Source organism: Streptomyces sp. NPDC005485, assembly GCF_040606085.1.
Classification (GTDB): domain Bacteria; phylum Actinomycetota; class Actinomycetes; order Streptomycetales; family Streptomycetaceae; genus Streptomyces.
The window spans coordinates 1-41,377 of record NZ_JBEXDZ010000080.1; the positions used below are offsets into that span (position 1 = coordinate 1).

Below are 41,377 nucleotides of genomic sequence, written 5' to 3' on the forward strand. Positions count from 1 at the left end.
GGTGCGGGCCACTGCTCGTACGAAGCCCGGCACGAGCCGCCGAAGGACGAAGTCCGGCACGAGGCCTCGCCGTGACAGGCACCCTTGCGCGGCGGATTCACGCGCGCTCTCGCAGCCGTTCGAAATTCATCCGGATCGCCCAGCATGAACCGTCGCCGACCGGGCACCCGAGCCTCAGGCCCCGCCGCGCTCCCCCGTCGCGGCGGGGCTTCCCTCTGCGTCGGCCTGCCCGGCAGGGCCCTGTCGGACCGCCTCGCGTGCCGTGCGGGCGTCGGTCACGTCGAGGAAGACCTGGTCGGCCTCGGGGACGGTGCGGGCGACGGAGCGTTTGATGCGGATGGCGACCTCCTCGACGTGTTCGCTGTCCAGTCCGGGTGCGAGGTCGATCCGGGCGGCCACCAGCGTCGAGTCGAGGCCCAGCTGCATGGTGAGCAGCGCCTCCACGCTGTCGATCTCGGGCTGGGCGTCGAGCACAGCGCGGATCTTGTTTCGCAGGTCCTCGTCGGCGGCCTGTCCGATCAGCTGGTCGCGCGCGTCACCGCCCAGCCAGTACGCCACGTACACGAGCAGCGCGCCGATGGCGATGGAGGCCGACGCCTCCCACACGACCTGGCCGGTCACCATGTGGAGCGCCATGCCGACGAGCGCGAGGGTGACGCCGATCACCGCGGTGCCGTCCTCGGCGACGACCGTGCGCAGCGCGGGATCACGCAGTCCGCCCGCTCCCCCCTGCCCCCGTACCTGATGGAGCGCCCGCAGCAGCGACGCCCCCTCGAAGAGCAGGGCCAGACCCAGCACCACGAGGCCGGTCACATAGCCGCCGAAGGACTCCTCGGCGCCGTTCCTCAGGGCCTCGAAGCCCTGGAAGAAGGAGAAGCAGCCGCCCATCACGAAGATTCCGACAGCCGCGAGGAGCGACCAGAAGAAGCGCTCCTTGCCGTAGCCGAAGGGGTGGCGGCGGTCTGCGGGGCGGCGGCTGCGGCGCAGGGCGGCGAGAAGGAAGACCTCGTTCAGGCTGTCCGCCACGGAGTGCGCCGCCTCCGAGAGCAGGGCGGGCGAGCCCGAGATCAGACCGCCCACGGCCTTGGCCACGGCGATGAGGAGGTTGGCGCCCAGGGCGACCAGCACGGTGATCCGCGTCTTGCGGTCCGATCCCTCCGACCCGCCCGATCGGTTCGACGTTTTCCGCTTCACATCGGCCGGTTGCCCAGGCCGGCCCTTCTCATTCCGTGGCGACGGCGGAATTCGGGGAACCCGGTGCGAGCACACGTGTTCCGGCACGGCGGGCACGTCAGTGAGGAGAGGCGTCATGAGCGAGAGCGAGGGAAACTCTGCGTACGGGAAGCAGCAGTTCAAGCGGTCCAAGAGCCACTTCACGGACCGGGTCACGGCGGATGGACGGGACGGCTGGCCGGTGGCCGAGGGCCGTTACCGGTTGGTCGTCAGCCGTGCCTGTCCGTGGGCGAGCCGCGCTCTGGTCTCGCGGCGGCTGCTCGGCCTGGAGGAGGCCGTGTCACTGGCGGTCGCCGATCCGATCCAGGACGACCGCAGCTGGCGTTTCACCCTCGATCCGAACGGTCGCGACCCCGTGCTCGGGATTCGCTTCCTCAGCGAGGCGTACGAGGCCAGGGAGCGGGCTCACCCCGGCGGAGTGAGCGTGCCCGCGCTGGTGGACGTGCCCAGCGGCAAGCTGGTCACCAACGACTACCAGCAGATCACTCTCGACTTCGCCACCGAGTGGACCGCCCTGCACCGCGACGGGGCGCCCGACCTGTACCCGGCGCCGCTGCGCGACGAGATCGACCAGGTCATGGCGGAGGTCTACGAGGACGTGAACAACGGCGTGTACCGGACGGGCTTCGCGACGGACCAGGGGGAGTACGAGAAGGCCTGCGAGGGAGTCTTCCGGCGACTGGACCTGCTGTCGGAGCGGCTCGCCACCCGGCGCTATCTGGTGGGCGACAGCATCACCGAGGCGGACATCCGGCTGTTCACCACGCTCGTCCGCTTCGACGCCGTCTACCACGGGCACTTCAAGTGCAACCTCCGAAAGCTGACGGAGAACGCGGTGCTGTGGGCGTACGTCCGCGACCTCTACCAGACCCCCGGCTTCGGTGACACCGTCGACTTCGACCACATCAAGCGGCACTACTACCAGGTCCACACCGGGATCAACCCGACCGGCATCGTCCCCCTCGGCCCGGATCTCTCCGGCTGGTCGGTGCCTCATCACCGCGAGGAGCTCGGCGGCAGGCCGTTCGGCGAGGGGACACCGCCAGGGCCGGTGCCCGAGCACGAGGAAGTCCCGGCCCCGGGACGTCCCTGACCGCAAAGGAGACTCAGGTGGCAAAGAACAAGAAGAAGAAGCTCCCCCTCGCCTACAAGCCCGTGGGCTTCGTGCTGGGCTGGGCGAGCGGATCCCTGGCCGGGCTGGCGTTCCAGAAGACGTGGAAGGCCCTGCGGCACGAGGATGACGCGCCCGACGCGCTGGACAGGGATCGCGGCTGGGGCGAGATCCTGATCGCCGCCGCCGTCCAGGGCGCCATCTTCGCGGTCGTGCGCAGTGCGGTGGACCGCACGGGCGCGAAGGCCATCGAGCGGTCGACGGGTGTGTGGCCGACCTCCGACTCGGGCGGCAGGGACTGAGTACGGGAGGCCCGCGGCAGGGACTGAGTCCGGGAGGACCGGCCGTCGAGGGACCGGCCGCGCGGGGTCGCGCGGCCGGGCGCGCGTTCAGCCCTGCTTGGGCGCCGTGGACCGGACGCTGCGCAGCGTGAAGGAGTGTCCGGCCGGGTCGGCGTAGCCCCGCTCCTCGAACGGGGCCCCGGCGTCCTTGGTGTCCAGGGGGCGCCCGCCCAGGGCGATGATCTTGCGTTCCGCCTCGTCCATGTCCGCCACGTCGAAGTCCAGGTGGGCCTGGAGGGAGTTCTCGGGGCGGGGCCAGCTCGGGGGCGTCGCCTTCACGTCCCTGCGAAACGCCATCCGCATCCCGTCGACGCCCTTGATCTCCACCCGGTTCGCGCTCGCGTGCGTCTCCTCGCCCTCCAGCAACTCCTTGTAGAAGACGGCGAGTTTCTCGGGTTCGGCGCAGTCCAGCAGCACGGCACCCCTCACTACCAGTCCCATGGTTCCTCCGTACGGGTCCGGGGCGCGGGTGCAGCCACCCACCGCCTGGCCTGTGCGGGTACCCCGCCTGATGGAATCAGTCGGCCACGCTCCACTCGCCGTCGCGCATGAGGTCGCGGCCCACCAGTTCGTCGGCCTCGCGCCAGGCCTGCACGCGCTCGGGTGTGACGCGGAAGTAGAGGTAGGGGGTGGCGAGTTGGCGCGGGTCGAATTCGGTCTTCGCCGCGAACGTGTCGCCGACTCCCGCCGGCAGCTCGGCCGGTTCCAGCGTCTGCACGGTGCCTTCGATCAGAACCACGTCACGGGTGGGCCCGATGCCCAGCCGCACCCTGCCGGTCGCCCGCAGGTTCCTTCCGGTGGGGCTTGCGGCCGGGGTGGCCAGCAGCACGGTGGTGCCGTCCCAGTGGAAGGAGAGCGGGATCAGATACGGGTTTCCCCCGTCGGCGTCGGCCGTCGACACCCAGGCGTCGACGTCGTTCTCCAGCCGGGCGAGCGTGTCCTGCTTGCGTTGCTTCGGGGTGCGGGCGGTGGAGGTCATCGGTGAGCGGTCTCCTGATGGTTGTCGTACGGAATCGGTCTACGGCAGTGGCGTCGGGGCGTCCTCGTGCGCGTCGCGGCGGGCCTGTCGGTGTGCCGTGATCTCGGCGAGACGGGTCTCGGCCGCGGTCAGCTGCATGTCGAGGGCGGTCGGATAGGCGCTGTGCTGCATGTCCGCCACCAGGTGGCGGGCCGTCGCGGCGATGTGCGGGTGGGTGCCGGCGGGCAGTCGTGCGTAGGTGGCCCGCCAGACGGCTGCCTCGGCCTCGCGGGCGGGCCGTGGCAGGGCGGTGCTCGCCGCGTCGAGGGCCGCGAAGGCGAGGGACTGGTCGACGAAGGCGTGGTAGATCCGTACGGCCTCCGGGTCCGGGAAGCCCGCTTCGCGCAGCACGCCGAGGATCGTCTCGACCGCGGCGATCTCATGGACCCGGCCCGTCACACGGTAGGCGCTGAGCACGGCGGCCTGCGGGTGTGCGAGGGCGTCGGAGTGCATCCGCAGGCCCAGGTCCCGCAGGTCCGCGCGCCAGTCACCGGTGGGGCGCCAGGTGCGCAGCGTACGGCCGATGAGTTCGTCGGCGATGGCGAGCAGCAGGTCGTCGGTGTCGTGGAAGTACCGGTACAGGGCGCTGGGGTCGGCGCCCAGGGCGAGGCCGAGGCGGCGGACCGTGAGAGCCTCCGCGCCGTGCTCCTTGAGCAGCCGCAGCGCGGTCTCGACGATCAGCTCCTCGGAGAGGACGACGCCCGTCTTGGTGGGGCGGCGACGCCGTCGGGCCTCCGGAGGGACCACTCGCTCGTTCATCGGCTTCCTCCTTGTCCGGCAGTCGCCGTGCCGGGCACCTTATGACAACAGCGTTGACGTGTTAAGTACCTGAGCAGTTTCATTTCCGGTCATCGGGCCCGTGTCGGGCCCCCGGGTGCGATCGGAGCAGGCCATGACGCAGAAGCCGTACGGTGAGGATCCCCCGTCGCTACGCAAGTCCCTCGGTGTCGTGGACGGCGTCGCCATCGCCGCCTCCAGCACGGCGGCGACCACGAGCATCGGCATCGGGCTCGGTGTCACCGCCGGGGTGGTCGGGCTGCATCTGCCGGCCATCATGCTGCTGGCCTTCCTGCCGATCCTCGGGATCGCGGGCGCCTACACCCGGCTGAACCGCGTCGAGCCGAACGCGGGCAACGGCTATGTGTGGGTGGGGCGTTCACTCACTCCCTGGCTGGGATTCCTGGTCGGCTGGGTGAACATCGTCGCCACGGTGGCGTTCCTCGCGTACACCACGGCCGTGACCGGGTCGGCGGTGCTCCAACTCGCCGGTGAGGCGCACCTGCACAGGGTTGCGGGTCTCGCGCTGGACCCCGGCTCCACCGCCCAGACCACGGCTGTGGGCATGGTGGTTCTCGTCGGCGTGACGCTCACCGCGGTGACCGGGATCAAGACGGCCGCGCGGCTGCAGAGCGGGCTGCTGGTCTTCGAGTACCTCGTGCTGCTGGGCTTCTGCGGCTACGGCATCGTCGCCGGACCGCACCCCTTCCGGCTGAGCTGGTTCGACCCCTTCGCGATCCCGTCGGCGTCGGCTCTCGCCCAGGGGCTGCTGCTGTCGGTCTTCTGCTACTGGGGCTTCGAGGCCGCGTTCACCGTGAACGAGGAGGTGCGTGATCCACGGGACGCCTCTCGCGCAGGCGTCATCACGCTGGTGACGATGCTGGGCCTGTTCCTGCTCGGTTCGGTCGCCTTCCAACGGGTGCTGTCCGAGCAGGAGTTGGCCGGGCACGGCGCCCAGGGGCTGGCGTTCTTCGGCGACCGGCTCGCCTCGCAGCCGCTGGCCGCGCTGCCGCTGGTGGCCCTGATGTTCTCGGCCGTCGCCTCGCTCCAGGCGGGCGTGATCCCCACGGCACGCGGGATGTTCGCGATGAGCCGGGACCGTACGCTCGGGCCCGTGTGGTCCAAGGTCAGTGCCCGGTACGGGACTCCGGCGGCCGGGACGCTGCTGATCGGCGCTGTGGCGTCGGCGGTGGCGGCGCTCGCCCTGGTGATCCCCCGGCTCGCCGACATGATCATGGCGACGGTCAACGCGGTCGGGATCGTGGTGGCCCTCTGCTACGCGCTCACCGCGCTCGCGGCGGCGGCGCGCTTCCGAGGGCTGCTGCGTGAGGACTGGCGGCAGGGGGTCCGGGCGGTGGTGCTGCCCGCGCTGAGCGCCGCGGCTCTGCTCGGACTCGGCGGCTACCTCTGCTGGTCCTTCTACACCTCCGCCGACCACTTCGAAGTCAGCGCGGACAACGGGTGGTTCCTGCTGCTCACCCCCGCCGTGATGATCGCCTCCGGCTTCCTGGCCGCCGCGTGGGCCAAGTGGGTGCGCAAGTCGCCGTACTTCCGCACCGGCCGCGGCACGGACGCCGACGCCCCGCAGTTGTTGACCACTCTCAGCTAAGGACACCCCACATGCACGCCGACCTTCTCTTCACCGGCGGACCGGTCCTCACCCGCGACGGCCGCACCGCGACGGCCGTCGCGGTCACCGGCGAGCGGATCACCGCCGTCGGCGGCGCCGAGGTCCTGGAACTGAGAGGGCCGCGGACCGAGGTCGTCGACCTCGCCGGGCGGCTCCTGCTGCCCGGGTTCCAGGACGCGCACGTCCATCCGCTCCCGGCCGGTCTCGAACTCACCCAGTGCGACCTGACCGGCACCAGGACCGCCGAGGAGACCCTCGCCGCCGTCCGCACCTACGCCGACACCCACCCCGACCGGGAGTGGATCACAGGGGGCGGCTGGTCCATGGAGGCCTTCGAGGGCGGTACGCCGACCAAGGAGCTGCTGGACGCGGTCGTACCCGACCGGCCGGTGTATCTGCCCAATCGCGACCATCACGGCGCCTGGGTCAACAGCCGGGCCCTCGCGCTCGCCGGCATCACACGCGACACGCCCGACCCGGCCGACGGGCGGATCGACCGGGACGCTTCGGGTGAGCCGAGCGGCTCGCTGCAGGAGGGGGCGATGCAGCTCGTGGGCCGGCTCACGCCGCCGGCCACGCCGTCCGACCGGCTGGCGGCCCTGCTGCATGCCCAGAGCCGGCTCCACGCACTCGGCATCACCGCATGGCAGGACGCGCTCGTCGGGGACTTCCTCGGCATGGAGGACCCGTCGAGGGCGTATCTGACAGCTGCCCGGGACGGCTCACTCACCGCGCGTGTCGTCGGCGCGCTGTGGTGGGACCGTGAGCGCGGTCCCGAGCAGATCCCCGAACTGGTGGAGCGCAGGGCCGCGTCGAGCCATGGCCGGTTCCGCGCGGGCAGCGTGAAGCTGATGCTGGACGGGGTGGCCGAGACCGGGACCGCCGCGCTGCTCGACCCCTACCTGGACAGGTGCGGCTGCGCCACCGCCAACCTGGGCACCAGCTTCCTCGACGCCGATCAACTTCCCAAGTACGTCACCGAGTTGGACGCTCTGGGCTTCCAGTGCCACTTCCACGCCCTGGGCGACCGTGCCGTACGCGACGCGCTGGACGCGATCGAGGCCGCGCGGGCGGCGAACGGGCCGAGCGACACGCGGCCCCACCTGGCGCATCTGCAGGTGGTGCACCCCGCGGACGTGCCGCGTTTCGCCCGGCTCGGCGCCACCGCGAACATCCAGCCGCTGTGGGCGGCGCATGAACCGCAGATGGACGAGCTGACCATCCCTTTCCTCGGGCCGGAACGGGCCGCGTGGCAGTACCCGTTCGGTGCGCTGCTGCGCTCCGGAGCCCGGCTCGCGGCGGGCAGCGACTGGCCGGTGAGCAGTCCCGATCCGCTGCAGGGCATCCACGTCGCGGTCAACCGTGTCGCCCCCGACGCCGGCGACACGCCGGTGTTCCTGCCCGCCGAACGCATCGGACTCGCCGAGGCGTTGGCCGCCTACACGGCGGGCTCGGCGTATGTGAACCACCTCGACGACACGGGCGAGGTACGGGCCGGCGCACTGGCCGATCTCGTGGTGCTCGACCGCGATCCGTTCGACGGGGCGGCTGAGGCGATCGGCGACACGCGGGTCGCGCAGACGTATGTGGGGGGCGCGCGAGTATACGCAGCTCAAGAGGCGTAGGCAGTAACGGACATCACGGTGAGGTCACGCGTAGATCATTTACACTCTGGGCAGCCTCGTAGCGCTTCACGGTTCAATCTTCGGCCGTAGAAGCTGAGTTCGAGTGCACGGGTGGCCATGTCGGCCACCCGTTCGCAGGGCGGGGGGATTCCGTTTCACCGTCTCCCGGAAGGAAGCGCATGCCTCAGGACGTCACGTTCGGCCTCCCCCTCGACATGCCCGTCAGCAGACATCTGGAGCACACCCGGAATCTCCCTGGCCCTCGCCTGACAGGCCGAGCGCTTCCTGATCAACACAGCTGAGCCGGAGAGCATGAATCCGGCACGGACGAGCGGCTCGCCGCGCTCGAGAACCGAGCGGGCCCGGGGCGGTTCGTCCTCGCAGGTCAGCTAGGCGATCCGCACCACTTTCCCGGCTTCAAGACGCGACCGGCCAGCACCCACGGCCGATCGCTCCGTTGTCATGACCACAGCTTGTTGGGAGACCGGCGTGAAATCTCGAGTCGTAGATGCTGTTTCGAAGGCGTCCACCGACGGCTTGATCCCGGCGCAGCCAAGCGCCCAGGTCCAGCCCACGGCGGCGGGGAGCGCCCTGGCCCGCCTCTTCGTGGAACGCGTCCATGGGACTACGCAGGAGCACCGAAGGTTCCAGAACGCCGCTCAGCAGCGGCTGAACGCACTCGGATCCCCCCGCGCCGGCACCACCCTGCATGTGGACGGAGCCGTCCATCTGGCGCAGCCCGCGTTCCTCCCGCCCGACGAGGAGGGATACGCCAGGCTGAGGCACCTCGACGCCGGCCTGCGCGTCATCGAAGCGGCCTTCCCCGAGGTCCGCACCGATGCCGAGATCTGCCGGCTGACCTGCACGATGCTGGAAGGGGCCTGGCGGAGCCGGGCCCTCGCCCCGCCGCACGAGGAGGAGCGGACCACCGGCTGCGCCTGCCCGCTGTGCCGTCGCTTGCCCACGCCCCCCGCACGCACGCTGGATGACTACGGCTGGCGGCAGAGCGCCGGTCGTCCCCTCACCGTCAAGGCCTGGCCGTACCGCGAGGAACTCGACAGTGTCCTGACCGGTGGGTGGACCTACGCGCGGCAGCTGAACGACCTGGAACAGGACCTTGGCCTCCGGGACTCGTTCGAGGACGACATCCTCCTCTTCCACGAATACAAACGCGTGATCGACACCATCGACACCGCCCGCCTCACCCAGCTCATCGAAGGCCGTTTGGCCGAGAATTTCAGCACCAACAGCGCCAGGGCCCTGGTCTGCGGGCTTTTCGCAGCCCACAAGCGATCCGTCGACGAGTACTGGCTCCAGCAGCACCACGCGGGCAGCGTCTCGCTCCCGCAGACCAACCCACTCAGCCAGAGCACCTACTCGCTCCTGCAGATGCTGGACTGTCTGTTCTGGCACGTCTCGCCCGACACCGAACTCTGGCAGGAAGAACACCTCGCCTCCCTGCTGCTGTGCCGCGTCATCGACGACATGACCGACGTACGAGCCGACGCCCTCACCGGCGAGATAAGCAATTTCTGGCTCGCCGACATACCCACCCACACCAAGGCCCTCTACGCCGCCTGCGCCATCGCCAGCGTCAAGTACGGCTGCATGCCCGAGGCGCATCCCCCCATGTGGAACACCTGGCTGATGCCCAGCACCATCGTCTGGTTGGGGCTGACGGGCCGCCACGCCCTGTGGTTCGACGGCATCACCGATGGCCTCCCCCCGGCTGAGGATTGCCCGCTGTGCGACCTGCAGCCCAACCCATGCACCGGCATCCTCACCGACGGCACCACCCTCACCTTCGCCCCGCGGCCCACCGCGCCGGCACTGAGCGCCCCGACCGCCGAGCTGTCCGCACGCTGCCGAGCCGAACACCCCGAGACATGGCCCCTCTTCGACGCCGAGCTCCATGCCTTCGAAGCACTGCACGGCCCCTGGTCCGGCAACGTCGACAGCACATGGGAGATCCTGCGTCGCACCTACATCGCCGCCGTGAAGGCATCCGGCGCCCCACCGTCCCCGGAGCGCGCTCGTCAGGTCCAACAAGACGCCGGCGTAGTCGGAAGTGAACAGTTCTACACCCTTTACTCCCCTGAAACCGGGAGGGAGGACACCGCGCTGCTCGCCTACATGTTCGGCTGCGCCCACCCGCATTTCCTCTGGAACGCCACGGGACACCGTCCCACGGGCGTCGAGGGCGACTGGCTCGACGGCTGACGACTCAGTCCTGTTCCAGAAACCGGGTAGATGGTGGTGGGGCCGTCCCCACCACCGACCTCGGACCGGTGCCGCGGCCCATTCCAACCGGGGTGGAGCGACGCAACATCCCGCGCACGGCCGGCAGCAGGGGATGCACAGTGGTGACCGTGCACTACCAGGGAGCGCGCCTGGGAAGCCCTGGGCTCGCTTGATGCCGGCCGGTGAGACGTAGCCGGGATCGACCACGTGCTCGGCAAGGCGGCCTTCACGATCGACTGGGACAACGAGCAGGCGATCTGCCCGCACGGGGCCCACAGCGGGTCCTGGACCAAGCTGAAGATCAAGGACCACACCTATCTGCAAGCCCGGTTCGCCGAAGCGGGTTGCCGAGCCTGCCCAGACCGCGCCCAGTGCACCGCGTCAGCCAACGGCCCCCGCTCGATCGCCGTACTGCCCCGACCGCCGCTCCAGATCCAGATGCACAACCGGCTCCACCAGCGCACCGAGCACTGGCAGCGCCGTTACACGATCTGCGCTGGTAGCGAGGCCACCCTCTCGCAGAACGTCCGCACCCACGGCCTGCGCCGCTCCCGCTACCGAGGACTCGCGAGAACTCACGTCCAACACGTCCTCACCGCGTTGGCCTGCAACGTCACCCGGATCTCCGACTGGACGACCGGCACCGCCAGAACCCGCCGCACCACACGCCTTCACGCACTGTGCGCAGCCGCCGCGTCACCCCGGAGGGACCCGTCAACATCACCAGCAGCGTCACAGCATTGGCGCTAGAGGCCGACCCCGGCTCGGGGGCGGACGGTCATCCGCAGGGCGCGCGGCCGTACGGTGAGCCGGGCGACCTGACGGATGACCTGGCCCTCGGCGAGTTCCAGCCGTACCGAACGCAGCGTCGTCGCGAGCGCCACGACCATCTCGGTGAGGGAAAAACGGTCGCCCATGCACTTGTGCTTGCCGTCCCCGAAGGGCACGAACGCGCCCGGCGGAGGCTCCTGAGCGGCGTCGGTCCACCGGTCCGGGTCGAAGGTGAGCGGGTCGGGGAAACGCTCGGGGTCGCGGTGCAGGGCGTGCTGGCAGTAGGCCAGTTCGGTGCCCGCGGGCAGCGTCCACTGGCCGAGCCGGGTCTCCTCGGTGGTGCGGCGGGTGACGAGCCAGCCGGGGTGGTGCAGCCGCAGGGTCTCGGTGATCACCCGGTTCAGGTACGGCAGCCGGATCACGTCGTCGAAGGCGACCGGCCGTTCGCCGAGGACCTCGTCCAGCTCGGCCAGGACCTGGGCCTCGATGCCGGGGTTGCGGGCGAGCTCGTACAGGGTCCAGGACAGCAAGGTCGCGGTCGTCTCGGTGCCCGCCACGGCCAGAAGGAAGATCTCGGAGCAGATCTGATCCCCGGTCAGCGGCTCGCCGGTCTCCTCGTCGATGGCGCGCAGCAGCATGGAGAGCATGTCCCCGGTGTCGTGCCCGGAGGCATGCAGTTCGTCGACGGCGGTGTTGATGGTGGCGCGCACCCTGTCCCGGGCCTGGTCGAAGCGGCGGTTGAAGGGCAGCGGCAGCCGCTCGGCCCAGTCGGGCAGCATGATGCGCAGACCGACACCGCTCATCACCACCGACACGTCGCTGCGCAGCTGGCGGAAGACGGCGTCATCGAGGCTGCCGGCGAGCACCGTCTTGGCCAGCATGTCGAGACTGAGGCCGACCATCGCCTCGTGTACGTCGAGGGGCTGCCCGTGCTCCCAGGCGGCGACGGTGGCCGTCGCCTCGGCGCGCATGAGGTCGACGTACCGGCTGATCTCGGTGTGCGCGAACGCGGGTTGAAGCTGGCGGCGTTTGCGTACGTGGTTGCGGCCGGTGGCGGTGACGACGCTGTCGCCCAGCAGCTGGCCCAGCTTGTCGTAGAGCCGGCCCTTGTCGAGGCTGGGTCCCAGGCCCCTGAGCATCTGGTGGATCAGGGCCGGGTCCTGGACCACGATCGTGCGCGTCCCGGGCTGCAGGACGATCTCGACGAGTGGTTCCCGTGTCTCGCGCAGCGAGTCGATGAAGCCGAGGTTGTCGCGCATCTTCAGCGCGTGGCCGATGAGCGGAAATGATCCTGCGGCTCGGGGTATGGGGGGAGGCGCAGTGGACGTCACGGGTCATTCCCTTCACGGCAATCATGGGCGCCCCTATGACTTCCCTGAACCTTCTCCAGTGCAATCCTGTCATGAACGTGTCCTGCGCCACGTGGGACAAGCTGGTTGGCCACCTGCGACACCGGGCATCAGTGCGGTCACCCCAGCGAACTACAACGACCAGCGGACTGGAGGACAGGCAGTCAGGCACTGCGCGCTCGGGACGAACAGGCCATCGGGAAGCCGGTCCAGGGGGTACCAGCGCGGGTTGCGGAAGCCTGCAAGATCAATGTGCGGGCAACTGGTTCCGGAGAGAGGGTCCGTGCACCTCAGCCACCCCGCCGCGCCTTGCCTGAACGCTGTAGCCGAGGAGCCAGGTTCCGAGCCGAGATCCTCGTCGTTGGCGCCGTTGTGGGGGGCGTTCCGTATCCAGGCGTTCTGGGGCGCCGGCGAAGTGGCGGGGTCACCGCAGAGCACGTTCCTTGGCATCGCAGACGGCTTCCCATTCGGCGAGGGTGAGGCATTCTGCGGTACTGCGTGCTCGCCAGGCCTGGTGGGCCTCCGCCAGTGACGCCAGGATCGTGGCACGGATGACGAACGCCGGCGGGTCCGGAACCGGCTCCACGGTCGATGGCAGGTGCTGCAGGCGGGTTCGCAGGGCGTCCTTGGCATCCAGGAAGTCCCGGTTGGGCGGGACTCCGGACGGCGTTGCCTCCCTCCGGTACCTGCGGATGACAACGGGTCCGCGCGGCCGGGCCTGGGTGCGCAGGTGTTGTTCTTCTTCCGTTCTACCTCAGCCGAATGTCGTGGGGGGTTGGTGTTGCAGGAAGGGGCGTCACGACGCTGTACGGGTCGGGCGCGGCGCCGGGCGTCTGTGATGGCCAACTCGCGTCCGTACTCGGTGAATCCGATGCGCCTTGCATAGAAGCCGCGGCCGCTGATCCGGTGTCCGACCGCGTCGTCCCATGCGCGGGGGGCGACTACGGCGTAGATGGTGGCGGTACCGGCCCACTCGCGGCTTCCGGCGGGGCGGGTGTTGGTCCGGGTGCCGTGGACGGCCCGGACGAGGAGACCGAGTTCGCGCAGTACGGCGATGTGCCGCTCCAGGGTGCGGCGGCTGATGCCTGGGCGCCTGTGCGACGCGCCGTCCCCGGAGCGCGCTCGTCAGGTCCAACAGGACGCCGGCGTAGTCGGATCCGAAACGTTCTACGCCCTGTACGACCCGCAAACGGGGAGGGAAGACACCGCGCTGCTCGCCTACATGTTCGGCTGCGCCCACCCGCATTTCCTCTGGAACGCCACGGGACACCGTCCCACGGGCGTCGAGGGCGACTGGCTCGACGGCTGACGTCTCAAAGACGGGTACGGCAGCGCGCTGCCCGGTCGGGATTCCGACCGGGCAGCGGCGTGTTCACACCGGGAACTCGACGGGCAGCCTGTCCAGCCGGGAATCCCAGGTGGAGGCGCTCGTAGTGAGCTCATCCGCAGGCACAGCCAGCCGCAGGCCCGGCAGCCGGTGCAGGAGGACGTCCACCGCAACCTCGATCATGGACTGCCCGATGCTCTGCCCGGGGCACTCGTGCGGGCCCGCGCCGAACGCCAGGTGCGCCTGGTTGCCCTGCACCGAGACGCCCGGGTCGGGCCGGACCTCGGGGTCGAGATTGCCCGGGGCGAGACCGAGAACGAGCAGGTCGCCCTCCGCGATGCGGTGCCCGCCCAGTTCGACATCGCCGGCGGCGAAGCGACCCGGCAGGACGGCCAGCGGCGGAGAGTTCCACATGACCTCCTCCACCACCGCCGAGATGTTCAGCTCACCGCTGATCAGCCCGGAGAGCCGGGAGCCGTCGGTCAGGACCTGCTGCAGCACCCGGGCCAGCAGATTGGTCGTGACGTGCGCGGCGATCAGCACCACGCGCAGGTGATGGACGACTTCGTCGTGGTCGAGGTCTGCGTGATGCTCCAGCAGGCCGGTGGCGAGGTCGGAACCTGGTTCGGACCGCCTGCGCTCGGCGAGTTCACCGAAGATCTCCCTGATCACGCCGTCGTGCATCACGGCGTCCTCGCCGCCCTTGAGCACCTGGGCACAGGACTCGACAAGCCGGCGCCCCTCCGCCTCGGCCAGCCCCAGAATGCGGGACATCACGAGCATCGGCAGCAGGTCGGCGTAGTCCGCCACCAGATCGGCGCGGCCGCTGTCCGCGAACGTGTCGATCTGCTTGTTGGCGAAATTCGTGGCGTGGCGCCGGACCCCGCGGCCGGCGGCAGCCTGCAGTACGTCGCTGACGGCGGCGCGCAGCCTGCGGTGCTCCTCGCCGTCCAGGGACACGCAGTCGGGACGCCAGCCGAGCATCGGAACCAGCGGAGAGGTCTCCGCGATCCGGCCCTCCCGCCAGTCCCGCCAGTTCCGCGAGTCCCGGGCGAACTGGCGGGGGTTGTCGAGCACCCGCCGACTGTCCCGGTACCCCAGCACCAGCCAGGCCGGGACGTCACCCTCCAGCAGTACCGGCGCCACGGAGCCGTGCTCCTTGCGCAGCCGCTCGTAGATGCCGACCGGGTCGGTCGCCGCCTCCGGCCCGTACAGCCGGGTGAGCTCGGCCGAACCGTGGGCGACGGGACAGCCGCGCGGGGCCTCGGGGCCGTTTAAGGGCTGATCGTTCATCGGGGCTCCAGTGCGACGGCCGAGCGTTCCTTGAGGTGACGTATCAGCGCGATGAGCACGTCACGGCTGGAGTTCCGGTCGCGGGCGTCGCAGGCCACGATCGGGGTGTGCGGGGAGACGTCCAGGGCGTCGCGGATCTCTTCGATCGGGTGTTCCTTGGAGTCGGGGAAGACGTTCAGCGCGATGACGAAAGGGACGTCCTGCCGCTCCATCTCCTCGATCGCACGGAAGCTGGAGGCAAGCCGCCGGGTGTCCACCAGGACCACCGCGCCGAGGGCGCCCTTGAACAGTCCGTTCCACAGGAACCAGAACCGCTCCTGGCCCGGCGTCCCGAACAGGTACAGCACCAGCTGGTCGTTGATACCGATCTTGCCGAAGTCGAGGCTGACGGTGGTCTCCTGCTTGTCCGCCACCCCGATCAGGTTGTCGACGTCCGCGCTGGCCTGGGTCAGGGTCTCCTCGGTGGTCAGCGGCTTGATGTCGCTGACGGAGCGCACCATCGTGGTCTTTCCGGTACCGAAACCGCCGGCGATCATCACCTTCACCGAGCGGGTCTCCCCGTCCGTCTGCCGGTCGGGGTGGTCAAAGCCTTTGAAGTCCACTGAGTACCTCCTCAAGGAGCGCGAGGTCGGGCCCGCTGCCGGCGCCGGACGCCGGAATGGGATCGCGGGCTTCGACGCGGCCTGCGTCCAGCAGATCGGTCAGCAGCACCGCGAGAATGTTGAAGGGCAATCCGAGATGGGCGCCGAGTTCGGCCACCGACAGCGGATCGCGGCAGCGCCGGAGGATCTCCTCGTGCTCGTGCTGCAGACCGGGGACGGCTGCGACGCGGGAGACGATGAGGGTCGCCACGTCAAGGGTCGACGCCGAACCGCCCGGCCCGCTGCGGCCACCGGTGAGGACGTAGTAGCGCTCGAGACCGGACGGGTCGACGGGCGGTCGGGGACCACTCATCCAGAGTGCTCCTCCAGGCGCGGGGTGGTGCCGAGGAGCTCACCCATCCTTCGCGCCAGGTCCCTCATCTGGTGTCCGAGCAGGCCCTGGTCGAGCCCTTCCTTGGCGAGGACTCCGAGGTACGTCTCCACACCGGCCCGCACCACGAAGAGATGGCCGCCGTCCACCTCGATCATCGCGAGGCGCAACTGCCCCGCGTACTGCGGGAACTGTGCGGCGACCGGCTGGGCCAGCGCCTGCAGGCCCGCGACCACGGCGGCGAAGCGGTCCACGTCGTCGGGGTCCTCGGCGCCGTAGGAGGTGATGGCCTTGCCGTCGCTGGAGGCCACGAGGGCGAAGCGGATCTCCTGGATGCTCTCCGTCAGATCGCGGAGCGCCCAGCTCACGTCGGTTCCCTGTTGCGTCATGTGGACTAGTCGCTCTCTTCAGTGCGGTGCTCGTTGGACTCGCGTCCGGCGGTCGTCTCGCGCGCGGCCTCCGCGACGGGCTCACGCGGCGGGGCGCTGTCGCGTCCGGCGGTGGCGAAGGCCGCGAGGCCGGCGAACGAGGTGTCCGGCGGCACGGCGGCCACGGGCTCCTCGGTCCGCTCGGCGGACCTCACCGGCGTGGCCGGCGCTTCGGTCCGCCTGCTTCTGCGGCGCGGCAGACCACCGGGCGTGGTGTCCACGTCCTCGGCGGCTGCGGGCACGTCCTCCACCGACTCCCGGGCGGGCGCGGCCGCGACCGCGGCGGCGGGGGCCACCGCTTGGGTGACCGGAGCGGCCAACGGGCTGAAGTACTTGTGGGGAACCACGACGACCACCGAGGTGCCGAGCCAGGGCGAGTCCGCGAAGGTGACCCGGATGCCGTACCGGCGCGCCAGGGCGCCGACCACGCGAAGCCCGAGGTTGGCGTCCTCCGAGAGGCCGCCGAGACCGGGGCCCGCCACGACGCCGTCGAGCGACTGCTCGGCCTCGCGCTTCTTCTCCTCGTTGAGGCCCTTGCCCGCGTCCTGGATCTCGATGCCGACGCCGTTGGGGACCTCCTTGCCGGAGACGACCACGGGTTCGGTGGGCGGCGAGTAGCGCGCCGCGTTGTCCAGGAGGTGGGCGAAGATCAGCGTGAGGTGGTCCACCAGACCGCCGTCGACGCCGAGTTCGGGAAGGTGGCGGACCTGGATGCGGTCGAAGTCCTTGATCCGGCCGATGCCGCCGCGGACCACACTGAGCAGCCGCTGCGGTTCCTGCCACTGGCGGCCGGGCCGGTCGGAGCCGCCGAGCACGCCGATGCTGGCGGCGAGACAGTCGGCGGGGCCGATCTCCTGGTCCAGTTCCATCAGGCCCTGGGCCACGACGGGCAGCCGGCCGTGCTCGCCCTGCATCTCGTGCAGACGGCCGCGCAGCTTGCTGGTCAGTACGTGGATGCGGTTGCCGATGCTGATCACGGCCTGCTCGGCCGAGGTGGAACGGTCGAACTCCTCCTCCACGCCGATCAGCGCGGTCCTGAGGACCTTGCGGATGTCGGCACGCAGCTCGGGGCTCGCGTCGTTCTCCTGGGCGACGGCCATCAGGATGTCGTCGATCGAGTCGCCCTCGCGCAGCTGCTTGAGCGCATGCGGAAGGAACTCGTCGCCGAGACGGGCGATCGCCGCCTGCTGACGGGCGAGCTGCTCCTGCCAGGCCTCGGTCCGCTCGCTGAGCCGCGCCTCGGAGACCTGCGTCTCCTCGGCGAGCCGGGCCTCGTGAACCCGCGTCTCCTCCGCGAGCCGGGCCTCGTAGGCCCGCGCCTCCTCGGACAGCCGGGCCTCGTAGGCCTGGGCCTGCTCGGTCAGCCCGGACTCCAGAGCGGATCGCTCGGCCGCGAACTTCCTTTCCAGGGCCGCCACATGCTGCTGCCACTGCTGGGAGTGCTCGGCCTGAGAGGCGCGGAAGTCACCCGCGTTGCGGCGCAATTGGCCCTGGGACCGGACGAGAAGCCGTACGCAGACGGCGCCGGCCGCGGTGACCGCGGCGCCGGCGAAGGTCGCGGGTATCTGGGCCTGGTCGGGCCCTGCGACCGCGGCGGCGACGGTACCGGCTCCTAAGGCCAGCGGCATCAGCCACCAGCTGTACCAGGCGACGGGTGCCCGTGCCGCTGGGGGCGGAGTGGCAAGTTCCATCTGCATCCTTCGAAAGCAACACAATCGAACGGGGGGGTGTGCAGGCACCACGTGAATCGAGCACGCAGCGCAAGGGGCCGAGCGTGTTCGTGTCAACTCGCAGCGCCGCAGGGGAGCTTATCGGGTTTGAGATCGAAAGGATCAACTCCCCGCCGCGCATTGGTGAGTGTTCGGTCACGCTCCGACATGAATGCTCATATCGACAAAACCGTTCACCGAAGCCTCACCTACGAACATGGCAGTGTGACGCCCGGTGGCCGCTCGACTCCCCCCCGACCGACAGGAGTTCCGGTCACGCCAGCGGCAGTCCCAGCGTGAGCGTGCGGGCCGCGAAGCCATGGCGTTCGTAGAAGCGGATGGCGTCGGGGTTCTCCGCGTAGGCGCTCACCTCGGCCTCTTCGGCGCCCCGCTCCTTCGCCCAGGCCACGAACGCCTCGACCAGCCGGGCACCGGTCCGCGTCCGCCGGTGGGCCGGACGCACGTACAGCGCGACGAGCGTGGCGACCTTCACCGGCCGTTTGGACGAACCGTCCGCCACCGTCCCCGACAGATGGCCCACCACTTCCCCACCGTGCTCGACCACGAGCAGCAGCCGCCCCGGATCCTCGACGTCCTCGGCGAATCGTTCGGCTCCGTGCCGGAGCGGCCAGCTGACATCGACGCCCGGGTCCCTCGTCCCGGCGTCCTCGGCGAACAGTGCGGCGCTGGAGGCGACGAGGCCCGGTACGTCCGCGGCGCGGGCGCGGCGGACGGTCACTTCGCTGTGCGGTTGGTCAGTCATGAGGCGTGAGGCTATCGGCGAGGTCCGACAGCGCGAGTTTCCGCACAGGTACTTTGCTGGACAGTCGTCCAGCTATAGTGGACACCCGTCCATGAAGTAATGCGGCGAACGGCCGCGCGCAAAGGAGTCTGTCGACATGGAGATCGTGGCGAACGTGCTGGTGGGGCTGGTGGCCGCGCTGCACGCGTACATCCTGGTGATGGAGATGTTCCTGTGGGAGAAGAAGCCGGGGCGGGGGCTGCACGGGTTCGATCCGGAGATGGCGCGCGCGACGGCGCCGATGGCCGCGAACCAGGGGCTCTACAACGGGTTTCTGGCGGCGGGCCTGGTCTGGGGGCTGATCGCCGCTGATCCGACCGGGTTCCGGGTCCAGGTGTTCTTCCTGGTGTGCGTCGTGGTCGCCGGGGTGTACGGCGCCGTCACCGCCAACCGCCGCATCCTCTTCGCGCAGGCCCTGCCGGGCGCACTGGCCCTGGCCGCCGTCCTCGTCGCACAGTGACGACCCGCTCAGCGGCGCCCGAGGACCCGCGGGCCGCCCGCACCAGGGCGAAGCTGCGCCAGGCCCTCCTGGAGGAGTGCGCCCGGCGCCCGCTGGCGGAGGTCGGCGTCGCCGAGCTGGTGCGCCGGGCGGGCGTCGGCCGGGCCACCTTCTACGTGCACTACGCCGACCTGGAGGCCCTGGCGGTCGACGCCTGTGCCGATGTCGTACGCGAGGCCGTGGACGCGCTGCACGCCTGGCGCGGGCGGCCCGACCCGGTGTCCGCGCCTGACGCACTGCTCGCGTTCTTCGCCGAACTCGCCCCGCACGCCGCCCTTTACCGCGCCCTGCTGAGCCCGGGCGGCGGCGGCCCGCTCGGCCGGGTACTGCACCGGGACCTGCGGGCCCGGAGTCTGGCGGAGCGCGAACTGGTGGGCGCGGCGGACGCCCCGCTCATCGCCTCCGCCGTCGCCGCCACCTTCGCGGGGGTCCTCGCCGACTGGCTGCACGGTCTCCTGGAGGCCACCCCGGAGGAAATCGCCCACCAGGTCTGGCAGTTGCTCGTCGCCCTGCACCTCAGCCGGTGAACCCGAAACCCGTTCGAGAACCGGTCAAGATCGTGACACCCTCTCCGGCATGACAACGAACCGAAAGGTCCATGCCGCGTAGCCGGTCAGGACGCGTCCGGGCCAGTGGCTCCCGCCACCGGACGCAGGACACAAGGCCGGCCATCAACGGCCTGTCCGCCCGCGCGCTGTCCGAGATCACCCAGCTCGAACGCACCCGCAACTATCTGCAGCCAGGAGACGTCGGTGCGGCCCTGCGCCTGTGGAAGGACTACGTCCACCGTCCCGAGCGCGAATTGTGGCGCGACTACGAGGGGGGCTATCCCTACAGCGACTGCTGCGGCGATCCTCTCGAAGCCCGCGCCCTCCTCGACACGGTGACGCGGGCCATGTCCCCTCGAAGCGCTCGCGAACTCCGGCGGACCATCGACCGGTCCGACGTCGTCTGGAACCGGCCGGCGCCGCCGTACGGCGCGGGCTGAGGTCCACGTGTCGTCGATCGGCGAGCCTCTCAAGCGCAGCCCACCCCGTTCTTGGTCCGCGGCCACGCCTCCACCCCGTCCGGGGTGCGGACGTAGACCTTCTTCTTGTCGGGCGTCACCCACAGCTGCCAGTCGTGGAAGCGGTAGCCGGTGTCGCGGGCGTCGGCGGGCATGGGGACGTCTGCGTCGTATGCGGAGGTGAGCAGCTGAGTGCCGAGGACCTTCGCGGGATCGCGCGCGTACAGCACGGCGTCCTTGCCGTGCCCCAGACCCAGGAAGTGTGCGCTCTGCCAGTCGCAGTGCTCGGCCCCCTCAGCGCTGCTCACCTTGGTGGTGGCGACCCGCCGGCCGTCCCGGTCGGTCCAGATCTCGTAGTCCTTCGAGTCGGTGAAGCTCGCCGGGAGCTCGGCCGGGTCACAGGAGGCACTGGTCTCCGGGCCCCAACCGGGGCGGTGCGGCTGGTCCTTGGCGACGACGACGGCGACCTTCGTCCTGCCGCCGACATCGAAGGAGAACAGGACGCGGCCGCCCTCCTCCCGTTCCACCCGGTAGCCGGACTCCGGTAGCTCGGGCTGCTCGATGTCGAAGTACGCCTCAAGACCCCCCTCGGGCGTGGAGCCGCCGTCGCCCTTGCTCCATCTGTCGGCCCCGCCGCCCTCGTAGATGTCCCCGTCGCACTCCAGGGCACGGCCCGCCGCGCCCGAGCTCGCCCGCAGCGCCCGTACGGTGCCCTCGTCCTCGTCGCCGTCCTCGGGAGCCGGCTTGAGCGGCACGTTCAGCGGTCCGGCATACGGCGTGGGCGGGGGCGTGCCGGTGACGACCAGGTCCTCGCGGGTCGCGTCGCCGCACCCCGCCACCGTCAGCCCGACCAGAACCACCGTCGCCGCGACTCTCCCGCGCATGCCCCGCCCCTGTCCGCCGAACGTCGTGTCCCTCCTCCGACGCACGGGCGGCCGAGATCGTTCAGTGGCTGACGGCCCCCGCTCGGAAGGTGCGCCGGTACGCCTGCGGTGTGACACCGATAGCCGCGTGCAGGTGCTGGCGCAGCGAGGTGCCGGTGGCGAAGCCCACCTCGCCGGCGATCTGGTCCACCGAGAGGTCGCTGGCCTCCAGCAGATGGCGGGCGCGCGCGACCCGCTGCTGGATGAGCCAGCGGCCGGGGCTCATGCCCACCTCGTCCTGGAACCGCCTGCTGAAGGTGCGCGAACTCATCCGGGCATGGCCCGCGAGGTCGGCCAGGGCGAGCGGGTCGCCGAGGCGCCGGAGCGCCCACGCCCGGGTGGCGGCCGTGCTCGATGCCGAGGGCTCGGGGACGGGCTGCTCGATGTACTGGGCCTGGCCGCCGTCCCGCCAGGGCGGCACCACACAGCGCCGGGCCACCTTGTTGGCCAGCTCGCTGCCGTGGTCGCGGCGCACGATGTGCAGACAGACATCGACTCCGGAGGCGGCGCCGGCCGAAGTGAGGACCCTGCCGTCGTCGACGAACAGGACGTCCGGGTCGAGCGGCACGTGCGGGAACATGCTGCGGAAGGCGGCGGCGACCTGCCAGTGCGTGGTCGCCCGGTGTCCGTCCAGAAGGCCCGCGGCGGCCAGGACGAACGCTCCGGTGCAGATGGAGACGAGACGGGCGCCGGGCCGGATGAGAGCGAGGGCCGCGGTGACCTCCGCGGGAATCCCCGTCATGACCCGCTCCGGCGAGATGGGCGCCACCACCACGATGTCGGCGGTGCGCAGGACCTCGGGGCCGTGCTCCACGGTGATGGAGAAGTCGGCGTTGCTGCGCACCGGCTTCCCGTCGACGGTGCAGGTCAGCACCTCGTACCGGCCGTCGGCCGCGCCGAAGATCCGGGCCGGGATGCCGAGCTCGAAGGGATAGACACCGTCGAGGGCCAGGACCACGACTCGTTCCACAGAAGACATGGCACGATCTTATCGAACAATGGCCATCTTGCCATTTTCCTGGACGGTCGGCCCCGGCAGGCTGGAACGCATGAGCACAGCGAACACGATGCGCGCGATCAGTCAGGACATCCTCGGCGGTCCCGAGGTCCTCAAGGAAGTGGAAGTGGAGCGCCCGACGCCCGGGCCCAGCGAGGTACTGGTCCGGGTGCGGGCGGCCGGGGTCAACCCGACCGACTGGAAGCACCGGGAGCTGGGCATCTTCCTGGGCGAGCCGCCCTTCGTCCTCGGCTGGGACGTGTCCGGTGTGGTGGAGGCCGTCGGGATCGGCGTCACCCTGTACGGACCCGGCGACGAGGTCTTCGGCATGCTGCCCTATCCGTTCGGCGTCGGCTCGCACGCCGAGTACGTCACCGCTCCGGCCCGTTCCTTCGCACCCAAGCCGTCCTCGATCGACCACACGCAGGCGGGCGCCCTCCCGCTGGTCGCGCTGACCGCCTGGCAGGCGCTGGTCGACACGGCCGACGTGCAGCCGGGGCAGCGGGTGCTGATCCACGCGGCGGCCGGCGGGGTCGGGCACGCGGCCGTGCAGATCGCCAAGGCGCGCGGCGCGTATGTGATCGGGACGGCCAGCGAGGGCAAGCACGAATTCCTGCGCGGGCTCGGGGTGGACGAGCTGATCGACTACCGGACGACCGACTTCACCGAGGCCGTACGGGACGTCGATGTCGTCCTGGACGCGATGGGCGGCGAGTACGCCCTTCGCTCACTGCGGGTGCTGCGCAAGGGCGGGCTGCTGGTGACGATCCTGCCGCAGGGCTCGAAGGAACTCCCCGCCGAGGCGGGGAAGCTCGGGGTGCGTGCGGTCGAGATGCTGGTCGAGGCCGACCACACCGGCATGAAGGCGATCGCGGAGCTCGTCGAGGCGGGGAAGCTGCGTCCGACGATCGCCGAGACCTTCCCGCTGGCCGATGCCGCCAAGGCGCACGCGCTCGGCGACACCGGCCGGACCACGGGGAAGCTCGTCCTCGTGATGGACTGAACCGACTCGGCCGGTTCAGCAGGGCGGGCGTTCCTGCTCAACCGGCTCAGAACGTGAGTACGGGCTTGATGGTCTTGCCCGCGCTCATGTCCCGTACCGCCTGGTCGATGTCCGCGAACGGATAGGTGCCGATCAGGCGGTGCAGAGGGAGCCTCCCCTCCTTGACCAGCTTGACCAGTGCGGGGATGAGGGTCTGCGTCTCGCTGTCGCCGAGGGTGAGGCCGACGATCCGCTTGCCGGGCAGCAACCCGTTGACGTCCAGGGCGACTTCGGTGCCGAAGGGCGGGGCGCCGACGACGACCAGGGTGCCGCGGGCGCCGAGCGCGTCGGCGCCCTGTCGCAGCACGGCGACGTTGCCGGTGGTCTCGACGACGCCGTCGGCCCCCTGACCGTCCGTCAGGACGGCGAGGGTCTCCGCGAGATCGCCCTGGGCCGCGTTGACGGTGTGGGTGGCGCCCAACTCCTTGGCCAGCGCGAGACGTTCGCCGACCCTGTCGACGGCGATGATCGTCGTCGCGGGGCTCAGCGCGGCGGCCATCACGGCGGACAGGCCGACGGCTCCGGCGCCGAGCACCACGACGGTGTCGCCCACGCGCGGCGCAAGGACGTTCCAGACGGCGCCGACCCCGGTCTGCACCCCGCAGCCCAGCGGCGCGAGGGTCTCCAGAGGTACGTCGCGGTCGACCTTGACCAGGCTGCGCTCGTCCACCAGCGCCCGTTCGGCGAAGGAGGACTGGCCGAAGAAGTGGCCGCCGAGCGGCTGCCCGTCGCGGCTGATGGTGCTGGTGCCGTCGGCGCGCCGGCCGCCGATCAGGTTCAGCGGCAGCCAGGCGGCGCAGTAGGCGGGATGCCCGTCACGGCAGTTGCGGCAGCTGCCGCAGGAAGTGAAGGACAGCACGACGTGGTCGCCCGCCTGCACGCCGGTGACGGCCGAGCCGACGGCCTCGACGACGCCCGCGCCCTCGTGGCCGAGGACGCCCGGCAACGGGAAGGGCAGGCCGCCGCTCGCGACCCCGAGGTCCGTGTGGCACAGGCCGGTCGCCACCATGCGGACGAGGGCCTCGTGCGGACCGGGCGCGTCGAGCTGCACGTCGGTCAGGGTGAAGGGCGCTCCGCCGGACTCGACGACGGCTGCGCGGGTGGTGAGGGACATCGCGACAACTCCTTGACGGGGGTGCTCAGTCGAGCGAGACGACGACGGACTTGACCTTGGTGTAGGCGGCGAGCGCCTCGGGCCCGTACTCACGGCCGAAGCCGGAGTCCTTGACCCCGCCGAAGGGCACCGCGGGGTCGAGCATCGCCCAGTCGTTGATCCAGACGATGCCCGCCTGGAGCCGGTCGGCGACGCGGTGCGCGCGGGCGAGGTTGGTGGTCTGGATGCCCGAAGCCAGGCCGTACGGCGTGGAGTTGGCGAGGGCGACGGCCTCGTCCTCGGAGTCGAAGGGCTGGACGGTGAGGACCGGGCCGAAGATCTCCTCCTGGACCACGCGGGAGTCGTTGGACAGGTCCGCGATCACCGTCGGCTTGTAGTAGTAGCCGCCGTTCAGGTCGAGGCGCTCACCGCCGCAGACCACCCGGCCACCCTCCTTGCGCGCGAGCGCCACATAGTCCTCGACCTTGCGCAGGTGCTTCTCCCCCGCCATCGGCCCGACGACGGTCCCCGGGTCCCGGGGGTCGCCGACCGGCACTCCGGTGACCGCTTCGGCGAGGATGCCCACCACGGTGTCGTACAGCGGACGGGCGACCAGCAGCCGGGGGCCGCCCATGCAGAACTGCCCGGTGTTGAAGACGAAGCCCTTGATGACGGCGCCGATCGCCTTGTCCAGGTCGGCGTCCTCGAAGACGAGGTGGGCCGCATTGCCGCCCAGCTCCATGGTGACGGGCTTGAGCGCGTCCCCCGCGACGCTTGCCGCACGCCGGCCGATGGCGGTCGAGCCGGTGAAGGCGACCTTGTCGATGCCGGGGTGGCGCAGGAGTGCCTCGCCGGCGACCGGGCCCGCACCGGTGACGACGTTCACGACGCCGTCCGGGACGCCGGCCTCCTGAAGGAGCCAGGCCATGTACAGGGCGCTGAGCGGGGTCTCGTCGGCCGGCTTGTGCACGACCGTGTTCCCGGCCGCGAGCGCCGGAGCGAGCTTCGAACTGGACAGGATCAGCGGGAAGTTGAAGGGCGTGATCGCCGCGACCACACCGAGGGGGCCGCGGCGGGTGTAGGCGAAGGCGTTGAGCGGAGTGTCGCGGGTGGCGCCGTCCAGGGTCTGGGCGAGCGCGGCGCAGTACTCGTACTCGTCGGCCGCGGTCAGCACGTCGACGGGGCGGCACAGCGCGATGGGCTTGCCGACGTCGAGGCTCTCCAGGGCGGCGATCTCTTCGACGTTCGCCCGGATCAGCTCGGAGACCCGGTGCAGGACGCGACCGCGCTCCCGGCCGCTCAGCCGCGCCCAGGGCCCGCTGTCGAAGGCGTCGCGTGCGGCACGTACCGCCGCGTCGACGTCGACGGCGCCCGCCTCGGCGACGCTCGTGACCACCTGCCCGGTGGACGGATCGATCACGTCCGTGCGTGCGCCGTCGGACGCCTCACGCCACTGCCCACCGATGAACAGCCGCCCGGGCTCGCTCTCGAAGGTGGTCGTCATTGCCCACTCCCCAGCTTGGTTGCCAAGATTTCAACCAACAGGATTCCTGTCTGTTCGCAGTCTCATTACAGACAGGTTTCCTGTCAATGGTTTAGGGTGAACCCATGGTCGTCACCAAGGCACCCCCGTCACTGCTCTACATGGTCAAGCAGGTGGAGCTCGTCGTACGCTCACGACTCGACGAGCTGGTGAAGCCGGCCGGGATCACCGCTCTGCAGTACACCTCGCTCACCGTGCTGGAGCGGCATGACGGCCTCTCGGCGGCCCAGCTCGCGCGCGACTCGTTCGTGACCGCGCAGTCCATGGCCGACCTGGTGCGCTCCCTGGAGAACCGCGGACTCGTGCGCCGCGAGCGCAATCCGCGCAATCGGCGCGAGCTGCTGATCCTGCTCACCGACGAGGGCCGCGAGCTGCTCGAGCGCTTCACCGAGCCGGTGCGCGAGCTGGAGGAGCGGATGGTCCGCGACCTCACGGCGCACCAGACCGACCAGTTCCGCGAGGCACTGTCCAGGTCCTGGCACGCGCTGTCGTAGGCGTCGGTCGCGGATCGCGCACGCGGCGCGCCCACACCCGCGACAACTCACACGAAACTCATGGGCCAACTCGCCGCGCAAATCAAAGACATATGTCAACCGAACATGCTGGAATTCACTCCAACGAGGGTAACTTGCAGAGCAGGGAACGGTTTTGCAACCACCGGCGCCTCAGTGACGTGTCTAGGATCTCTGGATGTCGTCACCCCGGCCCCCGGTGACTCCTGGGCCTTGCCAGCAGGAGCGGGTCAGCAGCCGGTTGGAGGCGATGTCGTCGTGCAGAGCGATCCTGCGCCACTCACCCGGCATCTGCGCGTCCACAGGCACCGGGGTCACACCGTTCTCGAATTCCACGGCGAGATCGACATCGGCGCGGCCCTGGAGATCATTCCGTACCTCGACTCCGTGACCGCGCACCCGGAACCGCAGATCGTGATCGACCTGCGGCCCGTCGAGTTCTTCGACTGCTCCGGACTGCGCCTGCTCTACCGGGCCAGGCGCCGCGTCCTGGCCAAGGGCGGGCAGCTGCACCTCGTCTGCACCCACCCGCTGACGCTGCGCGTCCTCAAGGTGACCGGCTTCGCCGCGCTGCTGCCGCCGTCGGCCTCGCTCGACGAGGCGCTGAGCCTGCCCGAGGCTACTTCAGGATCTTTGTGACCTGGCCCGCGCCGACCGTCCGACCGCCCTCGCGGATGGCGAACTTCAGCCCCTCCTCCATGGCGATGGGCTGGATCAGCACCACATCCATGGTCGTGTTGTCGCCCGGCATCACCATCTCGGTGCCCTTGGGCAGCGTCACGACCCCGGTCACGTCCGTCGTGCGGAAGTAGAACTGCGGGCGGTAGTTGTCGAAGAAGGGCGTGTGCCGACCGCCCTCGTCCTTCGACAGGATGTACGCCCGTGCCTCGAACTCGGTGTGCGGGGTCACCGAACCGGGCCTGATGACCACCTGGCCACGCTCGACGTCCTCGCGCTTCACGCCCCGCAGCAGCAGCCCGACGTTCTCGCCGGCCCGGCCCTCGTCGAGCAGCTTGCGGAACATCTCGATCCCCGTGACGGTCGTCTTCGTCTTCTGCTCATGGATGCCGATGATCTCGACCTCGTGGTTGACCTTGAGCACCCCGCGCTCGATGCGACCGGTGACGACGGTGCCGCGGCCGGTGATCGTGAACACGTCCTCGATCGGCATCAGGAACGGCTTGTCGACATCACGCTGCGGCTCCGGAATCGCGGTGTCCACGGCCTCCAGGAGTTCGAGGATCGACGCGCTCCACTGCGAGTCGCCCTCCAGGGCCTTGAGCGCGGAGACCCGGACCACGGGCACGTCGTCGCCGGGGAACTCGTACTCGGTCAGCAGCTCACGCACTTCGAGCTCGACGAGTTCGAGGATCTCCTCGTCGTCCACCATGTCCGTCTTGTTGAGCGCGACCACGATGTACGGGACGCCCACCTGCCGGGCCAGCAGCACATGTTCCTTGGTCTGCGGCATCGGGCCGTCGGTCGCCGCGACCACCAGGATCGCGCCGTCCATCTGCGCGGCCCCGGTGATCATGTTCTTGATGTAGTCGGCGTGCCCCGGGCAGTCGACGTGCGCGTAGTGCCGGTTCTCCGTCTGGTACTCGACATGGGCGATCGAGATCGTGATGCCGCGCTGGCGCTCCTCGGGCGCCTTGTCGATCTGGTCGAAGGGCGTGAACGGGTTCAGGTCGGGGAACCGATCGTGCAACACCTTCGTCATGGCCGCCGTGAGCGTCGTCTTCCCGTGGTCGATGTGACCGATGGTGCCGATGTTGACATGCGGCTTGGTCCGCTCGAATTTCGCCTTGGCCACTGCAAACCCTCCTGATCACCTGGGTGACACCGAGCGTTGCTTGCTGCTCTCCGGCTCTCGCTGCTTTCCTGCGCTGCGCTGCCTTGCGGCTCTTCGCTACGTCCTGTCTATTCGCTCCGGGGCGCGTCGAACAGGGCGCTGACGGACTCCCCGTTGTGAATACGGCGCACGGCCTCGGACAGTGCGGGAGCGATGGACAGGACCCGCAGCTTCTCGGTGTGCTCCTCGCGCGGGATCGGCACGGTGTTCGTGCACACGATCTCCAGGATGTCGTCCTGATCGCTCAGCCGCTTGAGCGCACCGGCCGCGAACAGCCCGTGCGTGCAGGCCACCCGGATCGACCGCGGCCCCAACTCCCGCAGCCGCTCCAGGAGTTCCAGCACCGTGCTGCCCTTGGCGATCTCGTCGTCGAGCACGATGACGTCACGGCCGGCCACCTCACCGATGACGGAGTTGATGCTCACCCGGTCGTCGGCGAACCGCTGCTTGGCGCCCGCGGCCACCTGGGCGCCGATCATCCGGGCGAACGCGGCCGCCTCCTTCGCGTTGCCGAGGTCCGGCGAGACGACCGTGGTCCGCGACAGGTCGTAGCCGCGGAAGTGGGCGGCCAGCTCACGCAGGGCGTGCAGATGGTCGACCGGAACCGAGAAGAAGCCGTGCACCTGCGGCGAGTGCAGTGTCATGGCGAGGACGCGGCTCGCCCCGGCCGCCACCATCAGGTCGGCGACCAGCCGCCCGCCGAGCGAGATGCGTGGCTCGTCCTTCTTGTCCGAGCGGGCGTACGAGTAGTGCGGCATCACCACGGTGATCCGCCCGGCCGACGCGCCCCTGGCCGCGTCGCACATCAGCAGCAGCTCGACGAGATGTTCCTGCACGGGCTTGACCAGCGGCTGTACGAGGAACACATCACGCTCGCGGCAGTTGGCCTGGAGCTGTACCTCCAGACAGTCGTTGGCGAATCGGCTGACCCGGGTCGGACTGAGCGGCACGCCCAGATGGGTGCAGACCTCCGCCGCCAGCTCGGGATGGGCACTACCGCTGAACACGGCGATGTCACGCACGACGGCTCCTCGCATGATCGCGACCGGGGATGCGTGCCTCATGCTACTGGGCTCCCCCGGGCGCTCTGCCAGGTGGAAAACCGGTTGCGGACGGCCGTCGGGGGCACGGCATGATGGCGCGGCCGGATCCCGTCCGTGTCACTTAAAGCCACTCGAAGCCACTCGAAGCAGGAGAGCCGAATGCGCCGATTCCTCGGAACTTCTCAGCGCCCCCACCGGACGACTGTTCTCGAGGACTCGATCACGCATGCACACCCTGAACATCGGAATTCTGGCCCACGTCGACGCCGGTAAGACCAGCCTCACCGAGCGGCTGCTGTTCGACGGCGGCGCCATCGACCGGCTCGGCAGCGTCGACGGCGGGGACACCCGCACCGACGACGGGCACATCGAGCGGCAGCGCGGCATCACCATCCGTTCGGCTGTCGCCGCGTTCACCGTCGGTGACGTGCAGATCAACCTGATCGACACCCCCGGGCACGCCGACTTCATCGCCGAGGTGGAGCGCGCTCTGGAGGTCCTGGACGGTGCGGTGCTGCTGCTCTCCGCGGTGGAGGGCGTCCAGGCACAGACGCGGGTCCTGATGAGGACCCTGCGGCGGCTCGGCCTGCCCACCCTCGTCTTCGTCAACAAGATCGACCGGGCGGGCGCGCGCGAACAGGAGCTCCTCGCCGAGATCGGCCGACGCCTGACGCCGTACGTCATCCCGCTCACGGGCGTGCGGAACATCGGAACCCCCCACGCCCGGGTCGTGCCGCGCCCGCTGGACGAGCCGGCGCTCGGAACACTCGCCGAGGTGGACGCCGGCGTCCTCGCCGCGGTCGTGGACGGCCCCGCGCCGACGCAGGACGAGGTGCACACAGCCCTCACCGCACGGACCGCCGACGGCTCCCTCCACCCGGTCTACTTCGGATCGGCGCTGGGCGGACAGGGAGTCGCCGAGCTCGTGCGGGGACTGGTCCGGCTGGTCCCCGGCGCCGCGCAGTCGGCCGTGGAGCGCACGGGCACCACACCCGGCGCCGCGCCGGACGGTCCCCCGGCCTCGCCGCGTGGCACGGTCTTCGCCGTCCGGCCGGGCCCGGGCGGCGAGCGGATCGCGTATCTGCGGCTGTACGACGGTGAGGTGACACTGCGTCAACGGCTGAGCTTCGTCCGCCGCGAGGCCGACGGCCGCACCACCCGGGTGCCGGGGCGGGCGATGGCCCTGGACGTGGTCGGACGGCCCGGCGTCACCACGCTCACCCCGGGCGACATCGCCGCGCTGCGCGGTGTCGCCGGGGTCCGGGTGGGCGACCGCCTGGGCGAAGTCACCGCCCGTGCACCGCAGTTCGCGGCGCCGACCCTGGAGACCCTGGTGCGGGCCCGGCGCCCGGAGCAGGCGGCGCCCCTGCGTTCCGCACTGCTCGCCCTGGCGGACCAGGACCCCCTGATCCATGCCCGGCCCGCCGCGTCCGGCAGCACCGCGCTGCTCCTGTACGGAGAGGTGCAGAAGGAGGTCCTGGCGGCGACGCTCGCGCAGGACTTCGGTATCGAGGCGGACTTCGAGCCGAGCCGCGTCCGGTTGCTGGAACGCCCGAGCGGCACCGGTGAGGCGGTCGAGGAGATCCGGCGGCACGGACACTCGGGGTTCTGGGCGACGGTCGGCCTGCGCGTCGAGCCGGGACCGGTCGGCTCCGGCTCGGTGTTCGCCTACGAGACCGAACTCGGCGCCCTGCCCCGGGCGTTCCACCAGGCCATCGAGGACACGGTCCATACGGCCCTGCTCGACGGTCCCCGCGGCTGGGCGGTGACGGACTGCCGGGTCACGCTCATCCGATCGGGATATGTCGGACCGCTCAGCACGGCCGCCGACTTCCGAGGTCTGACTCCGCTCGTGCTGCGGCGCGCCCTGGAGCGGGCGGGGACCCGCGTGTACGAGCCGTTCCATGCGTTCGAGGTGGAGGTTCCGCTCGACGCCCTGGCGCCGGTCACCGCCCAACTGGCCTCCCTCGGCGCGGAGTTCGGGGAGACGACGGGCGGGCGTACCGCCTGGCTGGTGACCGGGGAGATGCCGGCCCGGCGGGTGCGGGACGTCGAGCTTCGGCTGCCGGGGCTGACCCGCGGGGAGGGAGTGTGGTGGTCGCGCCCGTCGGGCGACCGCGCCCTGCGGGCCCCGTACGCGCACCGAGGCGCCCCCGGCGCGGTCCCTGAATCTTCAACTGATCTGCCTGCCACGTGAATTGGGGGGAACACGGGCAGTAGGAAGGAGGACCGTCGACATGACGACGTCCATCAAGCGCATGCCCGGGTGGGCCAAGGGACTCAGTGCCGTCGCCCTGGTGCTCGTGGTGCTCTTCGCCGGGTTGCGGCTGGCCTTTTCGTTCGGGCTGCACGACGTGTTCGGCGAGGACACGCACGACCGCTCGGGTCCCGCGCTCCTCAAGTCGATCCAGGACATGAGCCGTTACGACGCCGCCTCGGGCAATTTCCAGGTGGTGGTGGATCTGGAGAAGGACGCGAAGTATCTGCCCGACGCCATCCGCGGCAGCCGCACGCTGTACGTGGGGGCCGGCACGGTTGACGCGTATGTCGACCTGGGCACCCTCGACACCAAGGACGTGACGGTCAACGACGACCGCACGTCGGCCACGCTCCGGCTGCCGCACGCGGCGCTGGGCAGGCCCGCGCTCGACCCGGACCACTCCTACGCCGTCTCCAAGCAGCGGGGGCTCCTGAACCGGCTCGGCGATCTCTTCTCGGACAACCCGAACGACGAGCGGGCCGTGCAGAGGCTCGCCGCGCGGCACATCGGCGAGGCGGCGAAGGACAGCCGGCTCACCTCGCGCGCCGAGGTGAACACCACCGGCATGCTCCAGGGGCTGCTGCGCTCGCTCGGCTTCAAGGAGGTGAACGTGACCTATGGTGCGTGAGCGCGCAGTGGCGCACCCGTCTCAGCCGCTGAGGATCCCCGGCAGTGCCAGCGCCCCCAGCACGGTCGCGCCCACCAGCAGCCACGCCACGTAGTCCCCGATGTGCCCGGACTGCAGCCGTCGCAGCGCTCCCGTCCAGGGCCGTTCCCCCAGCAGTTCCGGCCGGGCGACGGCGAGCGCCGCGAGGCCCGCGGCCAACAGCGTCGACAGCAGACCGAGGAGTACGCCCACGAGGGTCCAGTGGGGTGAGGTGATCGCTCCGCCGGACCCGGCCTCGCTCACGGCATGGCCCACCACGGAGGCGAAGCCCGGCGCCGCGCCCACGGTGAGCGAGGCGGCCAGCAGCAGCGCGGGCACCCCGGTCATGGTGTCCGGCACCCGCATCAGCCGGTGCCGGGTCTCGGGCGCCTCCTCGGTGCCGGTCGTCTCGTACGAGGCGTGCTCGGGCGGCGGCGGGCCGAGCCCGAAGAACACCCGTGCGGCGACGCGGAGTACGGCGCCCCCGGTCACCGCGGAGACGGCGACGAACAACGCGGTGAAGAGCCCGCCGAGCGCCTCCTCGGTGACCGCCTTGCCGAGCCCCGTACCGAAAGGCGGCAGTCCTGCGAGACCGAGGCCGCCGACGACGAACAGGGCGGCGACGCCGCGCAGGGGCCGCGCGCGCCCGTACAGCTCGTGCTCGTCGACGCAGCCGTAGCGGTCGAGGAGGATGCCGGTGCAGGCGAACAGGGCGGCCTTCACGCCGGCGTGGCCCAGGATGTACAGCGCGACCCCGTCGTCCGCCTCCGGTGTGAGCGAGCCGATCCCGATCATGAACAGCCCCATGTGGGCGATCGTCGAGTACGCCAGCAGCCGCTTCACATGACGCTGGTACCAGCACATGACGCCGCCGACGACCGCCGTGACGACGCCGAGGACCGTCAGCGCGCGCTCCAGGTCGGCCGCCGGGATCCCGCCGGGCCCGGCGAAGACCGTCCCGTACACCCGCCAGACGCCGTACGCGCCGAGTTCCACCATCACACCGGACATCAGCAGGCACACCGGTGTGGGTGCCACCGCGTGGGCGTCCGGCAGCCAGAAGTGGAAGGGCACGGCGGCGGCCTTCACCAGCAGGCCGGTCATGACCAGCACGAAGGCCGCGAGGGTGAGCGCGTCGGGCCCGCCGTGCGCGTCCAGGCCCCGCCCGATCTGGGTCATGGAGAGCTCACCGGTGCGCGCGTACAGCAGCCCGATGCCCGTCAGCATGGCGTACGCGCCGAGCGAGTTGACGACTCCGAAGGTCAACGCGCCCTGCACCGCCTTGGGTTCCTCGACCCGGTGGCCCGTGAGGGCGTAGGCCACCACGCTCATCAGCTCGAAGAAGACGAACGCGTTGAAGAGGTCCCCGGCGATGGAGAATCCGCACATGCCGGCCTGGAAGAGCAGCATCAGGGCGGGGAATGAGCCCGCGTGGCGGCGCGGCGGTTCGTCGAAGTAGTGCCAGGAGTAGGCGAGAGCCGCCAGTGTCAGCAGCGAGGCGAGCGCGGCCATGCCGAGGCCCGGGCCGTCCCCGACCAGGACGATGCCGACGCTCTCCCCGTTCTCGGGCGTCCATCCGCCCACCCACTCGACGAATGGCGGCGAGGAGTTCAGCAGCAGCACGATCGTGAGAGCCGCCGTGCCCGCGGAGACGGCGCAGCCGAACGTCTCGGCGACGGCGCGCGGCACCCGGCGGCCGCCCGCGGTCAGGAGTCCGGCTCCGAGCAGGGGGACGGCGACGAGCAGCGGCAGCAGGTGGTTCATCAGCCGCGCAGCTCCGAGAGTTCGTCGGGGTCGACCGTGCCGTGGCGCTTGGAGATCTGCATGACGAGCGCGAGCAGCAGCGCGGTGACCGTGGCGCCCACGACCACGTCGGTCAGGGCGAGCGCCTGCACGACCGGGTCCACCACGGGCCGTGAGCCGGGCTTCACGTCGGAGTAGACGGGCGCGGTCGCGCCGTCGCGGTAGCCGACGGCCAGCAGCAGGACGTAGGTGGCGGACTGGCACACCGCCAGGCAGCCGACGGCGTGGATCAGGTTGCGGCTGGTCGCCATCCCGTAGCAGCCGACCAGGAAGACCCATACGGCGACGAGGTAGGGCAGTACCTGCATCACTTCCCGCTCCCTTCCTCGATCTCGACCGCCTGGTCCAGGAAGCGGGCGAGCAGCACGACGACAGCGCAGGCGACCTCCATGCCGATGGCCGCGTTCAGCAGGGGGACGGTGCCGCCCGACGACAGGGTGTTGAACGTGCCGTGCGGCAGCAGCGTGTTGGCGAGGAACGCGGAGCCGCCCAGCACGCCCGCGAGGCCCGTGACGACGTAGGCGGACGCCGCGACCGCGTCGCCGGCTTCGTAGAGGCCGAGCGGGCGGATGCGTTCCAGCGCGCGGTAGTCGACGCCGAGGTAGAGCAGGTGCAGGGCGGTCGCGGCGACCACGCCGCCCTGGAAGCCGCCCCCGGGGCTGAGCTGTCCGTGGGCGATGACGTACAGGCCGGTGAGCAGGGCGACGGGCAGGACGACCAGCGCGTAGCGGCGGACGGCGGGGGCGACGTCCTCGGGTTCCGGTGCGCCCCGCCGTTCGTCGCGGGTCTGACGCAGCAGGACGACCGTGCCGAGGACGGAGGCGAAGAGGATGGTCATCTCGCCGAGCGTGTCGAAGGCGCGCTGGTCGAAGTTGACGGACGCGATGGTGTTGGCGGTGCGTCGGGCGAGGGACGCGTGGACTGCCCTCGCCCCGTAGGGGTGCCGGTCGCCGCCGAAGCCGGGCAGCCGCAGACAGGCGGCGACGAGGAGCGCGGCGAGTCCCGCACCGCTGAGGGCCAGCAGCCACAGCCGTACCCGCCGGGTCATCGTGGCTCCCGCTTGCGCCGCTGTCGCCGTCTGACCTTGCGCACGGACAGCATGAGCAGCAGCGGGGTCAGGGCGGAGCCGACGGCGAGCTGTGAGAGAGCCACGTCGGGGGCCTGGAGCACGGTGAACAGGACCGCCAGGACCGTGCCGAGGACGGCCAGTACGAGCGCCTGCCGTTCGGGGTCGCGCACCGCGACGGCCGCGGTCGCCGAGGCGGCGACCAGCAGCAGGGCGACGACGATCAGCGGGTCATCCATGGCGCCTCCTCGCGAACCCGCCGGACAGGGCCCGTGAGGCGACCAGGTTCCCGCCGATCAGCAGGGCGCCGATCACCAGGAGTTTCACCATCGCCCGGCTCGGGCCGGTGGCCGCGCACAGGACGAGCACGACCACGCCGCCGAGCCCGGCGACCGCGAAGGTGAGGGACCGGGCGCGCGGCGGGTCCTTGGCCAGGTCCTCGGCGAGCAACCGCGCGAAGACGAGGGTGCCGACGGGACCGAGGAGAGCGAGGATCAGCGCGAGATCCACGTACGACGGCCGGTCGTATCCCTGCGAGAGCAGCAGCAGGCCCGGGCAGGCCAGGGCTGTGGAGAGGTTCTGGGCGACGACCCTGCGGCGCAGCGGCCCGGTTGCCACGCCACACACCGTGGCGCCGACGCCTCCGGCGAACACGGCCGTCGCCGCGGCGGTCCAGGCGTTCACCGCCCGCTCACCGCCCGCCGCGCGCCCCTGGCGGCGAGCGCCGCGAGGAGGGCGGAGCCCCCTCCGACGGCCAGTTCCAGGGTGTCGACCGTGCTGATGTACACCAGCCACAGCGCGCCGAGGGCGGCCCACCAGGCGAGCACCTCGACCGCGGCCCGCAGCGTCGCACGTCGGTTCATACGCCACCTCCGGGGACCTCGCCCGCCACGCCGACCGAACCTTTCCCGCCGCTTTGTGTGGAATTTCCGTTCCGTCATCCAAGCACCGCTCCGGCTTCGCGGGGCGGCGGCGCGCGACGGGTCGCTGCCCGGAGTGCCCAGGCAGCGCGAAGGGAAACCGAGGAGGCCGTGGCCGGGGCGCCGGCGAACCGGTGCCGGGGTCGGTGCGCGGCGCCGCATCGTCGCTACGGATGCGGGTAACCGCCTTGTTAGTCACGGCAGTTGAATCCGGGAGGATCGCATGGTCCGTACAGTGCTGCGCACGCGTACCGCGAAATCCGCTCACCGGCCCGAAGCACCGCCGGCGGCACCGGCCCGAAAGCCGCTCCCGCTCCCTGTACGTCTACTGGTCATGCTGCTGGCCTTCACGGCCATGGTGGCGTTCGCGGTCGCGCTGGCCCGGCTCACGCTGCAGCCGTCCCCGGCGTCGGAGTCGCTGATCCACAGCAACTTACGTCCGGGCCGCTCCCTGCACGCCTATCTCGCCCAGCCCGCGCTGCGCGACGCCGTCAAGCAGATCGGCGGGAACCTCCTGCTCGGCGTGCCCTTCGGAGTGCTGCTGCCCGTTCTCGCACCCCGGGCGCGGGGGGTGGTGCGCGTCCTGGCGATCACCGCCACGGTGATGCTGCTGGTCGAGCTGGTGCAAGGGGCACTCATCACCGGCCGCGCCTTCGACATCGACGACGTTCTCCTCAACACCGCCGGGGCACTCGTGGGTTACCTGCTGCTGGGGCGGCGGCTCGGGCACGTCGTGCACCCGCGCAAGCGGCGCCGGGCACGGAAGGAGACGGTGGGCTGACCCAGAGCGCGGGCGTACGGCGTACCGCTGACCTGGAAGAACGAGTCAGGGGTACGCAGACATAACGGGAGAAGGGCATTTCGACCGGCTTCAGCGCATGCTTGACAGGGGGATCACTCGCCGACGAGGAGATCACTCAGTGGGGACAGCAGGCGCGGCGGCCGTGACGATGATGGCCGTCAACCCGACGGACAGTGCCTCGGTGCTCGCGACATTCGGTGCGCTGGGCGTCCTGGTGGTGATCTTCGCCGAGTCGGGTCTGCTGGTGGTCGGCTTCTTCCTTCCCGGTGACACCTTGCTGTTTCCGGCCGGAGTGCTGTGTGCGGGAAGCGGCGACAAGGCGCCCCAGCTGGTGCTGTGGCAGGTGCTGGTGTGCGCGGCCGTCGGGGCGATTGCCGGGGCGCAGGTGGGGTTCGTGATCGGACGGCACGGCGGAAAAGCGCTCTTGACGCGCAGCTCCAATCCGCGCCTGAAGCGGGGCGCGGCCCGAGCGGAAGAGCTGCTGGCCCGCTACGGCCACGGCAAGGCGATCGTGCTGGGGCGTTTCGTGCCGGTGCTGCGGACCGTGCTGCATCCGGCGGCCGGGGCCCTGGGCGTGCCCGTGCGCGCCTTCGTCCTGTGGCAGGTGGTCGGCGGTCTGCTCTGGTCGCAGAGCCTTGTCCTGGCGGGGTACGCCCTGGGCTCGTCGGTGCCGCATCTCGACCGCTGGCTGCTGCCGCTGGTCGCGGCGGTCGTCGTGGTCTCGCTGCTGCCGCTGGTGACGGAGATACGGCGGTCACGGCGCGGTCGGCGCTCGTCGTCGGCGTCGTCCTGAGCGGCCCACGGCGGCGTCGGCTCGGCGGCCGTCGCGCGAGCCTCCTCGGGCGACGGCCGCTTGATTGCGTGGAGCCTGCCCGCCTACTCGGACTTCGTCGGGTCGGGTGCCGGCAGTCGGCCCGGTTCCTGTTCGTCCTGGGGGGCGGGCAGATACGGCGTGATCAGCAGCCGGTACACGGCGGCCCCGGCCACTCCCCCGATCAGCGGCCCCACGATCGGCACCCAGAAGTAGAGGTTGCCGTACTGGTCACGCCATGCGGTGCCGTACCCGGTGATGAAGCTGGCGAGGCGGGGGCCGAAGTCGCGGGCCGGGTTGATTGCGTAGCCGGCGTCGGTGCCCCAGGCCATTCCGATGGCCACGACCAGGAGGCCGATGACGAGCGGGGCGAGATTGGCGCCGGGCGGGGTGTTGAGCAGATCGGTGATCGCGAAGATGACCAGGACCAGGATCGCGGTTCCGATCACCTGATCGCGCAGCGCGCCGAGTTCGCTGACCGGGAGGGCGCCGTTGCCGGGGAGCGTGGAGAACACGCCCTGGGTCTTGATGGTGTGGCCCGGGTCGGCCTTGGCCAGGACCTCGCTGTAGTTCCAGCGGACCAGGAGGGCGGCGACGAAGGCACCCGCGGTCTGGGCCAGGGAGTACGGCAGGACCTTCTTCCAGGGGAAGCCCTTGAAGCAGGCCAGGGCCACGGTCACCGCGGGGTTGAGATGGGCGCCGCTGATGCGAGCGGCCACGTACACGCCGAGGGTGACCCCGAGACCCCAGGCCCAGGCGATGCTGTCGTGGTCACCGATCCCGGCGCCGACGACCTGGGCCACCACGCCGCAGCCGAAGAGAATGAGGATCAGGGTCCCCAGGAACTCCGAGGACAACTCGCCGATCAGTTCCGATCTGGACGTCCGCTCCGCCATGAGGCACCGCCTTCCGCCAGGAGTGGATGGGTGGTCGCGAGCGTAGTTCTCTGACGCCGGGTGTCCAGGGGACCCGCAACAACTGGAGCAGCCGCCACCTCTTTCCCGTACGACGGAAGGGCGACCGCGCACGGGGCGGGTGCGTGCGGCACCCGGCTTTCTCCGGCGGCCATGACCGTGACGGGTACCTGCTCGGACGATCACCGGGCACGCCGGCCGATGGAGGCACGCACGGCAAGGGCGAGCCTTGACTGCAAACTAGTAAGCGCGCATACTAAATGCATGATGACTCTCGGGAACGCCCGCATCACCTCCGCCGCCGCACCTGCCGCCTTCTTCGCCCGCTGGGCCGACATGGCCACCTGGCCCGAGTGGAACGCCGACACGGAATGGGTGCGCCTGGACGGGCCCTTCGCCACCGGATCCACCGGGGTCCTCAAGCCGAAGGGGGGTCCGAGGACGAAGTTCGTCATCGCCGAGCTGTCCGACAGCGAGTTCACCGACGTCTCGCTGCTCCTGGGTGCCCGCCTGACCTTTCATCACCTCGTCGGGGCAGCTCCCGCAGGCGGCTCGGACGTTCAGGTCTCGGTCACTCTGGCCGGACCGCTGGCCCGGGTGTGGAACCTGATCCTGGGCAAGGGGATCAAGGAGACGCTCCAGCGCGATCTGGAGTCCCTCCGGGCCGTCGCCGAGACCGCGAGCGAGGCCCGGGCATGAGGTACTGGCTCGGCGTCGTCTGCCGCGACCACGTCCAGCGCGCCACGGGCCTGGGCATCGCCCAGCTGGGCCACGGCAGACGCGACGGCCTGGCCCGGCTCGGCGCCGGGGACTGGCTCGTCTACTACTCGCCCCGCACCAGCCTGCGCGACGGCCGCCCGCTCCAGGCGTTCACGGCGATCGGCGAGGTCGCCGACGAGGAGATCTGGCAGGCGGACGAGGGCGGCTTCAAGCCCTGGCGCCGCCGGGTCCACTATCCGGCGGACGCGACGCAGGCTCCTGTCAGGGCCTTCGACGGCGCCCTGGACCTGACGTCCGGTGCGAACTGGGGACACCGACTGCGCCGGGGGCTGGTCGAGCTGACCCCCTCCGACTTCGGCCTCATCCGCTCGGCCATGATGGCCGGATGAACGACCGCGACCTCAACTCCGCATTCACCGACGCCGAGGAGAGCCCCGGGTTGCTGCTGTGGCAGGTCACCAACCGCTGGCAGGCGGCCCAGCGCGCCACTCTCAAGCCGTACGGGCTCACGCACGTCCAGTTCGTCCTGCTCGCGGCGCTCACCTGGCACGGCACCGACGGCCCGGTGACCCAGAAGGCGCTGGCGGGCCACGCCGCGACCGACCCGATGATGACCTCCCAGGTCCTGCGCGCCCTGGAGGACCGCGGGCTCGTCGAACGGCGCCCCCACCCCCAGGACGGCCGGGCCCGCGCCCTCGCGGTCACCCCCGAAGGCCAGGCTCTCGCCAACCGCGCCGTACTCGCCGTCGAAAGCTGCGACGCGGAGTTCTTCGCCCCCCTCGACGACCGGACTCCCGAATTCACCCGCGCACTGCGCAAGCTCAAGGAATCCTCGGGCTGACGGGTCTTGGCCGGTCAGCGGACCCAGTCGCCGGTGAGGCCGAGGACCGAGGTGCCGTCGAGGTCGGTCAGCTTGGTGGCGATGAACTGGCGGGCCCAGTCGGAGGTCTGGACACGGAAGGCGGGGCGCTCGGCGGTCAGCGCCTCGATGATGGGGGCGGCGGCCTGCGCCGGGGTCTGCGCGTTGCTGAAGGACTTCGTGGTCCGCTCGACGTAAGCCTGCAGGGCTGGTGCGTACGGGCCCGCGGCGGCCAGCATGGCGGGCAGGTCCAGGCCCACGTTGGTCACGAACTCGCTGGCCACGGCGCCGGGTTCGACCACGGTGACATCGACGCCGACGGTCGCGGCGACGGGGGCCAGGGACTCCATGAAGCCCTCCACGGCGAACTTCGCGGCGCAGTACGCCTCGTTGAACGGCTGGCCGACGACGCCGCCGACGCTGGTGACGGTGATCAGCCGGCCCTCGGAGGCGCGCAGGTGGGGCAGGGCGGCCCGGCTGACGTTCACCACGCCGAAGAAGTTGACCTCCATGGCGGTACGGACGTCCTCGACGGTGCCCTGCTCGATGGTGCCGACCTGGCCGACACCGGCGTTGTTGACCAGCGCGTCCAGCTGCCCGAACTCGGCGATCACCTCGTCGACGCACGCGGCCACCGACTCCGGGTCGATCACGTCGAGACGCTTGACGTGGACCCGGTCGGCGACACCCGCCTCGGCGGCGGCCTTGCGCAGCGCATCGGCCCTGCTGGTGTCACGAAGGGTGGCGACGGCGATCCAGCCCGCCTCGGCGGCGGCGACGGCGGCGGCCAGGCCGATGCCGGACGAGGCGCCGGTGATCAGGACGGTCTTGGCCATGTCGGCCTCTTCTCTGCTCGCATTTCCGTGTGTGCACACACACCATACTTTTGTGTGCGCACACACGCAACTGCGTAAGATGAACGCCATGGCCCGCGAAAATCTCACCCTGGGAGAACTTCCCGCCCGCGACCACGCCTTCTACGGCCTGGTGTGGGCGGGTTCGACGCTCACCACACAGGTCGACCAGGCGCTCGTCCGAGCCCATGACCTGCCGCTTTCCTGGTTCGAGGTGATGCTGTGGCTGCACGGCCGAACCGAGCCGGTCGCCGCGTCCGAGCTGGGCGCCAAGACCCTGCTCAGCCGCAGCCAGGTCTCCCGGGTCATCGACGCGCTGCGCGTCCGGGGCCTGGTCGAACGCGTACCCTCCCGCCACGACGCCCGCTCGGTGCTCATCGCCCTCACCGAGAAGGGGCGCCAGGCCTTCACCCAGGCCGACGCCACCCGTCGGCAGGTCCTGGCCGGACTCTTCGACGACCTGCTCGACGACCAGGACATCCAGGCACTGAACACGGTCTGGGCGAAGCTCAAGCAACGCCCCCGCAGGCAGGCCTCGGATACGTCCTCCACCACAACATCCGCCTGAAGGTGGCATGAGTATGC

The 41,377-nt window shown here is 70.6% G+C and carries 46 protein-coding genes; 21 read left to right on the forward strand and 25 right to left on the reverse strand.

Annotation, left to right across the window (positions count from 1 at the left end; genetic code table 11):
- Positions 1-174 precede the first annotated feature (174 nt).
- Positions 175-1,311, reverse strand: coding sequence for a cation diffusion facilitator family transporter (locus tag ABZS97_RS25050; RefSeq protein ID WP_356140664.1), 1,137 nt, complete (start codon positions 1,309-1,311; stop codon positions 175-177).
- Between ABZS97_RS25050 and ABZS97_RS25055 the strand changes: the two genes are divergently transcribed.
- Together ABZS97_RS25055 and ABZS97_RS25060 are read left to right on the forward strand one after the other, a co-directional pair.
- Positions 1,310-2,326 carry a glutathione S-transferase C-terminal domain-containing protein gene (locus ABZS97_RS25055; protein WP_356140666.1) on the forward strand — a complete coding sequence of 339 codons (1,017 nt, stop codon included), beginning with the start codon at positions 1,310-1,312 and terminating at the stop codon, positions 2,324-2,326. The genes ABZS97_RS25050 and ABZS97_RS25055 overlap by 2 nt on opposite strands.
- 17 nt (positions 2,327-2,343) lie before the next feature.
- A complete protein-coding gene (locus tag ABZS97_RS25060; protein ID WP_356140668.1) occupies positions 2,344-2,646 on the forward strand; it encodes a DUF4235 domain-containing protein in 303 nt (100 codons plus the stop codon).
- Between the two features lie 87 nt (positions 2,647-2,733).
- Here ABZS97_RS25060 and ABZS97_RS25065 read toward each other — a convergent pair whose 3' ends face one another.
- The 3 genes from ABZS97_RS25065 to ABZS97_RS25075 form a co-directional block, all read right to left on the reverse strand.
- Entirely contained in the window at positions 2,734-3,126 is a 393-nt protein-coding gene (locus tag ABZS97_RS25065; RefSeq protein WP_356140670.1) for a VOC family protein, read from the reverse strand.
- Between the two features lie 76 nt (positions 3,127-3,202).
- Positions 3,203-3,664, reverse strand: coding sequence for a pyridoxamine 5'-phosphate oxidase family protein (locus ABZS97_RS25070; RefSeq protein WP_356140672.1), 462 nt, complete (start codon positions 3,662-3,664; stop codon positions 3,203-3,205).
- 39 nt (positions 3,665-3,703) lie between these two features.
- Entirely contained in the window at positions 3,704-4,462 is a 759-nt protein-coding gene (locus ABZS97_RS25075) for a TetR/AcrR family transcriptional regulator (protein WP_356140674.1), read from the reverse strand.
- A 133-nt stretch (positions 4,463-4,595) separates the two neighbouring features.
- Here ABZS97_RS25075 and ABZS97_RS25080 point away from each other — a divergent pair, with 133 nt between their 5' ends.
- The 4 genes from ABZS97_RS25080 (at position 4,596) to ABZS97_RS25095 (ending at position 10,726) form a co-directional block, all read left to right on the forward strand.
- On the forward strand, positions 4,596-6,089 hold the full coding sequence (locus ABZS97_RS25080; protein WP_356140676.1) for an APC family permease: 1,494 nt from the start codon (positions 4,596-4,598) through the stop codon (positions 6,087-6,089).
- An 11-nt stretch (positions 6,090-6,100) separates the two neighbouring features.
- On the forward strand, positions 6,101-7,735 hold the full coding sequence (locus tag ABZS97_RS25085; RefSeq protein WP_356140678.1) for an amidohydrolase: 1,635 nt from the start codon (positions 6,101-6,103) through the stop codon (positions 7,733-7,735).
- Positions 7,736-8,224: 489 nt separating this feature from the next.
- Complete coding sequence (locus tag ABZS97_RS25090) at positions 8,225-9,955, forward strand: hypothetical protein (RefSeq protein ID WP_356140680.1); 1,731 nt, start codon at positions 8,225-8,227, stop codon at positions 9,953-9,955.
- Positions 9,956-10,183: 228 nt separating this feature from the next.
- On the forward strand, positions 10,184-10,726 hold the full coding sequence (locus ABZS97_RS25095; RefSeq protein ID WP_356140682.1) for a transposase: 543 nt from the start codon (positions 10,184-10,186) through the stop codon (positions 10,724-10,726).
- Here ABZS97_RS25095 and ABZS97_RS25100 read toward each other — a convergent pair.
- Positions 10,723-12,078, reverse strand: coding sequence for a cytochrome P450 (locus tag ABZS97_RS25100; protein WP_356140684.1), 1,356 nt, complete (start codon positions 12,076-12,078; stop codon positions 10,723-10,725). The two genes, ABZS97_RS25095 and ABZS97_RS25100, sit on opposite strands and share 4 nt — an antisense overlap.
- A gap of 1,099 nt (positions 12,079-13,177) precedes the next feature.
- On the opposite strand from ABZS97_RS25100, the gene ABZS97_RS25105 reads away from it, so the two are divergent.
- A complete protein-coding gene (locus tag ABZS97_RS25105; protein ID WP_356140686.1) occupies positions 13,178-13,405 on the forward strand; it encodes a hypothetical protein in 228 nt (75 codons plus the stop codon).
- Positions 13,406-13,468: 63 nt separating this feature from the next.
- Here ABZS97_RS25105 and ABZS97_RS25110 read toward each other — a convergent pair whose 3' ends face one another.
- The 6 genes from ABZS97_RS25110 to ABZS97_RS25135 all read right to left on the reverse strand — a co-directional run bounded on the left by ABZS97_RS25110 (position 13,469) and on the right by ABZS97_RS25135 (position 18,588).
- Complete coding sequence (locus ABZS97_RS25110; protein WP_356140688.1) at positions 13,469-14,716, reverse strand: cytochrome P450; 1,248 nt, start codon at positions 14,714-14,716, stop codon at positions 13,469-13,471.
- A complete protein-coding gene (locus ABZS97_RS25115; RefSeq protein ID WP_356140690.1) occupies positions 14,713-15,318 on the reverse strand; it encodes an ATP/GTP-binding protein in 606 nt (201 codons plus the stop codon). The genes ABZS97_RS25110 and ABZS97_RS25115 overlap by 4 nt, the downstream gene beginning before the upstream one ends.
- A complete protein-coding gene (locus ABZS97_RS25120) occupies positions 15,299-15,670 on the reverse strand; it encodes a DUF742 domain-containing protein (protein ID WP_356140692.1) in 372 nt (123 codons plus the stop codon). Before ABZS97_RS25120 ends, ABZS97_RS25115 begins: the two co-directional genes overlap by 20 nt.
- Positions 15,667-16,077, reverse strand: a complete 411-nt coding sequence (locus ABZS97_RS25125) for a roadblock/LC7 domain-containing protein (RefSeq protein ID WP_356140694.1) — start codon at positions 16,075-16,077, stop codon at positions 15,667-15,669. Before ABZS97_RS25125 ends, ABZS97_RS25120 begins: the two co-directional genes overlap by 4 nt.
- Before the next feature lie 5 nt (positions 16,078-16,082).
- Positions 16,083-17,807 (reverse strand): ATP-binding protein, encoded by a 1,725-nt coding sequence (locus ABZS97_RS25130; protein ID WP_356140696.1) that lies wholly within the window; start codon positions 17,805-17,807, stop codon positions 16,083-16,085.
- A gap of 292 nt (positions 17,808-18,099) precedes the next feature.
- On the reverse strand, positions 18,100-18,588 hold the full coding sequence (locus ABZS97_RS25135; RefSeq protein WP_356140697.1) for a GNAT family N-acetyltransferase: 489 nt from the start codon (positions 18,586-18,588) through the stop codon (positions 18,100-18,102).
- Positions 18,589-18,724: 136 nt separating this feature from the next.
- Between ABZS97_RS25135 and ABZS97_RS25140 the strand changes: the two genes are divergently transcribed.
- The 3 genes from ABZS97_RS25140 (at position 18,725) to ABZS97_RS25150 (ending at position 20,114) form a co-directional block, all read left to right on the forward strand.
- Positions 18,725-19,087 carry a DUF1304 domain-containing protein gene (locus tag ABZS97_RS25140; protein ID WP_356140700.1) on the forward strand — a complete coding sequence of 121 codons (363 nt, stop codon included), beginning with the start codon at positions 18,725-18,727 and terminating at the stop codon, positions 19,085-19,087.
- Complete coding sequence (locus tag ABZS97_RS25145; RefSeq protein WP_356140702.1) at positions 19,084-19,653, forward strand: TetR/AcrR family transcriptional regulator; 570 nt, start codon at positions 19,084-19,086, stop codon at positions 19,651-19,653. Before ABZS97_RS25140 ends, ABZS97_RS25145 begins: the two co-directional genes overlap by 4 nt.
- A gap of 71 nt (positions 19,654-19,724) precedes the next feature.
- Complete coding sequence (locus ABZS97_RS25150; RefSeq protein WP_356140704.1) at positions 19,725-20,114, forward strand: hypothetical protein; 390 nt, start codon at positions 19,725-19,727, stop codon at positions 20,112-20,114.
- A gap of 29 nt (positions 20,115-20,143) precedes the next feature.
- Here the strand turns inward: ABZS97_RS25150 and ABZS97_RS25155 are convergent, their stop codons facing one another.
- Together ABZS97_RS25155 and ABZS97_RS25160 are read right to left on the reverse strand one after the other, a co-directional pair.
- The gene (locus ABZS97_RS25155) at positions 20,144-21,016 is read right to left on the reverse strand and encodes a hypothetical protein (protein WP_356140706.1); all 873 of its coding nucleotides are present in this window, start codon (positions 21,014-21,016) and stop codon (positions 20,144-20,146) included.
- A gap of 61 nt (positions 21,017-21,077) precedes the next feature.
- A complete protein-coding gene (locus ABZS97_RS25160) occupies positions 21,078-22,034 on the reverse strand; it encodes a helix-turn-helix domain-containing protein (RefSeq protein WP_356140708.1) in 957 nt (318 codons plus the stop codon).
- A gap of 70 nt (positions 22,035-22,104) precedes the next feature.
- Between ABZS97_RS25160 and ABZS97_RS25165 the strand changes: the two genes are divergently transcribed.
- On the forward strand, positions 22,105-23,055 hold the full coding sequence (locus ABZS97_RS25165) for an NADP-dependent oxidoreductase (protein ID WP_356140710.1): 951 nt from the start codon (positions 22,105-22,107) through the stop codon (positions 23,053-23,055).
- A 46-nt stretch (positions 23,056-23,101) separates the two neighbouring features.
- On the opposite strand, the gene ABZS97_RS25170 is transcribed toward ABZS97_RS25165, so the two are convergent.
- Together ABZS97_RS25170 and ABZS97_RS25175 are read right to left on the reverse strand one after the other, a co-directional pair.
- Positions 23,102-24,208 carry an NAD(P)-dependent alcohol dehydrogenase gene (locus ABZS97_RS25170; protein WP_356140712.1) on the reverse strand — a complete coding sequence of 369 codons (1,107 nt, stop codon included), beginning with the start codon at positions 24,206-24,208 and terminating at the stop codon, positions 23,102-23,104.
- Between the two features lie 25 nt (positions 24,209-24,233).
- Positions 24,234-25,691 (reverse strand): aldehyde dehydrogenase family protein, encoded by a 1,458-nt coding sequence (locus tag ABZS97_RS25175; protein ID WP_356140714.1) that lies wholly within the window; start codon positions 25,689-25,691, stop codon positions 24,234-24,236.
- A 104-nt stretch (positions 25,692-25,795) separates the two neighbouring features.
- On the opposite strand from ABZS97_RS25175, the gene ABZS97_RS25180 reads away from it, so the two are divergent.
- Together ABZS97_RS25180 and ABZS97_RS25185 are read left to right on the forward strand one after the other, a co-directional pair.
- Entirely contained in the window at positions 25,796-26,224 is a 429-nt protein-coding gene (locus ABZS97_RS25180; RefSeq protein WP_356140716.1) for a MarR family transcriptional regulator, read from the forward strand.
- Positions 26,225-26,500: 276 nt separating this feature from the next.
- Positions 26,501-26,881: an anti-sigma factor antagonist gene (locus tag ABZS97_RS25185; RefSeq protein WP_356140718.1), complete on the forward strand. Its 381-nt coding sequence runs from the start codon at positions 26,501-26,503 to the stop codon at positions 26,879-26,881.
- Here ABZS97_RS25185 and tuf read toward each other — a convergent pair.
- Together tuf and ABZS97_RS25195 are read right to left on the reverse strand one after the other, a co-directional pair.
- Positions 26,862-28,055 carry an elongation factor Tu gene (gene tuf / locus ABZS97_RS25190; RefSeq protein ID WP_356140720.1) on the reverse strand — a complete coding sequence of 398 codons (1,194 nt, stop codon included), beginning with the start codon at positions 28,053-28,055 and terminating at the stop codon, positions 26,862-26,864. The two genes, ABZS97_RS25185 and tuf, sit on opposite strands and share 20 nt — an antisense overlap.
- 107 nt (positions 28,056-28,162) lie before the next feature.
- Complete coding sequence (locus tag ABZS97_RS25195) at positions 28,163-29,116, reverse strand: ribose-phosphate pyrophosphokinase (RefSeq protein WP_356140750.1); 954 nt, start codon at positions 29,114-29,116, stop codon at positions 28,163-28,165.
- A 247-nt stretch (positions 29,117-29,363) separates the two neighbouring features.
- Between ABZS97_RS25195 and otr(A) the strand changes: the two genes are divergently transcribed.
- Together otr(A) and ABZS97_RS25205 are read left to right on the forward strand one after the other, a co-directional pair.
- Complete coding sequence (gene otr(A) / locus ABZS97_RS25200) at positions 29,364-31,334, forward strand: tetracycline resistance ribosomal protection protein Otr(A) (protein ID WP_356140722.1); 1,971 nt, start codon at positions 29,364-29,366, stop codon at positions 31,332-31,334.
- 40 nt (positions 31,335-31,374) lie between these two features.
- Positions 31,375-32,025 carry a DUF4230 domain-containing protein gene (locus ABZS97_RS25205; RefSeq protein ID WP_356140724.1) on the forward strand — a complete coding sequence of 217 codons (651 nt, stop codon included), beginning with the start codon at positions 31,375-31,377 and terminating at the stop codon, positions 32,023-32,025.
- Positions 32,026-32,046: 21 nt separating this feature from the next.
- Here the strand turns inward: ABZS97_RS25205 and ABZS97_RS25210 are convergent, their stop codons facing one another.
- Genes ABZS97_RS25210 through ABZS97_RS25235 form a run of 6 tightly spaced genes read right to left on the reverse strand, consistent with a single transcriptional unit; the run spans position 32,047 to position 35,775 of the window.
- Positions 32,047-33,807, reverse strand: a complete 1,761-nt coding sequence (locus tag ABZS97_RS25210; protein ID WP_356140726.1) for a complex I subunit 5 family protein — start codon at positions 33,805-33,807, stop codon at positions 32,047-32,049.
- Positions 33,807-34,154: a sodium:proton antiporter gene (locus ABZS97_RS25215; RefSeq protein ID WP_356140728.1), complete on the reverse strand. Its 348-nt coding sequence runs from the start codon at positions 34,152-34,154 to the stop codon at positions 33,807-33,809. Before ABZS97_RS25215 ends, ABZS97_RS25210 begins: the two co-directional genes overlap by 1 nt.
- Complete coding sequence (locus ABZS97_RS25220; protein ID WP_356140729.1) at positions 34,154-34,894, reverse strand: MnhB domain-containing protein; 741 nt, start codon at positions 34,892-34,894, stop codon at positions 34,154-34,156. The genes ABZS97_RS25215 and ABZS97_RS25220 overlap by 1 nt, the downstream gene beginning before the upstream one ends.
- Positions 34,891-35,151: a DUF4040 domain-containing protein gene (locus ABZS97_RS25225; protein WP_356140731.1), complete on the reverse strand. Its 261-nt coding sequence runs from the start codon at positions 35,149-35,151 to the stop codon at positions 34,891-34,893. The genes ABZS97_RS25220 and ABZS97_RS25225 overlap by 4 nt, the downstream gene beginning before the upstream one ends.
- Positions 35,144-35,596 carry an MrpF/PhaF family protein gene (locus ABZS97_RS25230; RefSeq protein ID WP_356140733.1) on the reverse strand — a complete coding sequence of 151 codons (453 nt, stop codon included), beginning with the start codon at positions 35,594-35,596 and terminating at the stop codon, positions 35,144-35,146. The genes ABZS97_RS25225 and ABZS97_RS25230 overlap by 8 nt, the downstream gene beginning before the upstream one ends.
- Positions 35,593-35,775 (reverse strand): hypothetical protein, encoded by a 183-nt coding sequence (locus tag ABZS97_RS25235; RefSeq protein ID WP_356140735.1) that lies wholly within the window; start codon positions 35,773-35,775, stop codon positions 35,593-35,595. Before ABZS97_RS25235 ends, ABZS97_RS25230 begins: the two co-directional genes overlap by 4 nt.
- Positions 35,776-36,055: 280 nt before the next feature.
- On the opposite strand from ABZS97_RS25235, the gene ABZS97_RS25240 reads away from it, so the two are divergent.
- Entirely contained in the window at positions 36,056-36,613 is a 558-nt protein-coding gene (locus ABZS97_RS25240; RefSeq protein WP_356140737.1) for a VanZ family protein, read from the forward strand.
- A gap of 169 nt (positions 36,614-36,782) precedes the next feature.
- Complete coding sequence (locus tag ABZS97_RS25245; protein ID WP_356140752.1) at positions 36,783-37,427, forward strand: DedA family protein; 645 nt, start codon at positions 36,783-36,785, stop codon at positions 37,425-37,427.
- 83 nt (positions 37,428-37,510) lie between these two features.
- On the opposite strand, the gene ABZS97_RS25250 is transcribed toward ABZS97_RS25245, so the two are convergent.
- The gene (locus ABZS97_RS25250; protein ID WP_356140739.1) at positions 37,511-38,341 is read right to left on the reverse strand and encodes an MIP/aquaporin family protein; all 831 of its coding nucleotides are present in this window, start codon (positions 38,339-38,341) and stop codon (positions 37,511-37,513) included.
- A 282-nt stretch (positions 38,342-38,623) separates the two neighbouring features.
- On the opposite strand from ABZS97_RS25250, the gene ABZS97_RS25255 reads away from it, so the two are divergent.
- From ABZS97_RS25255 to ABZS97_RS25265, 3 genes are read left to right on the forward strand one after another with little or no spacing between them, the layout of a single operon-like run.
- Positions 38,624-39,058, forward strand: coding sequence for an SRPBCC family protein (locus ABZS97_RS25255; protein ID WP_356140741.1), 435 nt, complete (start codon positions 38,624-38,626; stop codon positions 39,056-39,058).
- Positions 39,055-39,468, forward strand: a complete 414-nt coding sequence (locus tag ABZS97_RS25260; protein ID WP_356140743.1) for an EVE domain-containing protein — start codon at positions 39,055-39,057, stop codon at positions 39,466-39,468. The genes ABZS97_RS25255 and ABZS97_RS25260 overlap by 4 nt, the downstream gene beginning before the upstream one ends.
- Positions 39,465-39,920, forward strand: a complete 456-nt coding sequence (locus ABZS97_RS25265; RefSeq protein WP_356140744.1) for a MarR family transcriptional regulator — start codon at positions 39,465-39,467, stop codon at positions 39,918-39,920. The genes ABZS97_RS25260 and ABZS97_RS25265 overlap by 4 nt, the downstream gene beginning before the upstream one ends.
- Positions 39,921-39,934: 14 nt before the next feature.
- On the opposite strand, the gene ABZS97_RS25270 is transcribed toward ABZS97_RS25265, so the two are convergent.
- Entirely contained in the window at positions 39,935-40,774 is an 840-nt protein-coding gene (locus tag ABZS97_RS25270; protein WP_356140746.1) for an SDR family NAD(P)-dependent oxidoreductase, read from the reverse strand.
- A gap of 88 nt (positions 40,775-40,862) precedes the next feature.
- On the opposite strand from ABZS97_RS25270, the gene ABZS97_RS25275 reads away from it, so the two are divergent.
- Positions 40,863-41,360 carry a MarR family transcriptional regulator gene (locus tag ABZS97_RS25275; protein WP_356140748.1) on the forward strand — a complete coding sequence of 166 codons (498 nt, stop codon included), beginning with the start codon at positions 40,863-40,865 and terminating at the stop codon, positions 41,358-41,360.
- Positions 41,361-41,377 lie beyond the last annotated feature (17 nt).

Excerpts from the sequence above, each read along its gene's own strand:
- ABZS97_RS25080 (WP_356140676.1), top strand. The coding sequence starts at position 4,596 with ATGACGCAGAAGCCGTACGGTGAGGATCCCCCGTCGCTACGCAAGTCC.
- ABZS97_RS25275 (WP_356140748.1), top strand. The coding sequence starts at position 40,863 with ATGGCCCGCGAAAATCTCACCCTGGGAGAACTTCCCGCCCGCGACCAC.
- ABZS97_RS25055 (WP_356140666.1), top strand. The coding sequence starts at position 1,310 with ATGAGCGAGAGCGAGGGAAACTCTGCGTACGGGAAGCAGCAGTTCAAG.
- ABZS97_RS25075 (WP_356140674.1), bottom strand. The coding sequence starts at position 4,462 with ATGAACGAGCGAGTGGTCCCTCCGGAGGCCCGACGGCGTCGCCGCCCC.
- ABZS97_RS25270 (WP_356140746.1), bottom strand. The coding sequence starts at position 40,774 with ATGGCCAAGACCGTCCTGATCACCGGCGCCTCGTCCGGCATCGGCCTG.
- ABZS97_RS25165 (WP_356140710.1), top strand. The coding sequence starts at position 22,105 with ATGAGCACAGCGAACACGATGCGCGCGATCAGTCAGGACATCCTCGGC.
- ABZS97_RS25140 (WP_356140700.1), top strand. The coding sequence starts at position 18,725 with ATGGAGATCGTGGCGAACGTGCTGGTGGGGCTGGTGGCCGCGCTGCAC.
- ABZS97_RS25105 (WP_356140686.1), top strand. The coding sequence starts at position 13,178 with ATGCCTGGGCGCCTGTGCGACGCGCCGTCCCCGGAGCGCGCTCGTCAG.
- ABZS97_RS25220 (WP_356140729.1), bottom strand. The coding sequence starts at position 34,894 with ATGACCCGGCGGGTACGGCTGTGGCTGCTGGCCCTCAGCGGTGCGGGA.
- ABZS97_RS25155 (WP_356140706.1), bottom strand. The coding sequence starts at position 21,016 with ATGCGCGGGAGAGTCGCGGCGACGGTGGTTCTGGTCGGGCTGACGGTG.
- ABZS97_RS25160 (WP_356140708.1), bottom strand. The coding sequence starts at position 22,034 with ATGTCTTCTGTGGAACGAGTCGTGGTCCTGGCCCTCGACGGTGTCTAT.
- ABZS97_RS25170 (WP_356140712.1), bottom strand. The coding sequence starts at position 24,208 with ATGTCCCTCACCACCCGCGCAGCCGTCGTCGAGTCCGGCGGAGCGCCC.
- ABZS97_RS25150 (WP_356140704.1), top strand. The coding sequence starts at position 19,725 with ATGCCGCGTAGCCGGTCAGGACGCGTCCGGGCCAGTGGCTCCCGCCAC.
- ABZS97_RS25240 (WP_356140737.1), top strand. The coding sequence starts at position 36,056 with ATGGTCCGTACAGTGCTGCGCACGCGTACCGCGAAATCCGCTCACCGG.
- ABZS97_RS25245 (WP_356140752.1), top strand. The coding sequence starts at position 36,783 with ATGATGGCCGTCAACCCGACGGACAGTGCCTCGGTGCTCGCGACATTC.
- ABZS97_RS25050 (WP_356140664.1), bottom strand. The coding sequence starts at position 1,311 with ATGACGCCTCTCCTCACTGACGTGCCCGCCGTGCCGGAACACGTGTGC.
- ABZS97_RS25180 (WP_356140716.1), top strand. The coding sequence starts at position 25,796 with ATGGTCGTCACCAAGGCACCCCCGTCACTGCTCTACATGGTCAAGCAG.
- ABZS97_RS25255 (WP_356140741.1), top strand. The coding sequence starts at position 38,624 with ATGATGACTCTCGGGAACGCCCGCATCACCTCCGCCGCCGCACCTGCC.
- ABZS97_RS25225 (WP_356140731.1), bottom strand. The coding sequence starts at position 35,151 with ATGGATGACCCGCTGATCGTCGTCGCCCTGCTGCTGGTCGCCGCCTCG.
- ABZS97_RS25260 (WP_356140743.1), top strand. The coding sequence starts at position 39,055 with ATGAGGTACTGGCTCGGCGTCGTCTGCCGCGACCACGTCCAGCGCGCC.
- ABZS97_RS25265 (WP_356140744.1), top strand. The coding sequence starts at position 39,465 with ATGAACGACCGCGACCTCAACTCCGCATTCACCGACGCCGAGGAGAGC.
- ABZS97_RS25205 (WP_356140724.1), top strand. The coding sequence starts at position 31,375 with ATGACGACGTCCATCAAGCGCATGCCCGGGTGGGCCAAGGGACTCAGT.
- ABZS97_RS25085 (WP_356140678.1), top strand. The coding sequence starts at position 6,101 with ATGCACGCCGACCTTCTCTTCACCGGCGGACCGGTCCTCACCCGCGAC.
- ABZS97_RS25175 (WP_356140714.1), bottom strand. The coding sequence starts at position 25,691 with ATGACGACCACCTTCGAGAGCGAGCCCGGGCGGCTGTTCATCGGTGGG.
- ABZS97_RS25135 (WP_356140697.1), bottom strand. The coding sequence starts at position 18,588 with ATGACTGACCAACCGCACAGCGAAGTGACCGTCCGCCGCGCCCGCGCC.
- ABZS97_RS25130 (WP_356140696.1), bottom strand. The coding sequence starts at position 17,807 with ATGGAACTTGCCACTCCGCCCCCAGCGGCACGGGCACCCGTCGCCTGG.
- ABZS97_RS25110 (WP_356140688.1), bottom strand. The coding sequence starts at position 14,716 with ATGAACGATCAGCCCTTAAACGGCCCCGAGGCCCCGCGCGGCTGTCCC.
- ABZS97_RS25250 (WP_356140739.1), bottom strand. The coding sequence starts at position 38,341 with ATGGCGGAGCGGACGTCCAGATCGGAACTGATCGGCGAGTTGTCCTCG.
- ABZS97_RS25120 (WP_356140692.1), bottom strand. The coding sequence starts at position 15,670 with ATGAGTGGTCCCCGACCGCCCGTCGACCCGTCCGGTCTCGAGCGCTAC.
- ABZS97_RS25215 (WP_356140728.1), bottom strand. The coding sequence starts at position 34,154 with ATGCAGGTACTGCCCTACCTCGTCGCCGTATGGGTCTTCCTGGTCGGC.
- ABZS97_RS25070 (WP_356140672.1), bottom strand. The coding sequence starts at position 3,664 with ATGACCTCCACCGCCCGCACCCCGAAGCAACGCAAGCAGGACACGCTC.
- ABZS97_RS25065 (WP_356140670.1), bottom strand. The coding sequence starts at position 3,126 with ATGGGACTGGTAGTGAGGGGTGCCGTGCTGCTGGACTGCGCCGAACCC.
- ABZS97_RS25210 (WP_356140726.1), bottom strand. The coding sequence starts at position 33,807 with ATGAACCACCTGCTGCCGCTGCTCGTCGCCGTCCCCCTGCTCGGAGCC.
- ABZS97_RS25125 (WP_356140694.1), bottom strand. The coding sequence starts at position 16,077 with ATGACGCAACAGGGAACCGACGTGAGCTGGGCGCTCCGCGATCTGACG.
- ABZS97_RS25235 (WP_356140735.1), bottom strand. The coding sequence starts at position 35,775 with ATGAACCGACGTGCGACGCTGCGGGCCGCGGTCGAGGTGCTCGCCTGG.